Source organism: Dactylosporangium sp. NPDC049525 (assembly GCF_040676755.1).
In the GTDB taxonomy this organism is placed as follows: Bacteria; Actinomycetota; Actinomycetes; order Mycobacteriales; family Micromonosporaceae; genus Dactylosporangium.
Genome location: NZ_JBFAPO010000042.1, coordinates 3,366 through 58,492, shown reverse-complemented (window position 1 = coordinate 58,492; position 55,127 = coordinate 3,366). Strand labels below are relative to the sequence as shown.

Annotated in this window: 59 protein-coding genes, 1 tRNA gene and 2 pseudogenes (1 of these 62 only partly in view); 22 read left to right on the top strand and 40 right to left on the bottom strand. The window is 67.8% G+C overall.

Annotated features, from left to right (window positions below; translation table 11 throughout):
- The 5 genes from AB0K00_RS40320 to AB0K00_RS40300 all read right to left on the bottom strand — a co-directional run.
- On the bottom strand, positions 1–465 hold the beginning of the coding sequence (locus tag AB0K00_RS40320; RefSeq protein WP_363532316.1) for a hypothetical protein. 702 nt of this gene lie to the left of the window's left edge; 465 of the gene's 1,167 nt are visible here — the first part of the coding sequence; its start codon is at positions 463–465; its stop codon lies off the left edge, out of view.
- Between the two features lie 64 nt (positions 466–529).
- On the bottom strand, positions 530–2,575 hold the full coding sequence (gene fxlM, locus AB0K00_RS40315) for a methyltransferase, FxLD system (RefSeq protein WP_363532313.1): 2,046 nt from the start codon (positions 2,573–2,575) through the stop codon (positions 530–532).
- A 25-nt stretch (positions 2,576–2,600) separates the two neighbouring features.
- On the bottom strand, positions 2,601–3,854 hold the full coding sequence (locus AB0K00_RS40310) for a lanthionine synthetase C family protein (protein WP_363532310.1): 1,254 nt from the start codon (positions 3,852–3,854) through the stop codon (positions 2,601–2,603).
- On the bottom strand, positions 3,851–6,931 hold the full coding sequence (locus AB0K00_RS40305; RefSeq protein WP_363532307.1) for a lantibiotic dehydratase: 3,081 nt from the start codon (positions 6,929–6,931) through the stop codon (positions 3,851–3,853). Before AB0K00_RS40305 ends, AB0K00_RS40310 begins: the two co-directional genes overlap by 4 nt.
- Before the next feature lie 97 nt (positions 6,932–7,028).
- A complete protein-coding gene (locus AB0K00_RS40300) occupies positions 7,029–7,202 on the bottom strand; it encodes an FxLD family lanthipeptide (protein ID WP_363532304.1) in 174 nt (57 codons plus the stop codon).
- A gap of 294 nt (positions 7,203–7,496) precedes the next feature.
- Here AB0K00_RS40300 and AB0K00_RS40295 point away from each other — a divergent pair, with 294 nt between their 5' ends.
- From AB0K00_RS40295 to cutA, 4 genes are all read left to right on the top strand, one after another.
- A complete protein-coding gene (locus tag AB0K00_RS40295; RefSeq protein WP_363532301.1) occupies positions 7,497–8,867 on the top strand; it encodes a transcriptional regulator in 1,371 nt (456 codons plus the stop codon).
- Positions 8,864–9,229: a hypothetical protein gene (locus AB0K00_RS40290; protein ID WP_363532298.1), complete on the top strand. Its 366-nt coding sequence runs from the start codon at positions 8,864–8,866 to the stop codon at positions 9,227–9,229. Before AB0K00_RS40295 ends, AB0K00_RS40290 begins: the two co-directional genes overlap by 4 nt.
- Before the next feature lie 357 nt (positions 9,230–9,586).
- Entirely contained in the window at positions 9,587–9,868 is a 282-nt protein-coding gene (locus tag AB0K00_RS40285) for an LD-carboxypeptidase (RefSeq protein ID WP_363532295.1), read from the top strand.
- Positions 9,869–9,959: 91 nt separating this feature from the next.
- Complete coding sequence (gene cutA, locus AB0K00_RS40280; RefSeq protein ID WP_363532292.1) at positions 9,960–10,289, top strand: divalent-cation tolerance protein CutA; 330 nt, start codon at positions 9,960–9,962, stop codon at positions 10,287–10,289.
- A gap of 4 nt (positions 10,290–10,293) precedes the next feature.
- Here the strand turns inward: cutA and AB0K00_RS40275 are convergent, their stop codons facing one another.
- The 5 genes from AB0K00_RS40275 to AB0K00_RS40255 all read right to left on the bottom strand — a co-directional run bounded on the left by AB0K00_RS40275 (position 10,294) and on the right by AB0K00_RS40255 (position 16,580).
- Positions 10,294–11,691, bottom strand: coding sequence for a helix-turn-helix transcriptional regulator (locus AB0K00_RS40275; protein WP_363532289.1), 1,398 nt, complete (start codon positions 11,689–11,691; stop codon positions 10,294–10,296).
- 59 nt (positions 11,692–11,750) lie between these two features.
- Positions 11,751–12,263 (bottom strand): flavoprotein, encoded by a 513-nt coding sequence (locus AB0K00_RS40270; protein WP_363532286.1) that lies wholly within the window; start codon positions 12,261–12,263, stop codon positions 11,751–11,753.
- Positions 12,264–12,283: 20 nt separating this feature from the next.
- Complete coding sequence (locus AB0K00_RS40265) at positions 12,284–13,828, bottom strand: helix-turn-helix transcriptional regulator (RefSeq protein ID WP_363532283.1); 1,545 nt, start codon at positions 13,826–13,828, stop codon at positions 12,284–12,286.
- Positions 13,829–14,223: 395 nt separating this feature from the next.
- On the bottom strand, positions 14,224–15,201 hold the full coding sequence (locus AB0K00_RS40260; RefSeq protein ID WP_363532280.1) for an aminoglycoside phosphotransferase family protein: 978 nt from the start codon (positions 15,199–15,201) through the stop codon (positions 14,224–14,226).
- Positions 15,201–16,580 carry a tetratricopeptide repeat protein gene (locus AB0K00_RS40255; protein WP_363532278.1) on the bottom strand — a complete coding sequence of 460 codons (1,380 nt, stop codon included), beginning with the start codon at positions 16,578–16,580 and terminating at the stop codon, positions 15,201–15,203. Before AB0K00_RS40255 ends, AB0K00_RS40260 begins: the two co-directional genes overlap by 1 nt.
- Positions 16,581–17,441: 861 nt before the next feature.
- Here AB0K00_RS40255 and AB0K00_RS40250 point away from each other — a divergent pair.
- The 7 genes from AB0K00_RS40250 (at position 17,442) to AB0K00_RS40220 (ending at position 23,457) form a co-directional block, all read left to right on the top strand.
- On the top strand, positions 17,442–18,071 hold the full coding sequence (locus AB0K00_RS40250) for a GPP34 family phosphoprotein (RefSeq protein ID WP_363532275.1): 630 nt from the start codon (positions 17,442–17,444) through the stop codon (positions 18,069–18,071).
- A 205-nt stretch (positions 18,072–18,276) separates the two neighbouring features.
- A complete protein-coding gene (locus tag AB0K00_RS40245; RefSeq protein WP_363532272.1) occupies positions 18,277–19,827 on the top strand; it encodes an APC family permease in 1,551 nt (516 codons plus the stop codon).
- On the top strand, positions 19,824–20,459 hold the full coding sequence (locus AB0K00_RS40240) for a GNAT family N-acetyltransferase (RefSeq protein ID WP_363532269.1): 636 nt from the start codon (positions 19,824–19,826) through the stop codon (positions 20,457–20,459). The genes AB0K00_RS40245 and AB0K00_RS40240 overlap by 4 nt, the downstream gene beginning before the upstream one ends.
- A 127-nt stretch (positions 20,460–20,586) precedes the next feature.
- Positions 20,587–20,934 (top strand): hypothetical protein, encoded by a 348-nt coding sequence (locus AB0K00_RS40235; RefSeq protein ID WP_363532266.1) that lies wholly within the window; start codon positions 20,587–20,589, stop codon positions 20,932–20,934.
- Positions 20,894–21,751 carry an SAM-dependent methyltransferase gene (locus AB0K00_RS40230; RefSeq protein WP_363532263.1) on the top strand — a complete coding sequence of 286 codons (858 nt, stop codon included), beginning with the start codon at positions 20,894–20,896 and terminating at the stop codon, positions 21,749–21,751. The genes AB0K00_RS40235 and AB0K00_RS40230 overlap by 41 nt, the downstream gene beginning before the upstream one ends.
- Before the next feature lie 421 nt (positions 21,752–22,172).
- Positions 22,173–23,162 carry a hypothetical protein gene (locus AB0K00_RS40225; protein WP_363532260.1) on the top strand — a complete coding sequence of 330 codons (990 nt, stop codon included), beginning with the start codon at positions 22,173–22,175 and terminating at the stop codon, positions 23,160–23,162.
- Between the two features lie 7 nt (positions 23,163–23,169).
- The gene (locus AB0K00_RS40220) at positions 23,170–23,457 is read left to right on the top strand and encodes a hypothetical protein (protein ID WP_363532257.1); all 288 of its coding nucleotides are present in this window, start codon (positions 23,170–23,172) and stop codon (positions 23,455–23,457) included.
- Between the two features lie 233 nt (positions 23,458–23,690).
- Here AB0K00_RS40220 and AB0K00_RS40215 read toward each other — a convergent pair whose 3' ends face one another.
- Entirely contained in the window at positions 23,691–24,053 is a 363-nt protein-coding gene (locus tag AB0K00_RS40215) for a hypothetical protein (protein WP_363532254.1), read from the bottom strand.
- Positions 24,054–24,228: 175 nt separating this feature from the next.
- Here AB0K00_RS40215 and AB0K00_RS40210 point away from each other — a divergent pair, with 175 nt between their 5' ends.
- From AB0K00_RS40210 to AB0K00_RS40190, 5 genes are all read left to right on the top strand, one after another.
- Positions 24,229–25,119 (top strand): hypothetical protein, encoded by an 891-nt coding sequence (locus AB0K00_RS40210; protein WP_363532251.1) that lies wholly within the window; start codon positions 24,229–24,231, stop codon positions 25,117–25,119.
- A gap of 124 nt (positions 25,120–25,243) precedes the next feature.
- Positions 25,244–26,269: a hypothetical protein gene (locus tag AB0K00_RS40205; protein ID WP_363532248.1), complete on the top strand. Its 1,026-nt coding sequence runs from the start codon at positions 25,244–25,246 to the stop codon at positions 26,267–26,269.
- Between the two features lie 223 nt (positions 26,270–26,492).
- Positions 26,493–27,641 carry a hypothetical protein gene (locus AB0K00_RS40200; protein ID WP_363532246.1) on the top strand — a complete coding sequence of 383 codons (1,149 nt, stop codon included), beginning with the start codon at positions 26,493–26,495 and terminating at the stop codon, positions 27,639–27,641.
- Positions 27,642–27,841: 200 nt separating this feature from the next.
- Positions 27,842–28,753 carry a hypothetical protein gene (locus AB0K00_RS40195; protein ID WP_363532243.1) on the top strand — a complete coding sequence of 304 codons (912 nt, stop codon included), beginning with the start codon at positions 27,842–27,844 and terminating at the stop codon, positions 28,751–28,753.
- Positions 28,754–28,983: 230 nt separating this feature from the next.
- Positions 28,984–29,202: a hypothetical protein gene (locus tag AB0K00_RS40190; protein WP_363532240.1), complete on the top strand. Its 219-nt coding sequence runs from the start codon at positions 28,984–28,986 to the stop codon at positions 29,200–29,202.
- Positions 29,203–29,557: 355 nt separating this feature from the next.
- Here the strand turns inward: AB0K00_RS40190 and AB0K00_RS40185 are convergent.
- The 7 genes and pseudogenes from AB0K00_RS40185 to AB0K00_RS40155 form a co-directional block, all read right to left on the bottom strand.
- Positions 29,558–30,220: pseudogene (locus AB0K00_RS40185) on the bottom strand (transposase family protein); the annotation flags it as partial.
- 463 nt (positions 30,221–30,683) lie between these two features.
- Positions 30,684–31,211, bottom strand: a complete 528-nt coding sequence (locus AB0K00_RS40180; RefSeq protein ID WP_363532237.1) for a Fic family protein — start codon at positions 31,209–31,211, stop codon at positions 30,684–30,686.
- Positions 31,208–31,522 carry an antitoxin VbhA family protein gene (locus AB0K00_RS40175; RefSeq protein ID WP_363532234.1) on the bottom strand — a complete coding sequence of 105 codons (315 nt, stop codon included), beginning with the start codon at positions 31,520–31,522 and terminating at the stop codon, positions 31,208–31,210. Before AB0K00_RS40175 ends, AB0K00_RS40180 begins: the two co-directional genes overlap by 4 nt.
- A gap of 341 nt (positions 31,523–31,863) precedes the next feature.
- Positions 31,864–32,784 carry a hypothetical protein gene (locus AB0K00_RS40170; protein ID WP_363532231.1) on the bottom strand — a complete coding sequence of 307 codons (921 nt, stop codon included), beginning with the start codon at positions 32,782–32,784 and terminating at the stop codon, positions 31,864–31,866.
- Between the two features lie 88 nt (positions 32,785–32,872).
- Entirely contained in the window at positions 32,873–33,127 is a 255-nt protein-coding gene (locus AB0K00_RS40165) for an XRE family transcriptional regulator (protein ID WP_363532228.1), read from the bottom strand.
- Positions 33,128–33,337: 210 nt separating this feature from the next.
- Positions 33,338–33,670 carry a helix-turn-helix transcriptional regulator gene (locus AB0K00_RS40160; RefSeq protein ID WP_363532225.1) on the bottom strand — a complete coding sequence of 111 codons (333 nt, stop codon included), beginning with the start codon at positions 33,668–33,670 and terminating at the stop codon, positions 33,338–33,340.
- 86 nt (positions 33,671–33,756) lie between these two features.
- Positions 33,757–34,044: pseudogene (locus AB0K00_RS40155) on the bottom strand (type II toxin-antitoxin system RelE/ParE family toxin); the annotation flags it as partial.
- Between the two features lie 145 nt (positions 34,045–34,189).
- Here AB0K00_RS40155 and AB0K00_RS40150 point away from each other — a divergent pair.
- Positions 34,190–34,262: transfer RNA gene (locus tag AB0K00_RS40150), tRNA-Arg, on the top strand.
- 160 nt (positions 34,263–34,422) lie between these two features.
- Here the strand turns inward: AB0K00_RS40150 and AB0K00_RS40145 are convergent.
- From AB0K00_RS40145 to AB0K00_RS40075, 15 genes are all read right to left on the bottom strand, one after another.
- Positions 34,423–35,874 (bottom strand): site-specific integrase, encoded by a 1,452-nt coding sequence (locus tag AB0K00_RS40145; RefSeq protein WP_363532223.1) that lies wholly within the window; start codon positions 35,872–35,874, stop codon positions 34,423–34,425.
- Positions 35,871–36,059 (bottom strand): helix-turn-helix domain-containing protein, encoded by a 189-nt coding sequence (locus AB0K00_RS40140; RefSeq protein ID WP_363532220.1) that lies wholly within the window; start codon positions 36,057–36,059, stop codon positions 35,871–35,873. Before AB0K00_RS40140 ends, AB0K00_RS40145 begins: the two co-directional genes overlap by 4 nt.
- Positions 36,060–36,110: 51 nt before the next feature.
- On the bottom strand, positions 36,111–37,646 hold the full coding sequence (locus tag AB0K00_RS40135) for a replication initiator (RefSeq protein ID WP_363532217.1): 1,536 nt from the start codon (positions 37,644–37,646) through the stop codon (positions 36,111–36,113).
- A gap of 154 nt (positions 37,647–37,800) precedes the next feature.
- A complete protein-coding gene (locus tag AB0K00_RS40130; protein ID WP_363532214.1) occupies positions 37,801–38,667 on the bottom strand; it encodes a hypothetical protein in 867 nt (288 codons plus the stop codon).
- A gap of 5 nt (positions 38,668–38,672) precedes the next feature.
- Complete coding sequence (locus tag AB0K00_RS40125) at positions 38,673–38,858, bottom strand: hypothetical protein (protein ID WP_363532211.1); 186 nt, start codon at positions 38,856–38,858, stop codon at positions 38,673–38,675.
- An 11-nt stretch (positions 38,859–38,869) separates the two neighbouring features.
- Positions 38,870–39,298 (bottom strand): DUF3307 domain-containing protein, encoded by a 429-nt coding sequence (locus tag AB0K00_RS40120; protein WP_363532209.1) that lies wholly within the window; start codon positions 39,296–39,298, stop codon positions 38,870–38,872.
- A complete protein-coding gene (locus tag AB0K00_RS40115; protein ID WP_363532207.1) occupies positions 39,295–39,567 on the bottom strand; it encodes a hypothetical protein in 273 nt (90 codons plus the stop codon). The genes AB0K00_RS40120 and AB0K00_RS40115 overlap by 4 nt, the downstream gene beginning before the upstream one ends.
- Positions 39,564–39,836 carry a hypothetical protein gene (locus AB0K00_RS40110; protein ID WP_363532204.1) on the bottom strand — a complete coding sequence of 91 codons (273 nt, stop codon included), beginning with the start codon at positions 39,834–39,836 and terminating at the stop codon, positions 39,564–39,566. Before AB0K00_RS40110 ends, AB0K00_RS40115 begins: the two co-directional genes overlap by 4 nt.
- Positions 39,833–40,093: a hypothetical protein gene (locus AB0K00_RS40105; protein WP_363532201.1), complete on the bottom strand. Its 261-nt coding sequence runs from the start codon at positions 40,091–40,093 to the stop codon at positions 39,833–39,835. The genes AB0K00_RS40110 and AB0K00_RS40105 overlap by 4 nt, the downstream gene beginning before the upstream one ends.
- The gene (locus tag AB0K00_RS40100) at positions 40,090–40,437 is read right to left on the bottom strand and encodes an RRQRL motif-containing zinc-binding protein (protein ID WP_363532412.1); all 348 of its coding nucleotides are present in this window, start codon (positions 40,435–40,437) and stop codon (positions 40,090–40,092) included. Before AB0K00_RS40100 ends, AB0K00_RS40105 begins: the two co-directional genes overlap by 4 nt.
- An 812-nt stretch (positions 40,438–41,249) precedes the next feature.
- Positions 41,250–41,855, bottom strand: coding sequence for a hypothetical protein (locus AB0K00_RS40095; protein ID WP_363532198.1), 606 nt, complete (start codon positions 41,853–41,855; stop codon positions 41,250–41,252).
- Between the two features lie 114 nt (positions 41,856–41,969).
- Entirely contained in the window at positions 41,970–42,245 is a 276-nt protein-coding gene (locus tag AB0K00_RS40090) for a hypothetical protein (protein WP_363532195.1), read from the bottom strand.
- Positions 42,242–43,090: an FtsK/SpoIIIE domain-containing protein gene (locus AB0K00_RS40085; RefSeq protein WP_363532409.1), complete on the bottom strand. Its 849-nt coding sequence runs from the start codon at positions 43,088–43,090 to the stop codon at positions 42,242–42,244. Before AB0K00_RS40085 ends, AB0K00_RS40090 begins: the two co-directional genes overlap by 4 nt.
- Positions 43,091–43,167: 77 nt before the next feature.
- Positions 43,168–44,181, bottom strand: a complete 1,014-nt coding sequence (locus AB0K00_RS40080; protein ID WP_363532192.1) for a hypothetical protein — start codon at positions 44,179–44,181, stop codon at positions 43,168–43,170.
- Between the two features lie 57 nt (positions 44,182–44,238).
- The gene (locus AB0K00_RS40075; RefSeq protein WP_363532189.1) at positions 44,239–44,565 is read right to left on the bottom strand and encodes a hypothetical protein; all 327 of its coding nucleotides are present in this window, start codon (positions 44,563–44,565) and stop codon (positions 44,239–44,241) included.
- A 151-nt stretch (positions 44,566–44,716) separates the two neighbouring features.
- Between AB0K00_RS40075 and AB0K00_RS40070 the strand changes: the two genes are divergently transcribed.
- Together AB0K00_RS40070 and AB0K00_RS40065 are read left to right on the top strand one after the other, a co-directional pair.
- The gene (locus AB0K00_RS40070) at positions 44,717–45,574 is read left to right on the top strand and encodes a GntR family transcriptional regulator (protein WP_363532186.1); all 858 of its coding nucleotides are present in this window, start codon (positions 44,717–44,719) and stop codon (positions 45,572–45,574) included.
- 1 nt (position 45,575) lies between these two features.
- Positions 45,576–46,079, top strand: coding sequence for a nucleoside deaminase (locus AB0K00_RS40065; RefSeq protein WP_363532183.1), 504 nt, complete (start codon positions 45,576–45,578; stop codon positions 46,077–46,079).
- Between the two features lie 53 nt (positions 46,080–46,132).
- Here the strand turns inward: AB0K00_RS40065 and AB0K00_RS40060 are convergent, their stop codons facing one another.
- From AB0K00_RS40060 to AB0K00_RS40040, 5 genes are all read right to left on the bottom strand, one after another.
- Positions 46,133–46,987 carry a toll/interleukin-1 receptor domain-containing protein gene (locus AB0K00_RS40060; protein WP_363532180.1) on the bottom strand — a complete coding sequence of 285 codons (855 nt, stop codon included), beginning with the start codon at positions 46,985–46,987 and terminating at the stop codon, positions 46,133–46,135.
- A gap of 633 nt (positions 46,988–47,620) precedes the next feature.
- Entirely contained in the window at positions 47,621–48,886 is a 1,266-nt protein-coding gene (locus AB0K00_RS40055; RefSeq protein WP_363532178.1) for a PIN domain-containing protein, read from the bottom strand.
- Between the two features lie 211 nt (positions 48,887–49,097).
- Positions 49,098–49,478: a hypothetical protein gene (locus AB0K00_RS40050; RefSeq protein WP_363532175.1), complete on the bottom strand. Its 381-nt coding sequence runs from the start codon at positions 49,476–49,478 to the stop codon at positions 49,098–49,100.
- A 339-nt stretch (positions 49,479–49,817) separates the two neighbouring features.
- Positions 49,818–50,744: a helix-turn-helix transcriptional regulator gene (locus tag AB0K00_RS40045; protein WP_363532172.1), complete on the bottom strand. Its 927-nt coding sequence runs from the start codon at positions 50,742–50,744 to the stop codon at positions 49,818–49,820.
- A gap of 426 nt (positions 50,745–51,170) precedes the next feature.
- The gene (locus AB0K00_RS40040) at positions 51,171–51,587 is read right to left on the bottom strand and encodes a DUF6232 family protein (RefSeq protein ID WP_363532169.1); all 417 of its coding nucleotides are present in this window, start codon (positions 51,585–51,587) and stop codon (positions 51,171–51,173) included.
- Between the two features lie 574 nt (positions 51,588–52,161).
- Between AB0K00_RS40040 and AB0K00_RS40035 the strand changes: the two genes are divergently transcribed.
- The 3 genes from AB0K00_RS40035 to AB0K00_RS40025 all read left to right on the top strand — a co-directional run bounded on the left by AB0K00_RS40035 (position 52,162) and on the right by AB0K00_RS40025 (position 53,719).
- Complete coding sequence (locus AB0K00_RS40035) at positions 52,162–53,013, top strand: helix-turn-helix transcriptional regulator (RefSeq protein ID WP_363532406.1); 852 nt, start codon at positions 52,162–52,164, stop codon at positions 53,011–53,013.
- Positions 53,006–53,224 (top strand): DUF397 domain-containing protein, encoded by a 219-nt coding sequence (locus AB0K00_RS40030; RefSeq protein ID WP_363532166.1) that lies wholly within the window; start codon positions 53,006–53,008, stop codon positions 53,222–53,224. Before AB0K00_RS40035 ends, AB0K00_RS40030 begins: the two co-directional genes overlap by 8 nt.
- Before the next feature lie 351 nt (positions 53,225–53,575).
- A complete protein-coding gene (locus tag AB0K00_RS40025) occupies positions 53,576–53,719 on the top strand; it encodes a hypothetical protein (protein WP_363532163.1) in 144 nt (47 codons plus the stop codon).
- A gap of 431 nt (positions 53,720–54,150) precedes the next feature.
- On the opposite strand, the gene AB0K00_RS40020 is transcribed toward AB0K00_RS40025, so the two are convergent.
- On the bottom strand, positions 54,151–54,864 hold the full coding sequence (locus AB0K00_RS40020) for a VWA domain-containing protein (protein WP_363532160.1): 714 nt from the start codon (positions 54,862–54,864) through the stop codon (positions 54,151–54,153).
- 13 nt (positions 54,865–54,877) lie between these two features.
- The coding region (locus tag AB0K00_RS40015) for a hypothetical protein (protein ID WP_363532157.1) at positions 54,878–55,127 on the bottom strand (250 nt) is incomplete at its 5' end.

Here is a 55,127-nt window from a genome sequence, read left to right as displayed (position 1 = left end):
GACGAGGTGACGGGCGTCGAAGGTGATGCCGTCGATCCTCGCCGTGGACCTGCGCTGGACGGTGTCGAACAACGCGTGGAGGACCTGGTATGCGGCGGTGCCGTCGCCGGCGCGTGTGTGGAGCCGGCCGAGGTTGATCAACGGTTGGAGGGTGAGTTTGGCGTGGGCGACGCCGACCGGTGTGGTGGCCCGGATGGCGGTGTGTTGCCGCTGGCAGAGTTCGCGGGCGAGGGCGGCCAGGCCGCAGTCGCTGGCGATCAGCGCGCTGAAGTTGTGCGCTTCGGCGGCGCGGGCAAGTGTGTCTGCGGTTGGCTGCTGCGCCTGCTGGACGAGGTCTTCGACGTGCGCGATGCGGGAGTGGAGGGGGCGGCAGGAGGGCCGGGTACGTGGCAGCAGCGGGAAGTGCAGGGCGAGCAGTTCGTCGAGGGCGCTGCGCTGGACGAACGGTGCGGTGGTGGCCGTCATCTGCGGTTTCCCCTGTCTGATAGCCGGTGAGGAGGGGTTGGTCGCCGGATGTGCTGGCGGGAGGTCACCAGGTGATGCTGAGCTGCGTGTGGGTCCGGGTCACCGTGGCCGGGCCTCGGTGCGGTGCGGTTGCCGGGTCGATGCGTCGGCCGCTGACGGTTGGCTGGTCCGGCCGACGTTCGCTCCACTGGTGCAGCAGGTCGGTGAGGGTGCTGGTGAGCTTGTCGGCGTCGGGGCCGTGGGCGGTGACGGCGAGTTCGTCGAGGGTGTCGGTGAGCGGGTGCGCGGCGAGGTAGGCGATGGTCCCGCCGTGGTAGATGCCGGCGCCGGCCCAGCGGCGGGCCGGGTCGGCGAGGCCGAGCCGGCGTGCGGCGGTGGTGACGGAGAGCCGCCCGAACGGCAGTTCGGTGTGGGTGAGCAGCCACAGGTCGAGGTGCTGGGCGGGCTCGTTGTCGTGGACCTGGATGCCGGTGTGGTGGTGCTGGGCGGGGTGCTCGAGGGCGCGGGCGAGGGCCGTGGTGTCGGGGTGGTCGGCGGTGTCGTAGCGCAGGATGACGCCGTCGGCGAGTTGGACGTACCGGTCCTCGGCGGTGGTGGCGCCGCGCATCGGGACGAACCCGCAGACCTCCGCCTCGGTGCTGACCAAGTGGCCATCGCCGTCGAGGGCGAAGCCGAGGGAGCGGGTCAGGCCACTGCCGTGCAAGCGGATCGGGGCGACGAGGCGTCCGCCGGCGGCGAGCTGCGCCCACCAGTCTTCGGCGATGTCGGATGCTTCGGCGGTGACGATGATCCGGTCGAACGGGGCCCCGGCAGGGTGGCCGAGGGTGCCGTCGCCGCAGATGACGGTGACGTGTGGGTAGCCGGCCCGGTCGAGGCTGGCGCGGGCGCCGGCGGCGAGGTCGTCGTCGAGCTCGATCGTGACGACGGTCCCGGCCGGGCCGGTGAGTTCGGCGAGGAGGGCGGCGTTGATGCCGGTGGCGGCGCCGATCTCCAGGATGCGGTGCCCGGGCCGGATCTGGAGTTGTTCGAGCATCGCGGCGACGAGGTTCGGCTTGGACGCCGAGGAGATCGAGGCGCCCGTCTCGTCGCGTTTGGTGACGACGGGCTGGGTGCCGTATGCGGTCTCCAGCGGTTCACCGGGCAGGAACAGGTGCCGCGGCACGGTCCGGAACACGGCTTCGACTTCGGGACTGCGGAAGGTGCCCCGATCGCGGATGTGGTCGGCGAGCGCGTCGCGCAGCTGCTGGTCGCTGCGGGTGGTGTCGGTGGTCACCGGGGCGACTGTAGTGGCGGGCACGGGTGGCGTGGCGGTGTCGGTGGCGGGTTCATGCTGGAAGACGACGCGGCTTGCCGCAGTGGCGAGGGTGTGCTGGTCGGTGGCGGCGACGCCGTGGCGGTTGAGCAGGAACAGCACGTGCCGGGTAAGGACGGCGCGTAGGCCGTAGGTGAGGTCGCCGCGGCCGGCGAGCGCCGCCAGTTCGCCGCCGGCGTGCTGGAACGCGGCTGCCCAGCTGGGGGCAGTGTGGAGTGGGCTGGCGTCGGTGTCTGCGGTGGCCAGGAGCAGCCGTCGTACCGCGGTCAGGTGTGCGGGTGCGATGTCGTCAGGGCCTGCTGCGGCGCGGTGTGCGGCGACCCGGGTCCAGACGTCGCCCTGCTCGTACCAGTCCTGCCCGGCGCCGGTCAGGAGCCGGGTGGCGAGGAGGAGGCCGAGCTCGCGCCGGTGGTCGCGGTCGGCGCCGGCGAGGTGCTGCAGCAGGTGCCGGCTGTCGGCGTGGAACAGCCGGTGGGCGGTGTCCATGGCGGCGTCGCCGCCGAGCCCGGGAGTTTCCGGCTCGTAGATGGTCTCGGCCCAGTCGCGAAGCCCGACGACGCTGGTGAGCCGGTCGATGAGCGCCGCGACCCGGTCGGTGTCAGGCGACGGCCGCAGCCGGAGCCGCCAGGTGGGGCCTTTGCGGACGAACCACCAGCCGGTCAGTGTGCTGTCGTCGTCGGCGCCGATGAGCATCGGTCCGAACTGCTCGGCGGCGGCGCGTTCGGCCGCCTGCCAGGTGTCGAAGGTGAGGTTGAGCTGGCGCCAGCCAGCCGGGTCGAGGTCAGGCAGTTCGGGCACGGTGCGGATTCCTTCGAGGTGTGGGTCAGGTGAGCAGCAGGCAGGTCGGCCAGCTGGCGGCACTGTCGGTGGTGAGCGTGTGCAAGGTGAGCGCGACACCCGCGTCGCCGTCGATCAACCCGGCCCGCAGGGATGCCGGGAGCCGGTCGGCGAGCATGGTCAGGTGGCTGATCAGGCGCGGCAGGTGACTGGCGATGCGGTCGGTGGCGGCGTCGTGGGCGGCGTACCAGGCGGTGGCGGTGAGGCCGGCCCAGCCGTGGCACAGGCGGGCGTCCACGATCCTCGCGAGCTGGTCCGGGTCTTCCAGGCACTGGGCGAGCGCCAGTTCCGCCGCCCGCTGGCGGCTGGTATCGCCGACGGCGATCGCGGCGAGTTGCTGGGCGCGGGCGATGCCGGGGATGCCGTAACACCAGGACGGCCGGGCCGGTCCACGCCCTATCGGGGTGCCGTGCCGCAGGTCAGCGGCGCTGAGACGTTCGGGCCACCATGCTCCGGCCGGGCCGGATTGGCGCCAGTCGTCCAGCCAGCGGCAGATCCGGTCGATAGCTTCGGCGTGGCCGGGGACGGTGATGCCGTGACGCATCGCCAGCGCGAGCAGTGCGAGGGGCCCGCTGATGCCGTGGGCGATGCCGAGGTCGGCGTGCCCGCCCGGGTAGCGGGCCGAGGTTTCGCCGGACGGGACCGCGCCGCTCCACCAGCCCGGAACCGCGGACCTGTGCGCCTCCCCGTCCGATGCCGGGGCGGTGAGGTGGACCAGGTAGGTGAGGACGGCGCGGGTGAGGTCGCTGCCGGGGTCGCGGTGCAGCAGGTAGGCGCCGAGCCCGGTCAACCCGCGGACGAGGTCGAACTCGGCCAGGACCGGGTGGACGCCGGCGGCGATGCGGACCTCGGCGGCGTGCAGCCGGGTGCGGGTCAGGCGGGTGACGGCGGCGTCGAGCTGCCGCATGGCCTGCGGGCATTGGTCTGGGGCGGCGGTGCTGATGGCGAACGCGATCGCCGGCGCGCCGAACCACAGCCCGGCGCTGGAGGCGGCGCTGACGTCTTCGCGGGTCGCTTCGGTGAGCCACGCCTGGACCCGGCCGGGGCTGCCGTAGCCGGCCTGGGCGCGGATGCCGTGCAGGATGGCCGTGCCCGCAGCACCGCGGTACAGCGACTGCCCGTGCCACCGACGACCGCCGTCCGTGTCCGGGGCCGCAGGGTTGGAGAGGGCGTCGGTGAGGCTGGCGCATGCCGCCGCTGCGGCGGTCCGGGTCGCGTCGTCCATGACCGAAACGCTCATGACGGGTCCTTGATGCTGGTGGCGCGGGCCGTGGCGGTGAGGGCGACGCCGCGGGCCAGGCGATGGGTCTGGGCCTCCAGGCCCGGGGCGATGCCGTGAACACGGACGTGGTGCAGGTGCAGCAGCGCCGTGAGCACCGACGCAGCGGACAGGTGCGTCGAGCCGTCGAGACGGGCGATGTAGTCGGCGGCGGCCTGACGTCGCGACTGCCAGGCCGCCACGACCTGCGCCCCGCCATGCAGCGCGGCGATCGCCGAGCTGCCCGTCTCGGGATCGGTGAGATGACGGGTGTGCCGCAGGGCGGTCCGGTCCTGCGGTCCGGTCGTGATCGCGAGGTCCGGATGCTTGAGCAGCCATTGCAGCCCGGCAGAACGGTTGCCGGTGACGGCGGCGGCCAGGTCGACGAGACTGGCGGCGGTCAACGCCTGCCGGTGCGCCGGTCGGAGGTCGGCGGCGGCGTTGAGTTGGGCGATCGCAACGGCGGAATCCGCGGCGAACAGCGCCTCGGCCGCAGTCGTCGCCGGGCCGTGGCCGTACCGGCCGGTCTCCGGCCGGTAGGTGGTGAAGGTGACGTCGCCGATCAGACCGCTGCGGTGCAGGTCCGCCGCCCACGCGCCGACGCGATCGGCTGCTGTTCCGTAGTCGTCGACGTGCAGCCGCAGCCGTAGGTGAGGCGTCGGGTCGTGGTACCGGATGAACCACCACGCTGGCGGCGTCGGCCAGGCCGCGAGGAGCCGGGGCAGGTGGTCGGTGAGGATCGCGTCGACCAGGTCCGGCGGGCCGTACAGGTTAGCGGTGAGTACCGGTCCGCCCGGCAGCACGGCTTCAGCTGGGTGATGCGGGCGAAGCGGGCCGCGACCGCGGAGTACCGCAGGTGGCGCTGCCGCCGGGGTGTGCGCAGCGAGGGGCAGCAGGACCTCGTGGGCGTGGCCGCCGAGCCAGCCGTGCTCGGTCGGGGTCGCCGCCTCGGCCAGGACGACCGAGCCGGTGGCGTGCTCGAGGTGCTCGCGCAGCAGCGCCCGGTCCATCGGATCGTCCAGGTGCAGCCGCAGCCGCTGGTCGCCGGTCCCGACCGTCACCCAGGCCGGCAGCCGCAGCCGGCCGCGGAGCACCGCGAGGGCGGCGTCCCAGGCCGCGCTGGTCGCGGCCGGCCCGGGCAGGTGGGCGGGGGTGATCCGCCACCGGGCCGGGGACAGGATGGTCCGGCCGTAGCGCAACCGCGGCCGGAACGGCAGGCAGTCGGCCGCTCCCCAGTACATCAGGGACACGGGTGTGGAGGCGGCTGCGGACAGTTCGGCCAGCAGCCGGGCCAGCGGTGGCATGGCGTGCCGGGCGGCGGCGTCGGCCAGGACCGGCTCGACTACCCGCCGGCGGGACAGCGACAGCAGGTAGAACCGGTCGAGGTCGGCGGTGACGGCAAGGTCATGCACATCGAGGAGGCCGGAGCCGGGGTGGTGCTCGCCCACCGGCAGCAGGTCGGGCAGCAGACGCGGCGCCCGCAGGACGTTCCCGGTGCGAGCATCCGAGGCCGGGAACGACAGCTGCACCGGTATCGCGTCGCGGACCGCGACCGGCAACTGTCCCGCGTGCGCCGCAGCCGCGCGGGGGTCGTCGTGGACGAGGTCGAGGAACCGGCCGCTGGTGGCCAGGCCGGTCCGGCCGATGCCGGTGACCGCAATCGTGAACGCGCTCGCGCCGATGGACGCCATGGACGTGGCCCGCACGTCGAAGCACAGATCCAGGTGCGGCACCGGCCGCGGCTGCACCGGCCCGCCGGTGAGGGCGTCGAGGGTCGCGTCGTCGAGGACGACTTCGGTGACACCGTCGAGCGCCGCCTGCTGCGCCAGCCGCAGCAGACCCTCGTCCCGAGCGGACAGCGTGACGGAGACTGCCGGGTCCGCCGGGCGGGCGTAGTGGTCGGGAAACCCGAGCCCGATGGCAGGATCGATCAGGTCCAGGAGCGGCACGACCGCACCCACGCTGTAGCGGTCGAGGAACCGCTGCCGATAGACGCGCCAGTCGGGGTGACCGTGCGGGTTCGGGGCCAGGCGCAGCAGCGCCCCGGCCGCCGCTGCGGCCTCGTCCGCGACCGTCCGGGGCAGCGTCACCGCGGACCCGAGCCGCACATCGACCATCAACGGCTGCGCAACGTCGGCGACGCGCCGCATCCGTTCTCCAGCCTCGGACCGGGCGGTGCCGTCCATCCAGTCTGGCTGCTCGGCCGCGCGGAGCCGGGCATGTGCCTGGCGCAGCCGGTGCACGAGCGGTGCGACCTCGGCGACCGTCGTCGCATCGACCTTGTCGAGCTCGTTCAGGACGTGCGCCAAGCTGTCGCTGGTGCTCGACGGTGGTCGCAGGCTTGTGACCATGACACCGACAGACACCAGCTGGATCAGCATCGCTGTCGCCGCCGGGGCGTCGTCCGGGAACAACTCGCCGAGCAGGTCGCCGGCAGCGACCGGTGTACGAGCGGCTCGCAGCACGGCCTGGACCGGCTCGCTGTGGACCACCGACATCACCGGTCGCGGCCAGCCAGGGCGCTGCCGCGCCGACGGCGCCGGCACGATGACCCGACCGCCGCGGACGACCGCCAAGGCGTTGGCGACGACCGACAGCCGCACCACCAGCTGCGGGTACGACTCCAGCTCGGTCAGGACCAGGGCCAGCCAGGCGGCGTCGGCCCGCACCCGCAGCCGATGCCGGCTGCTCCACACCACCATGCCCGTATCCGCGAGCGGCAGCCGGGCGACACCCGCGAACAGCCCGAACGGCGTGGCCCGGCCACGCATCCGTACCAGATAGCGGGCCAGCGACACCGCAACGCGCCGCAGCTTTACCGCATCCCGGCCACCCCCGTCGACCACGGCGCGCACCTGGTCGGCCAGGACTGGACTGGCCAAGGTGACCGCCTCGGCGATCTGTGGGTCCTTCCACACCTGGCGCAGCCACGCACACCACGGCTCACGTGCCCCCTCACCCGGCCACGGACACCCGGCACCGGCATCCGGGGCGTGGACGCTGGCGCGGAGCAGCGCCGCGTCCACCGGCCGGTACGGCGATCGGTGGTGCTGGCGCATCCGAGTACCCCCTTGTCGTGCCGTCGACCACCGTCACCGGTGGTGCCTCGTCCGGGACCGCCGCGTGACCCGGACGAGGCACCGGCGTTGCGCCGGTCTAGCAGTCGCCGTTCTTCTGCGTGTCGCAGCCGTCGTCGGTGCTGGCCAGCAGCACCCGGTCCAGCTCACCCGTCTCGACGATGCGCACGTCGAGGTCGAACCGACCCGCGCCGGTCACCTGCTGCTCCGACCCGCCGCCCACCAGCGACGGACCCAGCCCGATGCGCTTCATCCGGAACTCCTCTCGGCTTTGGTGCCGCCATCGACGGCCAGCACTCACGTTTCCGGCCCTCAGCCTGTGCCAGGCAGGCCCGAATCGACATGTCGTCCTGCGCATAGTCGATATGCACCTTGTGCATATCCGATTGGCGTACAGTGACCGATACCGATCTGCACGACAGGGGCGGGGGCGAAGACGATGTCGCGGTACTGCTCATGCGGAGCCGCCCTGGCAACCGACAACAACACCGGCCGATGCGGCGCCTGCGCCATCAGCGCCCGCACCCTCGCCGAACGACCACCCCGCGTGCCCGCCGCGTTCTGGCAGACCGACCGCATCCGCGATGCCCTCGCCGCCCGCGACATGGGCGCCCTCATCGCGGCCTACCGCACCCACCCGTACCACGGCCGCCCGGTCCGCCAGGACCTCGCGGCGGGCTGGTTCGGGCTGAGCCAGAGCCAGCTCAGCCGGATCGAGCGGGGCCTGACCTGCGTCGACGACATCGGCCGGCTGACCGCCTGGGCGGCGATCCTGGCGCTCCCTGACGACCTGCTGTGGATCCGTCCCACCGCAGAGCGTGGCACGCCTTCGCTATCGCCCGTCCGGCACGACAGACACGAACAGGGCTCGGCGAACCGGGCAGGTGTCGGGGAGACTTGGGACATGAACCGCCGCAACCTGCTGCGCCTGGCCACCGCCGCCGCCACCACACTGGCCGCGAGCAGCACGGCAGTGGACCGGCACCGCCTCACCGCCGGCGACCTTCACCCGCTGCCACTCGATCATGGAGCCCTCAACGACTACGCCATGACGGCAGACACCCTGTGGCGGCAGTTCACCGCAGCCGACACCAAACACCAGCTCGCCGCGGTCGTGCACGACCAACTGACCGTGCTGCTTGGGCAGCTGCGCACGTCACCAGGGGACTCCGTACGGCGTGCCCTGTGCCAGACGATCGCCAGCCTGTTCCAGCTCGCCGGCGAGATCAGCCTCGACACCGGCGCCTACCTCGACGCCGCCCACTGCTACACCCTGGCCGCGACCGCAGCCCGCGACGCCAAGGCCGCCGACCTGTGGGCCTGCGCCCTCACCAGGCACGCCTACGTCTGCATGTTCGACGGCCACGACGCTGAAGCCATCCCCATGCTCCAACACGCCTCCGCCATCGCCGGCGACGGTGACTCGGCCTTGTCGACCAGGCACTGGGTCAATGCGGTACTTGCCCAGGCATACGCCGCGACCGGCCAGCTCGACGCCACCCTCGGCGCGCTCGACGCTGCCGAAGCCGTCCACGACCAGCCCGGCCCGGTCCACAACGGCGGCTGGCTGCGCTTCGACGGCAGCCGCCTCGAGGAGGACCGCGCCAGTGCCTACATCCGTCTTGGCGAAGCCGACCGCGCCGAGCCGATCCTCACGGCCATGCTCGCCGGCCGGCTGCCGGCCCGCCGCTACGGCTGTGCCCTGACCAGCCTGGCCACCGTCGGTGCCCTGCGCGGCGACCCGACCCAGCTCGTGCACTACGGCAGCGCCGCTGTGGAAACCGCCCGCACCACCCGCTCAGCCGTCATCCGCAGCCGCCTGCACGACCTGCAGCAGCACCTCAGCCAGTTCCACACCGACCGGCACGTCCGCCGCCTCGACGACGACATCACCGCACTGACCGGAGGAACCCTGTGACCACCACCGTTGAACCCGGACAACGCTTCCGCGAAGCCTGGATCACCGGCGTCCGCAACCACTTCCCCGGCGAACCGAAACCCGGCTACATCACCCCCTGGCAAGACACCCCAGACTGGGAACGCGCCGCCGCAGCAGCCGTCGAACAACAGATCCAGGCATTCGCCGAACTCTCCGACGGCGCCGCCGGCAGACTCAGCCGCGAGCAGAAAGGCCGCTTCGTCGCCCTCTGCTGGATCGCCCAAATCCTGCGCCACTTCCCGGATCCGAAACCGTCCTACATCGCTGACTGGCCCGACCTGCCCGAATGGCAACGCGAAACCGACGCCGACATCTTCGAGGCAATCCTGCGGGACAGCTGACCCCAACTCGGCAGCGAACTCGAACTCCTTGCTTCGGGCCGAAAGTTGCACGGTGTCGGAGCAATAGCCAGCGCCTGTACGGCTCGTGGTCCGCGACGATTCCACCGTTCGGTGTGTACGACCTGGTCGCTCACGTCTGGCGATGGTGCTCGGACACCTACCACGGAGCTATCTGCGGTACCGGGGCATCGGAGCCAACACGTACTTCTGCGTGCGACCGTCCGGCCCCTCGATGCGGCCGAAACCTGCGGCCATTCGCCGGGTTGTGCGTGGTCCGCGACGCAATCGATGAGAGGCAATTGACGATGGCCATCGCTGTCCGGCCTCCCGCCGCCGCGGCCGCCAGTACCGCGGCGGTTGTTGCCACGTCTTCCCGGTCGCCCAGATGAGCTCGATGGACTCGTGGGCTACTTCCGCGGCCGCGGCTATGAGGTGCGGGTGTACCCGAGCGCCCACGCGTCTACCGGCTACGCCGCCGGCCCGGCCGAACAGCGCGCCGCAGACCTGATGGCCGCGTTTTGCCGACCGGATGTGGGCCTCATCGTGCCCGCCACCGGCGGCCAAGGCGCCGCGCAGCTGCTGCCGCTGCTGGACTACGACACGATTGCCGCCCGCCCGACCGTGTTGACCGGCAGGTAAGGCCGAAGCTCGAGCAGGCGCTCGCGTGACTGTGGTAAGCGCGGCCAGTCAGGCGGTTACAGTGATTGCGCTGCAGTCAGTGGAGGCCACGATGTCGAACGTTGAGTACTGCCAGGTTGTTACCGCGACAGACTCCCGAACCCAGGCCGAACGTCTTGCCCGTGGTGCCGTTGAGGCCAGATTGGCAGCCTCTGCCCAGGTCGTTGGGTCGATGGGCAGCACATATTGGTGGCGTGGCGCGATCGTGGCAGCCGAGGAGTGGCAGGTCACCTTCAGGACAACACGTGCGCGGTATTCGGCGCTGGAGGACTTCATCCGAGAGCATCACAACTACGAGGTGCCGGGAATTGTGTGTCTGCCGTTCGTGACCGGGTACCAGCCATACCTGGAATGGATAACCGACGAAACTATGTCGAGCTGATCGCTTATGTGCAGGCGGCCAGCCGATCGTCCAATTCCGCAAGTGCCGGGATGTGGCGCTTGCTGTGGGTGGCTTCCCGAAGACGGCTGAGTCGCTCATCGATGAGACGCGTCTCACGCGTGGCGGCCTCGTCCAGGGCTTCATGGCCGAGTTCGGCGCCGCGATCGTGATCGCCGCGCTGAATGGCGACTGCAGCCACATCAGCCAGGACGATCGCCTTTCGGTGAAGCTCACCGTGCGCCAGCGAGGCCAACACCGACTCGGTCAGGACATCGAGTTCGGGATGGCCGAGCCGTGCGTATGCGGTGACGGCCATGCCGCCCAGCCGGCTTGGCGTCAAGAAGCTCGTCCACGCTCGCTCACGGTGCGGGCGGGCGTAGTCGTAGGCCGTCATCGCTCGATCCAAGGCTCGGAGAGCAGGTGTCTCGTCGCCCAGGGCGGCATCGACCTCGGCCTCCCTCGCGGCCAGCCATGCGCGCGTAGTTGCACTCCGCTCGCCGCGAACATAGTTCTGGGCTTCGACCAACAGCTTCCGGGCATGGGGCAGATCGCCGTTGGCTTCTGCTGCGTAACTGCGATAAGCAAGCACGCATGCGTAGAGCGGTCCGTCGCCAGCTTGGCGAGCGGCGGCCGTCGCACTTCCGTACAAGATGTGCGCTTGATGAATCTGCCTGCTGTCCCAGGCCACCCAGCCCGCCAACGCCAGCGCCTCCCCGGTCGTCATCGCCACGCGTCGGGCGAACGCGTCGGGCGCCCTGCCCAGCAGGCGTTCCAGGCGGCTCACGTGAGCGTCCAGGTGGGTGACGAGGCGGCGGCTGGGCAGGAGTTGCTCACGCCGATACAGCTCCGCGGTAGATCCTTCCAGATGTTCCAGCGTCAGTTCATCCAGCTGGCCCGGCTGATCGAGAACGTACGCCAACCGGCTCCACGGTTCCGCCAGTCCGGCGGCGCCAAACAGTGACAGCACGGGCGCGAGCAAGGCCGTGCGGCGCTTCACGTCGTCAACGGTATCGGCCACCGTCGGACTCGACCAGGAGTCGGCGGATAGCGCTGACGGTGCATCGATGCCGACGGGAGGCTGCTGCTCCAGGCTGTTGTGGAATTTGGCGACCCGTTTGGCTTCCAGTGCGCGGGCGTGCTCTGCCTGCTGGGTGCGAGCGAGGGTCTTGAGTTCGTCGTAGCTGCGGAGCAGGTCTCCGTCGGCGCTGAGCGCCTCATCGCATCGCTGCCAGAAGGCGCGGCTGGTGGTGGAGTGACCGGTCTCGGCGTTGGCGATGGTGCTGCGCGTGTATTGGATCAGCGGAGCGAGCTGGTGCTGGTTCAGGTCGGCCGCTTCTCGGCAGTCGGCGAGCTTGCGTCCGAGTGCCTGTTTCGCCTGACTGATCGCTGCCGGGTCAATCATCGCCGACGGAATCGCCCTTCACCCTGTCTCGCAGCAACGCACGCATGCTCGATCACTTCCTATGAGGATGTCGAGGCGTCCGCAAGCAAGTTCGCGACCGCATGCCAGCGAAAAGGTTCGTCAGGTTGTGAAGGGCGCAGCGCTTCGATGTCAGTAAACCGTACGCCAGCCTCGCGCAGTAGTTGCAGGTGCGTGGCGAAGGCTGGGTGCGACGTCAGGACCGGTTTGGCATAAATGGACGCGACGATCGGCAGTTCGGCGCCGAGCGACTCGTTGAGGACGCCGAGCGCAAGGCTGTCATTGATGCCCGCAGCCCACTTGTTGATCGTGTTGAACGTGGCAGGCGCAATCATGATCGCGTCCGCCCGGGGAAGAAGGCTGGGCTCGTCTGGGTGCCGCTGCCGGTGCAGCACCGGATGGTTGGTCCGCTGCTCGACCTCATCAATTCGCATCCACGTAGTGGCGGTCGGCGTGGCGATGACCTGGACGCCCCAGCCGGCGTCCTGCAGCAGGTCGACGAGGCCGGTGATGTGCTGGCAGGGTGGTGCTGCGCAGACGACGAGGTAGAGCACGCGTTGGTGGTTGCTCACGGTTAGGTCGCAACTCTGGCTCGGGCGGCGAGCGCCCGCAGTCCTGGTGTGGCGGCACGCCGTTCATGACGGAGTAGGTGCACGATCAAAGCCTGAGCTGGCGGGTGAACCCGGAACAGCTGTGGGCTGAGTTGTTCGGCCTGTAGCAGGTGCAGCACTGCGGACGCGTCGCCGCCGGGCCGCTGGGTGAACGCGGTTGCGAGGTCGAGATGGACCTGGCTACGGCGGCTCACCAGTGCTGGGTGCAACCGGGAGGTGTCCAACTGCTCGCCGAGGACGATGGACCGTTCAGGGTCGTAGCGAGCGGTGATGCCGATGTGGTGGATGAGTACGTTGGTCGGGCCGAATCCAGTCCACAGGTCATTGCGGTCGCTGCCCAGCCGATCAGCCAGCACACCGGCCGCGCGAAGATACGACCGCACACTTGGACGGTCGTTATGGCGGGCGGCGACGACAGCGGCGAGAAGCGTCAATGCCCCGGCACCGGAGAGCGCGGCAGCGGTACGAGATCCGCTCCGTGTAGTCGATGCCAGGCCACGCTCGACAACGTCTGCGGCGTCGCGCTCTCGGCCCGGCATTGCCAGCAAGGCGCAGCCGATCGAGAACAGTGCCACTGCGATCAGCGCGGGGGCGTCGGCCTCGGCGGCGCGGGCGTGAGCGCGGTCAGCGGCCACCCACGCGAGCTGGGCGTCGCCGAACTTCAACGCCAGCTTCGAGACCGCCAGGTGCGCAGTCGCCATGGCCGTGTAGATGTGTCGCTGGTCGTCGTCCCGGAACACTGAGGCGGATGTGGCCGCCATCAGCGTTGGCACCAGCTCGGCGGTGCGATCGTATTCGGCACGCTGGTAACAACCGTGCGCCAACGCCGCCGTTCGCCTCAGCCATGCCAGGCTCAGGGCGCCGTCGCTGTCGGCTGGGTGGGCGGTGAGCGCCGCTGTCCGGACCGCATCCGGCAGGCGCGAACATGGTGGAGCCATGTTGCTGAGCCAGCCATCGACTTTCGGAACCTCGACCAGCGCCGGAGGATGCTCTGGTGAACTGCCGAACGTTGGCACGGCAACGAGTTGGTGTCTTGAGTCCACAGGTCCACGGGGCAACGGTGCGTCAGGCGGAACCGATGTCGTGGTGGCGTAACTGGTGGACGCGGGAAGTCCCTCTGCTGGCTCCGCATCTGCGCCTCCCGGTTCGACATTGGTCATGTCGCGTTCTCCGGTCGGCAGGTGGTGTTGTTCGTGCCTTTGATGGAATTTGGCGACCCGTTTGGCTTCCAGTGCGCGGGCGTGCTCTGCCTGCTGGGTGCGAGCGAGGGTCTTGAGTTCGTCGTAGCTGCGGAGCAGGTCTCCGTCGGCGCTGAGCGCCTCATCGCATCGCTGCCAGAAGGCGCGGCTGGTGGTGGAGTGACCGGTCTCGGCGTTGGCGATGGTGCTGCGCGTGTATTGGATCAGCGGAGCGAGCTGGTGCTGGTTCAGGTCGGCCGCTTCTCGGCAGTCGGCGAGCTTGCGTCCGAGTGCCTGTTTCGCCTGACTGATCGCTGCCGGGTCAATCATCGCCGACGGAATCGCCCTTCAGTGGCCGCCTGGTCCAGAGACTTTTCGCTAATGGTCCCTGCACTTCACGATACTCATTGTGCCGAGCGCCGTTTGGTTCTGTCACCATCGCAAGGCCCAATGGCCTGAGGTTCTTCGCCGTGTGCGCCACTTTCTCCATGTGTGTCCAGTGTTGCGCGATGGATCAGCCCTGGGATCGTCGAGTTGTCAACTCGTAACGGATATCGGCACGCAGGGGCGGGTGGCGTTGACGCTCGAGACTGGCTGGCTGGCTGACGATGGGCGTGCTCACTCGACGATCGAGGCCGCCGGGGCCGGTAGTCGCTTGCGCTTCGGCTTGAGGATGTCGTGTTGAGGGTCTTGCGCAACCCACCGGCGGGCGGTGCAGGTGTCAGTCACGTGTAGCGGGTCCAGACGGCGTTGGTATCGCCGGCGAGCAAGGTCCTGATCCGGTGGGCCAGTTCGCGCGCTACGTCCGGGCGTCCGGTAAGGCTGTCGATGGTGCTGGTGACCAGCTGGAGGTCTCGCAGATCGCGGAGTACGGGCCAGCCGGACCAGGCGGTGATGTCGAAGCCGTAGGCGTCGACGAAGGCGCGGTACTCGGTGGTGGATCGGCCGAAGCGGGTCGCCCCGTGCGCGGTGGGGACGAGGTCCCACTCGCGTGGGCCATGGCAGACGCTGTCGAGATCGCACAGCACGGCTGGCAGGTTTGAGCTCGGTCGGCGCGGTGCGGTAGGGAGCAGTACGTTGCCGGTGTGGGCGTCGCCGTGGATGACACCGCTGGACATATGCCAGGTCACCTGTGTGAGCTGCGTTTCGAGGTGATCGCATCGGCGGCGCAGCGCGTCCAGGAGATCCTTGATGTCGAGGTGGAGGTCGGCTTGTGACCATTGCCGCAGTTCCTCGGCTGCGGCCGGGGGCAGCGCCGCGGCAGCGTTGATCCGTCGACGGAACTTCTCCACCGGCGACCATGCTGCCAGCGGCGCTTCGGGCAGGTTCAGGGCGTGGATGGCACGTAACGGGGCGGCGAGGTCGGCCGGTTTGGGTTCGGTGGCGATGGTCGGCACCTGTTGCCAGATTGTGGCGACCCAGTCGTCGCTGTGGACGGGTTGGGAGTTCACTGTGTCGGCGAGCCGGATGGTCGGTGCTGTGGCGTCTTCGAGTGCGGATGCGATGGCGACGACCCTGCTGGCGAGCGCAGTGGTGTGCGGGCCGCGGGCCAGGCGGAGCACGACCGGCGGAACGAGGAAGACGGCGTTCATCGTGTACTTGATCAGGGTGGCGTTGCCTGGGTCGATGCCGATCTGGGCGCAGACGTCGGCGAGGCGGCGGCGTAGTTCGTGCGCCACGTCCGGGCTGAGCGTGGTGGGCATCAGGCCACCTGCAGCGCCGCGATTCGGGTGCCGAGTTCGGCGAGTTCATCGTGGCGCGCGGCGTGTGGCGCGGCGAGTTGCCACACCGCGGCGAGGCGGTCGTTGACTCGGGCTGATCGCATGCCGTCCTCCACGAGGGTCACCGCCTTCGCCGCGTACCGGCTGGCCGTGGCGATGTCACCGGTGAGGGTACTCGCCGCAGCGACGGAGATGACGTCGAAGATGAACGACCGGCGCTCCTCCGGACGGCGCAGGTCGACGGCTTGGAGGGCGTGGTCGGCGGCCGGGGCGGCGTAGCGGCGATGCTGTGGGTGACGGGCGAGGGCGGTGTAGACGACGGCGGAGATGCCGTGCGCGTCGGCGTCGGCGAGAGCGAACCGGGTCCATGCGGGGGCGGTGTCGGGGTCGACTCGGTCGATTTCGATCCGGGCGCGGTTGAGGCTCTCTGTGACCTGGGCGTCGACGCCGAGCAGGGCATAGGCCCAGGCGGTGTTCGCGTGCAGGATCGCGGTGCTGGCTGGGCAGTGCGCTTGTTGGGCGGCGAGCTGTCCGAGGCCGAACAGGTGCAGTGCGTCAGCTGGCTGGTTTTGGTGCAGGCTGACCCGGCCGAGCCGGTAGAGGGTGTTGGCCAGTAGCGGGAGCGTGTCGGCCTGGCGGGCCAGCACCAGGCTCTGGACGAGGTGTCGGCGCGCGTTGTCATGCTGGCCGAGGTCGTGCGCGACCCAGCCGACAAGGTTGTGCAGTTCGGCCAACGCACCGCGGAGTTCGTTGCCGATGGTGTCCTGGATTGGAGCGGACCTCAGCAGCTGCGTGGCCCACGCGACATAGCCGCGTGCGGACTGCAGGCAGGTGCCGCCACCGGCTGTGGCGTCCAGGCGCCGGTGGAATTCGGTCACGGCCCGCACCGTTGCTACGTCGTCGGCGGTGACCACTTCCGGCACGACCATCGCTGGCGCCTGCGGCAGCCAGCGCTGCACATCGTTGGGGATGGACCCGACGGCGATGCTGGCGACCGCGCCGAGCAGTTCGTGCGGGTCAACGAGGTCACGACCGGGCAGCGCTGATCTGGCGGGTTCCATCGACCGGAGTTCGCGGGCTGGCTCGTCGATGGCCAGGCCCATGTAGTGGCGGGGGATGGCGAGTCCTTCGGCGATGCGTTCCAGCACGGCGTAGTCGGTGACGACCCGGCGGCCGGCGGCGATCTCTGACACACGGCTGGCGCCGATCCCGGTCGCGGCTGCAATCGCCGACCAGCTGAAACCGCGTTCCTTGAGAAAGTGGAACACCGCTGCGATGTTGTGGCGGGCGAGATGCACCCGCACCGGCTCGCCACGGTATTGACCGTCGTCCCACCACTGCGGACGAACCGTCCGTCGCATCGACCCCCTCCTTTCGGCGTGCTGGCACCGGCACGGTAACCGCGATGCCGCCGAATCGGCAGCCCGTGTCAGCGGGTCATCTCACCGCGAGACGACGCATCGTGGGCCGCTCATCGGGGTCTCGTCGGTGGCCATCGGCTGGGGCAAGGTCATCGATGTGTTGGTCGTCACGACGCTCCGCTGCAGCTCAACGCCTATGGCATCGCGTCGGCGTAGGGCGATCGCGCGTCGTCGGATCGCACGGCATACCGGCGCGAGGCGCTCGTCCGGCGGACTGGCGACCGGATGTCAGGGTTCTGTCGCTACCGGTTGTCATTGGTGCCCGACATCGGGGGTCAGCGAATTAGCTGTCGTTGCTGACCTTGACCTTGCCCGGCAGCAGCCGGTAGGCGACTGTACGCCGAGGGGGAGTCTGACCACGATGAGTCTTGTCCGCACAAAGAGCGGAACGTCGGCCGTCAAGATCGAGTACCTTCGGCTCATCGCGGGTGCGACGGGTCCGGGGTGGGTGTGTGCAACAGGCCCGCTCGCCTCGGACCAGCACTCCCGGCGGCGGCGTTGTCGGCGGGCGGCCAGTGCTGCCCGATCTCGGCGGTCGACGCATGACCAGGGCTGGATGGCTCGGCAAGCTGAGCAGCGGCAGCCCATGTACGACCGGATTGAGTCCGGCGCAAGTAAACGGAGTCGCTACGTGGCGCGGCGGCGGTCCGCGTCCGCCAGCCGGTCGGACGGCGGCGTGCCGGTTTCCCCCGTATGGCCGGAACGCCGCCGCAGGTCCGAGGCATCCGGTGCGCCGCGAGCCGGGTGCCCGGACCAGCCGGGCGGGACCCCGATCACGGACACGTGGAGGGAGGTCTCGGCATGCTGCTAGCTGACCAGTTCTTCTGCCTTGCTCGCCAGGACTGGGACCGGCGGCCGCTGTTGTCGTCTCGTGCCCTGGGGATTGCTCTGGCAGGCGCGTTGCTCGGCGAGCTGGTGCTGCTCGGGCGGATCGACATCGACGACGGCGTGATCCACATCGTGGATGCCGGCCCGCCGGATGATCCGCTTGCGCATCAGACGTTGGAGCAGTTGCTGCACCAGCCGCAGCACCGCGACGTGCTGACCTGGCTTGCCTATCTCGCCACGACAGCGACGGATGCGGTGGGACAGCGACTGGTCCGGGCCAAGGTGTGGTGCCGCGGTGAACGCCGCCGGCTCTTCCGCACGCAGGTCGTGTATTGGCCGGCTGACCGCAACGTGGTGGCGTGGGAACCGGTCCGGCTGGCTGGCCAGCTCACCTCGAATAGGTGGATGGGTGTGCAGGACGTCGTGCTGGCCGGGCTGGTCGAGGCGGCTGACCTGACCGGTGCGGTGTTGTGGCAGCCGGAACTTCGCAGGTCGGGAGTTGCGCGGCTGGAGACCGAAGTAGCGCGATTGGACCGGCCGCTGAGGCATCTGCTGGCACATGTGAAGGCAGCGTTGGGTGATGCGGTTCTCGCCCCTCGTTGACCGGCGGTGCCTAGGTCCTCGATTCCGCCGGCGCTGATGCCCGTGGGTCGGCGGGTGCTGCCCAACGCGCATCGAGGCCGTCGCCCGTAGTGCCCCGTGGTGCCTCGTGTTGGCACGTGCTGGCACGTGGATCTCGGGGCCGGCGCGGTTCGAGCCTGCTTGTGGTTCTCGATTCCTGTCCTTCTTCGATGCTTGGAGTGTTGTGATGCGATCTGCTGCGTCGCCTCATGGTGATGTTGTTGCCCGGACGCTGGCTCGGAACCGTCTGGGTGTGTGGTCGGTGGTGTTCTTCGTGATGTCGGCGGTCGCGCCGCTGACAGTGCAGGCGGGTCTGGTGACGACCGGGTTCGCGGTGACCGGGGTGACCGCGATCCCGCAGTCGTTCCTGCTGGTCGGGGCGGTCCTCGCCGTCTTCGCGGTCGGGTACGTGGCGATGGCCCGCTACATGGCGAACGCCGGTGCGTTCTACGCCTATGTCGCCCGCGGGTTGGGCCGGCCGATGGGGGTCGGCGCGGCGTGGGTGGCGCTGGCGGCCTACACCGCATTGCAGGTGGCGTTGTACGGGGCGATCGGCGTGTTCACCAAGCCGCTGCTGGAGCAGTGGTTCGGTGTGCGGGTGGCGTGGTGGGTGATCGCCCTGGCCGCCTGGAGCCTGGTCGCGGTCCTGGGGGTGCTGCGCGTCGACGTCAACAGCAAGGTCTTGGCGGTGCTGATGCTGGCGGAGGTCGCGGTCATCCTGGTGTTCGACGCCGTGGACCTGCTGCACCCCGCCGGCGGGACGATCACCTTCGACACCCTCGCCCCGGGTGACCTCTTCGACGCGCGGATCGGAGCGGGGCTGGCCATGGCGATGCTGGGCTTTGTCGGGTTCGAGTCCGCGGTGGTGTTCTCGGAGGAGGCCAGGGACCCCGTCCGTACGGTGCGTCTGGCCACGTTCGTGTCGCTCGGCGCGATGGCCCTGCTCTACGCCGGTTCGTCGTGGGCGATGACTGTCGGGGTCGGTTCGGACCGGATCGTGGCCGCGGCCCGGGAGCAGGGGCCGGAGGTCGTGTTCGCCCTCGCCGCGGAGCATCTCGGCCCGCTGGCGGCCGACATCGGGTGGACCCTGCTGTGTACGTCGGTGATCGCGGCGCTGATCGCGTTCCACAACCTGATCGCCCGGTACGTGTTCGCGTTGGGCCGGGAGCAGGTGCTGCCGGCGTGGCTGGGCCGCACGTCGCGGTCCGGCGCGCCGCGTGGTGGGTCGCTGCTGCAGAGCCTGGCCGGCCTGGCCGTGATCGTCATCTACGCGGTCGCGGGCTGGGACCCGCTGGTGCACCTGTTCTTCATCGTCGGTACCGGCGGCGGATATGGGGTGCTGCTGCTGGTCACGCTCACCTCGGTCGCCGTGATCGTGTTCTTCGTCCGGAACCGGACCCTGGACAGTGTCTGGCAGCGGCGGCTCGCCCCGCTGCTGGCGGCGGCCGCTCTGCTGGCAGTCGTGGTCCTGGCCACGACACAGTTCGACACGCTGCTCGGCGTCGCCCCGGATTCGCCGCTGCGGTGGGTGATCCCCGCTGGGTACGTGGCTGTCGCGGTGCTCGGCGTCGGCTGGGGCCTGGTCCTGAAGGTCGCCCGCCCGGACGTGTACGCCAATATCGGCCTCGGTGCCAAGTCCGCCACCGTCGGCCTTGACGCTGCTGCATCTGGCGCAGCATCCGACACCCACGCCACCGCTGCACTCGGCCGCGCGAGCGTCGAGGAGCCGACCCGATGAACCCGCTGCAGACCCGGCGGCCAAACGCCGCAGCGATCGGCCCCGCGATCGTGTACGCCGACCCCAGCGACGCCCACCACCTGGCGGATCTGATCGCGACCGCGTTCCACGATCTGGAGCCGGCGAAATGGCTCGTGCCGGAACCGTCGCACCGGCATCGCGTGCTGCACGCCAACTTCGAGCTCGTCGTCGAGCACGCGCTCCAGCACGGCGTGGTGCTCACCGACGAGGACCGGACAGCGGCCGCGGTGTGGTTCCCCCGCGAGACCCCGCTACCGGAGATCCCGCACTACGAACGGCGCCTGTCGCGCGCCTGCGGCCGCTACACCGACCGGTTCACGATCATGGACGCCGCATTCGACCGGCACCATCCAGCCCAACCGCACCATCACCTGGCGTTCCTCGCCGTGCACCCGGACCAGCAGGGCCATGGCCTCGGCACCGCTCTGCTGAAAGCCCACCACGACCGCCTCGACAGCGTCGGGCTGCCCGCCTACCTGGAAGCGTCCAGCCAGTCCAACCGCGTGCTGTACCTGCGCAGAGGCTATACCGACCACGGCGAACCCATCGAGCTCGCGGATGGCGGTCCGTGGCTGTGGCCGATGTGGCGCACACCGCGGCTCACCGGCTGACCCAGCCGAACCCCGGCGGCGTGGCCGAACATCCCGCGCGAGCAGCCACCCTCCCGCGGCGGGGAACGCTTCGAGCGGCTTGTCACCGGTATCCGCGCCGCCTACCTGCTCGGCGGCTGCCACCGACATGACGACGCCGTCTCCGTCATGTTCGCCGCCCTCGATCGGTACGCCGGCCCGGACTCCACCGATCCCGACCCGGCCAATCCGGACCCCAGCCAATCCGGAGCCGATCGATCCGCAGGTCCGCGAGCAGCGCTGGAAGGCCGCTCTCACCGCCTACGGCAAGCGACGGGAGGCGCATCGTGCCGCGCACCGCCACAGCCCGTACGACGACGACCATGACGGCAAGACGCTCGCCCGGCAGCACACCGCGCACATCGTCCCGCCCGCCCGTTCCTCCACCCAGCCGACCCACCACAAGGACCGCACCCATGACCACACCGCCGTCGCCCCAGCCGCCAGACCGCGCTGAAACCAGCGCGAGGAGCAGGGCGCTGGACACCAGCGTCGCGCAACCCGCCCGGCGGTACAACTACCTGCTCGGCGGCAAGGACCATTTCGCGGCTGACCGAGCCTCCGCGCATCGGCTGATCGAGGTGTTCCCGGCCGTGCGCACAGCAGCGGTCGAGAACCGGCGGCTTCTGGAACGGGTCGTGCGGTATCTCGCCGAGCACGCCGGCGTGCGGCAGTTCCTGGACATCGGCACCGGCATCCCCACCGCACCGAACGTCCACGAGATCGCGCACGAGGTCACCCCGGACGCCCGCGTCGTCTATGTCGACAACGACCCGGTCGTCATGACCCATGCCCGCGCCCTGCTCACCAGCAACAACGTTGGCGCCACCGCCTATATCGAAGCTGACCTTCGTGACCCCGCCGCGATCCTCGTCAGTCCGGACCTGCGGGACACCCTGGACTTCACCCAGCCGATCGCGGTACTGCTCATCGCCGTCCTGCACTTCCTACCCGATGACGAACGCCCGTACGACGCCGTCGCCGAACTCGCCGCCGCGATGCCGTCCGGCAGCTTCCTCGCCATCTCCCACACCACGTTCGACCCGCTCCCCGACGACGTCCGCCAGCGGTTGACCGCCCTCGCCGACCCCGCAGCCGGCCACGGCCCGTTCCGTCCCCGCACCCACGTCGAAGTGGCCCGCTTCTTCGACGGCGCCGACCTCGTCGACCCCGGCCTCGTGCCGATCGTGGAATGGCACCCCGACAGCACCCCCCGGCCACAAGCCACCCCCGTCGAGGCCATCGGCTACGCAGGCGTCGCCCGGCTGCCCTAGCCGCAACTTCCCCGGCCGGACGGACCGGCGACATGGAAAGGGACCCTCCAGTGATTTCGTCTTCGCCGCGCCGACGCAGGCTCGCCCTCACCGGCACGACCGTCGTCATCGTCGTCTTCCCAGCGGCGGCCAGCGGGACGGCGTGTGCGGCCCGCACGAAGCAAAACACCGCCGCCCCGGCGACGCCGACGGGTGCCTGCATCGCCATGGCTGCCCCCACCGCGGACCTGCACCGCCCGGCCCAGCGCAGCCGCAGCACGCCGGCGCCCCTCGAGCTGCCGCACCCGCCCCTTCCCAGCCTCCACGTGGGCAGGGACCATGCTGCGCTGTGCGCACAGCGCCGCCGCCGATCCAGTCGCACCGACAGTCTGCGCCGCACCGGCCGCACTGAGCAGAGCTTCGCGTGCCCGGGGTTGCTGCCGTGACCCGACACCAGATCCTGCCGGACCGTCGCGGCCACCGCCGAGCAGCGGGCGCTGCGGACGCATCCCAGGGCAGGACCATCGGCCTCGGCGGTCTCCTCCTGACCGGCCGGCGCTACCCGGCGCCCGGCGCCACGCCGTCGATGACGCAGCCGACATGCCCGTGCCGCCGTGTCATCGCACCCGCATGCTGCGCCTGGTGGGGGCAGCCACCCGGCCGCCGCCGCAGCATGCCCGCCGGGGAGACCGTGACGATGTCGGGCGGTGCACGGTCTCCCCGGCGGACCTCAACCCTCGCCATTGCGGCGCTGGCGATCGTCGCGACGCTGCTCGCGGCGACGGCTCTCACCCTCGCCTCCAGCGCCGCCCTACCACCGACTCCAGTTTCGACCTCGATCACCGCCCTTGGTGAGCCCGGTCTGCTCGGTCCGCGAAGGCTGCTGCTGGAGCAACACATTCGGCCCACGGCAGCGGACATGCTGCCCGGCAACGACAGCTGCGTGCGGGTCTTGCGGTACGTCGACATCGGCGGCGGCACGATCGTGTTCGAGTCGCGACGGCGGATCACCCCGACCAGTGCCGGGACCGTGACGGAACGCCGCGCGACCGTCGCCGCGGGCGCCGACGCCGCCACGGTGGACCGCTACCTCCGCGCCGCCGCCGCAATCTGTGCCACCTACGGACCTGGCGAGCTGACCTCACCCGTCGGTGACCCGGTCCCCGCTGACGCCGATGTTCTCGCGGCGCGGATCACCGCCGCATTGCACCACTTCGGCGCCGACGGGCTCCGGTTGCGGGCGGAGACCTGCCGGGCCAACGCTGCCGTGCTCGTGGACCTGCTCATTGCCGCGGACGTTCCGGCGTGGGGGACCCGCACCGCCGAGGAGGCCATCGGCGCGGTGCTGTACAGCCTCCCCGCGGTTGCACTCACCCTCCCCGACCCCGCCGGCATCCAGGCGTGGCGCTGGCCGACACCACGGACGCGGTGAGGTGACGATGACCGGCGACGACACACGACGCAGCGAGGACCTGCGGCGGCTGCGCGGCGCGGTTCTCGCCATGCTGCCCGGTCCGGATCAGCCGCCCGTGTCGACCACGGACCTCGGTGCCGCGTTGCAGCTCACCGCGTATGAACGCAGCGTCCGGCTGTGGCCGGTCCTCGACCAGCTGGCCAAGGACGGTGTGGTGGAACGCGTCACCCGCGACGGGGTCAACGTCCGCTTCTGGCGGCACGCCACCACCGGCGCCCCAACGGCGCAGCAACCACCGGCGGAGCGCACATGAGCCCACCACCGACGCTCCGCGTCCGACCCCTCGCCGACGTCCGCCGCCCGCGACCGCCGCGCACGCCCACCCGTCCGTGCGATGTCTTCTGCTCGCCGGCGCGGTGGGACGAGTGCCTCGGTGTCTGGCTGCATCTGGGCACCGCGACGCCGTGCACACGACGACCAGCATCTTCCGACCTGAGCGAGGGCTGGACCTGAGCTACCGCACTCAGACAGCACCTCCAACCCACCTCAGCCCAGCCACGACACGCCGGGCAACCGCACCGTCCGTCGTCCTGCCCAGACCACGTCCCAATCCGGAGGCGAACCCATGCCGACCACGTCCACCCCCGGCGCTACCGGCGCCACCGTTGTCCGCGTCGCTGTCAGCCGAGCATGTACACCGACCGCGCCGCTGTCCTTGCTGGACGGCGTGCCGATCCGCCGGCCAGCAGCAGCGCCCGGAACGCCGCTGTACAGCATCTGGCTCGGCATGAGGAGGCAATGCACCACCTCGCCGAGGCTGACACGGCCCGGCCAGCCGACCCGACCGCCGACGTCGCCCAGGTCGGTCTGCGGTACGGCCGCCGCTTCACCGACCTCGCCCACCGTCACCGCCGCGTCTGCACCGCGACCACCCCCGGACGTGCGAGCGGCCCACTCGACTGGGACCAGTTCCTGCGGCGATGACCACGCAAGTGACCAGAAGCCCCGTCTCCCACCTCCTGACGTCGTGCAACAACCCGCTTTTCCAACCACGATCCATGATCCACGAGGAGCACCCGACAGCATGTCCGACTTTCTCCGGTTCAGCCGCAGGACGCTGCAGACACCGGTTCACCACTTCATCCACCCCGACACCGGCCGGCGAATCGCGGTGATCGGCACGATGCACATGGGGGAACCCGCCTACTTCGCCGGGCTGCGCACCGTTATCGACGGGTTGGAGGAGGACGGCGCGGTCGTGCAGTGCGAGGCCTCGTCCCTGCTGCTCCCCGACGAGCAGACCGAGCAGACGCTGACCGACGACGAACGCGTCGTCCTTGACATGCGCAACCGCAGGACGGAACTGGAACTGCGGCGGGTCAACGAGCTGGGCTGGGTCCGGCAACTCGACGCGCTGGGCTACCCGGCCCGCTGGCAGAAAGTCGACCTCGGCATTGTGGAGATCATCCGCCTCGTCGGGACGGAGACGATGCTGCGCAACGAGGTGCGCGCGATCAAGATGTTCGACCGGCCCGACAACGATCCGCGCAGCATCGAACGGTTCCGGCTCCTGCTGCATTTTGTGTTCACCGGGTTCCGGGTCTCCGTCTGGAGCAGCGCGCGACGCGCCGCCCGGCCCGGCACACCCGCCTCCGGCATCGACGCCGTGCTGATCGACCAGCGCGATGCGTTCGCCCTGGAAGCCCTGTGGGGCACCGAGCAGAACACCGTGCTGATCTGGGGCTGCGCCCATCTGCCCGGCCTCGAGGCGGGCATCACCGCGGCCGGCTTCGTCCGGGACGGCGCGACCCAGTGGCACACCGCCGCGGTCCTGCCCACCGTGCGCAGCATCCTGTCGCGGCTCAGAGCCCTGCGGCGCACCGCCTGCGCCGCTGGCCCCGCCGACCCAGCGGTGCCGGACACCGCTGCCGTCGAGCACGACGCCACGCCGGTGGAGACCTCACCTTTGCCGTGACCGGTGTGCCGGGATGGCCGGGGGTCCGATCGCCGGCTGACCCGGTCACCGAGCCGGCCGTTGCTCGCCGGGCCTGCCCGCATCCGCTCGTCGCCTGTTGTCACGTCACCCCCACGGAGGTGCCATGGTTGTCGACCCGCCGTCGCGTACATCGCTGCGTGCGGTGCCTGGCCTGCCGGCCGGGAGCCGGGTCTTGGTGCTGCCCGGCGAGGCGCCGTTCGCCGAGCGGTACGCGACCTGGCTGGCGAGCGAGGTCGTCGGCGCCGCATGCGCGCAGGACCGTACCCGGCTGTTCGTCGGTGTCTGCGGTGGCGGTGCGTGCACGATGTGCACAACCTACGCAGGCACCGTCATGGTCGCCGCCTCCCGAGCCCTGATCAGCACCGTCCGGTTCGTCCCCGTCACCACTGCCGCTGGCTCCGTCCCCGCCCTCGCCCGTGAGCCCGGCCCGGGAGCAGCGGTTTCGCCGTCGGCCCGGTACGGGCCTGGTGACCAACTCGTGGTCGGCAGCTACGCCGACGCGGTGCAGGCCAGCAAACGTGCGGCCGTAGAGGTCGGCGCCGGCGACGGGAACCTGCCCGGCCCGTACGGCAACCACGGCCACTACGCCCTCGCCGTGCACATGGTCGGCATCCTCGACGGCCTGCCGGAACCACCGGACATGATCTGGCTGCCGCACGACGACGGGATCGGCGTCGCCGTCGACGCGGCCCTGCGCCTCCTCGGCTGGCCCACAACGCTCGTAGCAGTCACCACCGAGCCAGCGGATCTTGCCGCAACCCCCTCACCGGCCGACGGGATCCCAGCCGCCCGCACTGGCAGCGACGACGGCGCCGACCGCGCCTTCGGTCGGAGGCCGTGGCCGCTGTCACCGCTGCAACCACGCCTCGGCCCCCGTATCGGCGCCAACCACACTGTCGCGGCCGAGGCGGGGCAGATCGAGCACGCCCGGCGACTCCTCAGCGCAGCCGGGATCTTCGCGAAGGTCACGGGTGCGCTCGGCGTCGCCGGTCTCCTGCATGCCCACCACCACACGGACCGCACACCGGGTACCGGCGCCGACAATCATGTCGCCCTCGTGGATCCCTCCGGCCGCCCCGACAAGCCTCGACCCGCAGCCACTGCTGAGGAAGAGGACCGGCCGTCGTGAGGCAGCCGCGACGTATGGAGATCCGTGCCGGCCGCGTCGGCGACGTCACGCGCAGCAGCGGCCGGCACCGCACGCCGGAAACCCCGACGGAACTGGTCGATCAGGCGGCGGTGCTGCTGCAGGCCTACGACTTCGCCGGCGCGTATCAGCTCCTGGTCGAGGTCGGTCCAGGATCGAGCACCGGGTTGCGGTCGACCCCACCGACGCGGTCGACGCGGTCCGGATGCTCGCCGAGGCGATTCTGGCCCTCGGCCAGGTCGATGACGCCGCCGAGGTGATCGCCGATCTCGGTACGTGGTCCGGTCTCGGTCCGTACCAGGCTGCGATGCTCGCTGTCACCCGGGCGCGGCTGCTGACCGCGCAGCACCGCCTGGAGGAGGCAGCGGCCCGCTACCACCACGTTGTCCAGCAACGGCGTCGGCTGCGGGACCCGGCGCGGTGGCCGGCGCTGCTGGCCATGGCCGGCGCAGCCGCTGTCACCGCCGCCCGCGGCCAGCCCGGCACGGCGGAACCCGCCCTCACCCTCGCCTACACCTATCTCGTCGAGGAGTACGGCACCGGCGACGCCGACGTGGTCCGCGTCGGCGTCGAACTCACGCACCTGCGGATGCATCTCGGTGGGTATGACGCGGCGTGGCGTCTCGCAGCGCAGCTGATGCCGGCCGCGGTCACCAGCTTGGGCGAGGACCACCCATTGGTCGCTCAGCTGACGGGCCTCGATCACCTCAACACCGAACGCCGCCACCACGAGCGGGCACCGGCCCCGGCGGCATCACCGTCCCAGCCCGTGCAGCGTCGCCGGCATGGGGGCGGATGCCGGTCGTTGCCGTACTGGACGTTCGTCACGGTTGTCGTCTGTGCGGGTGCCGCCTTCGCGACGGCGGTCATGGTGGTCGCCATCGCCGGGCTCGTGCCCGCCCGCGAACCGGGCAGTCCAGCGCCGCTCTGCCGGGGTGTCCGCTCCGTTGCGGCAGTAGTTGCGGCAGTAGTTGCGGCAGTAATAGCGCTGGTCGCTGTGCTGCCGCTGGACGGGGCTGAAGCGGCCGAGCCGCCGCCGCGTCGGCCCTCGACGATGGCGCAGGCCGTGCCACGGCCGGCGATGTGTCCCAGCCCGGTGGCACCGTCGGAGGCGACCGTCGTCCGGCTTGCGCCGCCGCCCGCGACGAACCCGCTCGCACCGGCCGGCACGCAACTGTGGGCCGGCAGCCCATTTCGGCGCCTGGTCGGCGGCCCAGCCCCGATGCGACCCGGGCAGTACATCTACATCGTCACCCGGTCGCTGCGCTACTCCGACTTCGTGCGGCTGGACCCCCGCTCCGGGAACTTCTACTACCCCCTGGATCAGATCGACACCGTCCGCTGGACCCCGTGAGGGGGCCGACGGTCGGGTACCAGCGATACACCCGCGGGCCCAGCAATCTCCAGGGCGGCCCTCTCTGGTTGACCTTGCCCCCGCTCCGCGGGCGGCACAGGACCGCATCCATCGGATCATTGCGGCCGATCGCCACGACCAGGCCGACAGCGACCTCCAGCACCTCGCTCGACCCCGTGACCGTCGAAGGGATCTATCTCATGACCCAGCTGCTGATCGCCACATTCAACTACCAGGCGGGTGGCTACCACGACGGCGTCTTCACCATGCAGCCGCTGCAACGTGCGTTCGCCGACCTCGACACCCCGCCCGCCCTGATCCTGCTGTGCGAGGCGAAGTACTACCGACGCGACCAGTACCGCGGTCTCCGGCTGGCCGAACAGGCCCTGTCCCGGCAGCTCGGCGTCGCGTACTTCGGCTTGCTCGGCACGCTCAGCCGTGGGCCCATTCCGCCCGCGATCTTCTACAACGCCGACCTGCTCGGCAAGGTGCACTGGCCCGGCGATGAGGACCCTGACGTGTTCGACGACCAGCGCAACTTCGGCCGGTTCCTGGTCAACGCCACCGGCGCGGAGTTCGGCGCCTGGGTCGCGCACTTCGACCCGTACCACGGCTGCACCCGCCTGCGCGAGGCGAAACTACTCGGCCGGCACGGGACCAGCGACCTGCCCGTCATCGGCGGTGGCGACCTCAACTGCACCGCCAGCGGACCACACTTCCCGCAACGCGATTGGCAGCACGCGAACCACGACATCCGCCAGCACAAAGGCATCCAGATCGGCGACACCGGCAGCACCGGACGTGGCTGGCAGGCCAATACCGCCCCGCTCGACTACCTCATCGGCGCATGGGACCCGGCCGGCCGATGCCGGTCCGGCGGCGCCGGCTACCACGCCCTCGCCGAACTCGCCTGGCTCGCCGACCCCACCACGATCCTGCAACCCAGCATCGTGGACAAGCCCGGCGAAGGCGGCCCTGATCTCATCGACTACCTGCTGGTCAACGAGGCCATGCGTCCGTACGTCATCCCCGGCAGCTACCGCGTCCACGTTCCCGCCGAGTCGCCGGCACCGTCCGACCATCACGTCGTCATCGGCGCCATCGACCTCTGAACCCCGCCACGAAACCACCGCTATGACAGGACAGGCACCGTGCAACCCGCAACAAACCCTCGCGGTCACCGGTACCACACGGGGACCGCTCGACCATCCGGCTGCAGGCCCACACGTCCGGCCGTCCACACCCAAGCCAGCCTGTCGGCCGAGCGCAGGAAGCGCTCGCCTGTGACGGCGAGACCGTTGCCAGGGCCAAGGTCAACCAGTGGCTCGCCGCCGACTTCGGCTTGGGTCCGGACGCGATCCACGACCAGGTCGAGGAATGGGACACCACCGGGCTGCCCCCGACGTTCCGTCTGGCCCGGGAGATCCTGCTCCGCCACGATGACCACGCCGTATGCCTCACCGGCGACCTCATCACCGACGGGACGCTCACCTCGGCCGATGTCGGCTCGTGGCCTCTGTTCGATCGCCTCCACAGCCAAGGCCTCCTGGCCGGGCTGTAGCCGCTCGCCCAGCCGCCAAGACAGGACCTCAACCGGTCTGTGGTGCCGCTTCGACGTCATCAGGCACGCGGTGCCCACCGCGGTTCGCTGGCAGCGGTGGCCCATCGCCACAGCAGGCGTTCAGCAACGTCTACGCGGCCATCTCCGGCGCCACCGTCCCGGCGGTCGTATCACGCCTTGCACACCCACCCCACATCCACCACCGTCAGTCCGACCACGGCACGGGCCGCAGCGACCCGATATGGCACGCCCGACCTCAAGGTCTGGAACCTGCGGGCGCTGAGGGCCGTCATCCCGGATCCAGCGAACCGGCTGCGTGATGCCGGCACGCTCGGCCGGCCGGACGCCGCGGTCCGATCGCGTGTTCGCCGCAGGCCCGGATCTTGGCGTGTGTCTTGTTCACCGCCTTCTGCTGGCGTGACAGTTTGGGCTGGTGGCGGTGGCGTTTGAACGGCGTGCGTACCGTCCCGCCGGCGCCTTGGTAGCCCTTGTCGGCGAAGGTCGTCACGGCGGCACGGCTCAGCCCGTCGATGATGCCGTGGGTACGGGCGGTGGTCAGGTCGTGCACTGCGCCTGGCAGCGTCGGCGACGCCCATACGAGGCGGCCGGCGGCATCTGCGATGACCTGGACGTTCACGCCGTGTCGTCGATGTTTCCGGAGTAGTAACGGCCGCTGGTCGGCGACCCGATCGATCGGGATGAGGGAGCCGTCCAGGATCGCGTACGCCAGCTGGCGGATCCGAGCCATGGCCGTGGCCAGGTCATCGGCGGCCGCGGCGAGCAGGGCGGTGGCTTCCTGCACTTACCGCCAAGCGGTCGCGATGCCGACCTCGAACCCGGCGGCAAGGCGAGTGTAGGTGTCGCCGTTGCGTAGGTGGGCCAGGGCGAGCAGGGCCTGCCTGCCTGGGTTGAGGCGCCGCCACCGGGATCGATGCTGGTTGCGGTGCTGGCGGATGCGGTCGGCGAGGTGGCGCAGGGTTCGGCTGGAGAGCGGGATCGTGGCGGGGTAAGACAGCACAGCGAGGCTCCCGGTCGGGGCATCGGATCTTGGTCGACTGCTGTCTTACCTGGAGCCTCGCCTTCATCGATGCCCGGGTCCATCGCACCCACCCTGAGCTGCAAGGTCAGCTTGGAAATGCCTCACTCAAGTTCAGGCGCAAGCTGTCCAGTTGGCCCGTCTGGATGGTGCCAACGAGGCTTTGCGCCGCACCCCCAGGGAGCATGTCCGCAAGTGTGTCCGCCCAATGCGACCAATCGCCGGATTCGAGGACGAAGGCTGGATAGGCACGATCTACCTCGTCCTCAAAGACCGCTGGGACATCGACCGACCGTTCTAGACACCGCGAACGCCGGCGAGGATTCACGCCCTCGATCGACCTGCGCCGCGTCCGACGCCCTGAACGGCCTCCTCTGCGAAGCCACCGACCCGAGCGGATTACCGGCTCACGAGCGAGTCGAGCATCTCCTGCAGCATGCCGTTGTCACCCCCGAAGCGACGCCATCGATGCTTCGGCGTTGCGTTGCGGGTGAAGGCCCGACCGGTCGATCGGCCAGCCGGCCTCTCGACTCAACTGGCGGAAGAAGGCTCGCTGCGCGCGGCCGTTTCCCTCTCGGAACGGGTGGATCGCATTCACCTCGGCGAGGTAGTGCGTCAGCCGAGCGATGAAGTCTTCCCTCAACAGGTTTCGTAGGAAGCGCTCCTTCCCCAACGCGTTGAACACGTCGCCCGCGTACGTCTCGATATCGTGCGGCAGGCAGAAGGGATCGCTCTTGGCGATACCCACGGTTCGAATCTCACCCGCCCACGGGTACAGATCACCGAAGATCTCGGCGTGGAACAGGCGCAGGTGGACGAGATCGTAGCCGCCGGGCAAGATCCGGGTGCCGAGGTCCGCCAGCGCCGCTGCGGTCAGGTCGGCCTCCACAACGCGGAGACGGTCCGGGTCGGTGATGCCGAACCGATTGCGGATCACCCCGGAAGCCGGGTCGCTGTACGGGTCGACGGTCATGAGGTGTGGAGCTGCCGAACCAGTTCTCGCATCTGGGTCGTACTGAGTTCACCGCGAGCCCAGCGCTCCATGATCGCCTCGGCGGCCGAGCTGATCGTGAGTCCTTCGGCTCGCACGGAGGCGGCGGCTTGCGCAACAGACTGATTCCGTTCGGCGGTCAGCTCGTCGAAGACCTCGACGGAAACCATGATCGCCTCAGTCTTCCGGTGCGACCCCACACCGACCGGCGTACGGTCGCCCTTGCGGAAGCGCTCGAGCACCGTTGGCAGCTGCTCGCGGGCTTCTCGAACGGAAAGCGCCTCAATTAACATGGCTAATGTGTACCCGATTGTGTACACATTTATGGCATGGCTCCGCCGTACACAGCGTCAGTCGCTGGGAGTACCGGATACCCGCCATGAGCTGTCCCGCTACGAGCGCAGACTCTGGCTGCCGCGACGCCCACCGCTGGAAGCTCTCGCGAACCGCCTCGACCTGCCGCTCCCGGAGGTCGAACACGCCAGCGCGGAACGGCTGCGGCGCTGACACGACGGCGTGGTGCTGCTCGCCCGAAAGGCCCGACCATGGCCCGACCTGGGGGCGTCCAGCGAAACGCAATAGCACTGCAAATAAAGCGATCCATGGTCCGCAGCAGCCGAGTGCGGCCTCCGCTCTAGCGACGCAGCCTATACCGGCCCCGACCGACATTTTCGAAGTCGTCGAAGGTCGTCGCGTGATGATCGGGTGCATTCGCGCACATGCGCGACACAACGTGAGTCCGGATCGTCGATTCGGCGTACCGGCTGCCGCGCTGGCGCATCTCGGCCAGGACGTCGCTCAGGTCGAACTCCGCACGTCCGGATCGTCGCAGGATGTCAGCAACGGCGAGGAGGATCTCGTCGCGTGCGGTCAGCGCGCCGGTTGTCGACACGACCTGCGGTACGACGGCGGCCACCAGGGTCGGCCGGCCCGGTTCGCGAACAGGAAGTGTGAGGTACCGCAGTTCTACAACCCGGCCACCGTCGGCCGCGACGTTGGCGAAGTGGTGCCAGGCGCAGGTATAGCTGCCGGCAAGGGTCAGTGGCACATCACGCTTGTGGGTGGTCCCGGCGCCCGCTGTGGGCGACCACTCGAGCGCGCCGTTAAGCGTGCGGCCCTCATGGATGCGGAACGCCGCATCGATCGTTGTGTTCCTCATACCCGGCCGCCAGTAGGCTGAATCGTTGGTGAGCGTGAGACCAACACCTTCGTCGGCATACCCGTCGGAGAGGAGCCGTTCAAGGCGGACCAGATCCTTGACGACGTCATGCCGAGCGACGTCGTGGGCGCCCTGGTTGGGCAGGTCGAAACGGTCCACGCCGAGCGCGCCACCGAACGCTGCGACGAGATACCTCACCTCGATTGCGATGCGTCGTTGCGCAAGGTGTACGAGCAGGTCGAGGTGGATGCCCCTGTTCGGGCGCGGTTCCAGGCGCAGTTCAGCGTGCGGGTAGCGCTGCTGGATGGACCAGGCAAGGGCGAACTGGAAGTCCCGTTCCGAGTGGAAGAGCGGCCGCCGCCGCGCGAGGTCAACCATCACCGCAGAAATGTCCACGCCGTCGATGCTGGATGCTTCGGTCAACGACCGTTACCGCCGATCGGGTGATATCCAGACACGAAGTGGTTGCACGGCAGAAGCCGGGTCACCCACCAATCCCGAAGTCGGTGGCGATCCGAGCGTTCGTCGAAGGTGAGTCCCAGTCGCCGCTGAGATCGACCTGTCCTGCAAGCGACCCGAGCGCAGCACGGTCGGTCCGACCCGCCGCAGGAAGGCGTTCCTCAGCGAGCTGGAAGGCGCTGACCCACGCTTCGGTTCGGGCCCGCTCAGCGGCCAGCGCGTCGATGCCTCCATCGTCGAGCTCGGCGCGGATGTCGTCCCAGTCGTGGAACTCAGTCATGTGTCCTTCCTCCTCTTGCATGTGAACTCCATCGAGCTCACCCCAGACGGCCTCACCTACACCTACCGGCAGCTGACCGTCTTCACCGCCCCAGGGGTGGCGGTTTACGGCACAACCAGGCGACAGGTGTTTCCGGCGCGCGTGTTCGGCACCTGGCAAAGTGAGCCGACTGCTCCAGCCTGCCAATGCCACCCTGAGCGGACGTCGTTCTCAGGCCACGTTGAGCTGGATGTTGCCGATGCGGGCGACGATATCGAGCTTGCCGCCGAGCCCGACCACATAGGCTCGAAGCGTCTCCGGGCCAACGGCGTCGCCGTTCTCGATCTGGCTGATGCGCGCCTGCGTCAGCCCGGTCGCTTCAGCGAGTTGGGCCTGCGTCATCCCGAGCTGTTTACGGATCTCAGCCAGTTGAGCACCGCTGACCGAGGCCAGCATCTGCTCTCGCATCTGCCGGCGGCGAGCAACCCGCTCGGCGCTGTCCCAAGTCGGGTCTGCAGCGCGCGCCTTGGCCTTGACGTCCCGCCAGTTCGAAGCCTCGGTCACAACTGACCCTCCTCTTTCAGCGCCGCGAGATGGTCGGCGTACCGAGTGTCCGCAAGTTGGATCGCGTTGCGATACCACGCTTGCTAGCGCCCGGACTTGTCTCCTGCCACCAGGAAGATCGCCTCGCGCGCCGGATCAAACGCGAAGATCATCCTAACCTCGGAGCGGCCGCTGGAGCCCGGTCGTAGCTCCTTCATGTTCTGATACAGGCTGCCCTTGAGCCGATCGACCAGTGGCCTACCGAGCGCCGGCCCTTGCTCGGTCAGAATGTCGATCGCCTCGGCGACGAAGTCGGCGGAAGGACCTGCCCGGTCCGTCGCAGGAACTCGATGAGTGCTCGGCGAAGCGAGCCATCGAGGGTCACCGCGAACCAATCGGGCATAACGGACGGACCCGGCCCATCGCAAACGCCGATTGTGTGATCGGTCCCCGCTCCCACCAGCCCGAACGAATCCAGGTCACGCCGGGGCGGGATATGCCGACGCAGGTCAGCGGGGGCGTCGGTACACTGCTCATCGCGCCCTCGTAGCTCAGGGGATAGAGCAACGGTTTCCTAAACCGTGTGTCGCAGGTTCGAATCCTGCCGGGGGCACCTTCATACTCTGCCAATTCGCGGCCTGAGCAGCAGACATTCGCCAGAACAAGATCCTTGACGTGTGCAACTAGATGCCACCGAATGCCGTCGTTTGTCGCCGTCCCCGGCAAATGCGTGTCATGATCTTGAACCTTCTGCAGCGCCTCTACCAGGCGTTTCATCGCCCCGCCCGCCGTTGGACAGCACGCCGGACAGAACGGGCGCCATGGCGGGTGCCACGGTGGGTGAGGCGGTGCAGCGCCGCGTCGATCCGGCTGTTCATGTCCGCCTCGTCATCGTCGAGGCACTTCGCGTAGACGGCGAGCAGCACCTCTACCGAGTTGCCAGCGCGGCGAGCCACCTCAGGCGCGGACAGACCGGCGTTGAGCCACAGCGACAGTCCGCCGTGCCGCAGGTCGTACGGAGTCCCGGCAAGCGGAGAGGCGACCTGCGCCGGCGTGAGCGCCAACGTGCGGGCAGCCTGCCAGACGCGGGAATAGGTCGATGCGCCGACCGGGTTACCCCGCTCGCTGCGAAAGAGCCGGCCATCATCGGCCACGCCGAACCGCTCGATGTGAGCACGCAGTATCGCCACCAGAACCGGCGGGATCGGCACCGTCCGAATATCGCGCTCCGGCCGATGTTTCAAGCCTCGCCGGTCATGCGCCTCCCCACTGTCGGTCCACCGCTTCCCCGCCGCCGGGCGCGAGTCCGTGAGGGTGACCGAGCCCCACCCTTCATCAGGCAGGTGACAGCCCGACTCGACGAGACCGAGCGCTTCCTCAGGCCGCAGGCCCGCGTAGTACAGGCAGCCGAAGAATGCCACCAGCCGCTCACCACGGGTACCGTGCCGCCCACGCTGACCGACATAGCTACATGCGACGAGCAGCTCGTCCACCTGGCGGGGGTTCGCCACGACACGACGGTCGACCGCCGTCAGCACCTTCTTGCGGTTAACGCTGACCCTCACCCGATCGAGCGGATTAGCGTCGAACAGCTCCAGCTCGACCGCGTACTGCAACAGGTTGTAGAACACCGTCCGCTTGCGCTGAACCGTCGTCGCCGCAGCCGCAGCGCCGTCGAGCTTCACCGCTAGGGCGTCGAGACCGTGCCGGACGATGGCCGCGTCCCGCAGATCCGACAGCGGCCGTGACGCCGTCTCCAACCATCGCAGCGGCTCGACCAGATCGGCCGGCAGCACCCGATCTGCACGGTCAGGCATCAGCGCGTACCGGCGCAGCACGTCCCGCACCACCAGCAGCGGCGGGCGGCCGGGCAGGTCGACCGTGAGCGACGGCAGCAGCGTCGACAACCCATCGCTGAGCGCATCACGGGTCTTGGCGGCCGCCCTCGGCCATTTCATCGCGATGTACCGCTGCGCGAACGCCAGGCACGACTCCGACACCGGCTCGGGCAGGAGCGAAGCAGGCAACCCTGAGTCGACGTCGAAGGGCTCCCCGCCGTTGGCAGACTGCATCAAGCGCGAGCGGAAGCTGTCGGCCAAAGGCCGCTTGCCGAACGTCTTCGTGTGCGGCTTGCCGTCCACGGACCACCGCACCGTGTACGACTTGCGACCGCTGCCCAGCGTGTTGATCCGGATCTGCCAGATCCGTACGGCGTGACTTTTCACGCGGCTGCCTCACGATGACTGGCAAGCCACGCCTCAAAATCCGTGCGCTCGATCCGCAGCTCTCCGTTGGGCAGCTTGATGCAGCGCGGTGCGATGCCCAGCTCCCGCCACCGGTAGAAGGTCCGACGCGAGACGCCGTTGAGTTCATCCAGGATCTGCTCAACGGTCAGCAGCTCCACACGCATGGTCCCCGTCCTCCACTGTCCACTATGACCACGAGCGTTGACACGTACGTGTCATGCCGCGAGGGGTGCGGCTCCGGTGGTGCGGCGTGCGTGCTCGTCCTGCAGGACGTCGTGGAGAGTTTCGGCTCGGGAGCGGGCGAGGGCGGCGGCGGTGTTGGCGAGGAGGGCGTCTCCGGTGGTGATCCAGCCGGTGGCTTCGTAGCCGAGTTGGTAGATGACGAGGTCGGCCTGGTCGTCGTCCCAGGTGTGGGGGTGGCCTTCGGTGCGGCGCCAGATGGTGCGTTGGTGGCGGAGGTGGCCGAGGGTGGCGGAGAAGCCGCGGCTTTTGGTGGCGATGTGGCCGCCGTAGCCGTATTGGTGGGCGTATCGGCGGAGGCGCCACCAGTCGGGGTGTGCGCCGAGGTCCCAGCAGGCGCGGATGAGCCGTCCGACGTGGGTGGCCGGGTCGGCGTGCAGGTCGACGCTGACCTCGTCGATGCGGCGCAGGTCGAGGCCGGTGACTTCGGTGGACTTGGTGACGTATTTGGCGATGTACCCGGCGATCTGCGATTCGGTGAGTTCGCTGCTGGCGGTGTTGACGTGCTGGATGTCGAGTCCTTTGTCGCCCCACGCGATACGCCACCCGTGGCCGTTGTTGGCGGGGTGCGGCGCGGAGGTGTGGGCGGTGGAGGCGAACGCGGCTTTGAGGACGTCGGCGAGCATCCGGCGGGTGATCTGCGGTGGTGGTGGGGTGATTGCGGTGGGGCAGTCGGGGTTGTACCCGTCGAGGCGGATCAGGGCGTGGTAGTGGATGACGCCTCGGACCTGGAACTCGTAGACCTTGAGGTATTTGCGGCGGACGTCGACGCCGAGGCGGCGGGCGAGGCGTTGCAGGAGCCGGTCGGCTTGTTGGATGGTGCGCCGCCATAGTTCGGGTGCTTCGTGGTTCCACACGACCTGGGCGTGGTGGTCGTAGCAGTCCAGGCACAGCGGCTGGCCGAGGCGGGTGTCTGTGGTGGTGTGCCGGTCGGTGCAGCGCATCAGGATGCCGTGCGGGCAGGTGCGGCCGAATGGGCGGCAGCGGGCGGGGCGGCAGGTGCAGCCGTCTTTGCGGCGGCAGTCGGCGGCGTGGACCTTCACTGCGCGGTGGTGGACCGGCCCGAAGGAGGGTGCGGTGGCGGTGAGGAACACGGCGATGTGTTCGTGCAGGACGGGCATTCCCCATCGGTCGCCTTGGAGTCCGGCTTTGATGAGGTGGTACATGTCGCGGCGGTACACCTCGGCGCAGGAGGGGCAGACGTTGGCGCGGCGGTTGCCGCACGGGGTGTAGATGGCGCCGTCGGGCATGTCGGTGGTGTCGTAGGTGGCGACGCGTTGCCCGGTGCGGTCGTTGACGTGGATCTGCCCGGCGAGGCGGATCGGCCGGCGGCACGCGGACGCGCCGCGGACGTGGTGCAGCCATTCGGGGTAGCCGTCGGCGCCGACGCGTTCCAGGGCGGTGGCGCGGGTCCGGGCGGAGTGTCCGTGCACGGTCCCGTCGTTGACGCCGGGGGTCGGTAGTGGTTTGGTTGGTGCCGCCCAGGGCCAGTACTCGTCTGCGGTGCTCATCGGGTCACCGCCGTCGACGGGTGGTGGTGACTGTGTGTCGACGCCGGCCAGCTGGTGTTGGTCGACGCAGCGTGACGGTGGGCGGCTGCGGCGGATGCTCCCGTGCCCGGGACCCTGTGAAGGGTTCCGGGGACGAGAGGAAGCGTCGAGACGCTCACTGGTTGGCTCCGATCCGCGCACCGTTGTGCGGGTGCGTGATGGGCGCCTGGTCGTGGAGCAGGTCCAGCAGCCCTCGGGCTGTGCTGGTGGGCACGTGCATCCGGGCGGCGAGCTGGTTCGGTGTGATCGGTACGTCGTTTGCGTTGCGGTGGGCGGTCGCGATGACCCGTGCTCCGGGCAGCAGGTCCCGCAGTTCGGGGGTCTCGATCGGCCGGGCAGGCAGCGCGGCGACGGTGGCCGGGACCGGCTCCGGGCGTGGCTCGAGGGTCGGCGGTGCCGGCGCGGGCGTGGCTTCGCTGGTGTCGGTGCTGGTGTCGACCGCGATTTCGGGATCGGGGTCAACAGTGGCCGCGGGCTTGCTGGCGACCGGCGAGACCGTCGCGGGGGCAGTGTCCGCAGTGGACGGTGCCGGGGCGATGGCGGCCGGTGCAGGTGCCAGAGGTTCGTTGTGCGGCCGGGATACGGAGAACACCAGCTTGGACAGGGCGAAGAACGCCAGTGCGGGCAGCGCCGAAACGAGCCAGCCGAAGATGGTCGGTACCGCGACCGCTAGCTGCGCGGTGAGCGAGGCGCCGACAGCGGCGACGAGCAGGAACATCGGGTATCCGATCGACACACCGGTCTTGCGGCGGCGTGCGATCACGATCAGCGCAGCAGTCGGGATCAGTTCGGTGATGACCGCGTTGGCCCAGCCGATCCAGTCCTTCGTACCGGTCGGGCTGTTGTGCATGGTCCAGTCGTGGACGTGGGTGAACGAGGCTGCGCCGGCCATGATGCCGACGAGCAGCACGATGCAGATCAGCAGACCGTCGGTGAGACGATCGGTGCCGCGTTTCGCGGCGGGCGAAGAGGTGGCGGCCATGATGGCTACCGGTTCCTGCCGCGCAGCCAGTTGGCGATACAGCCCATCTTGATGCGCTCGTCCTGGTCCAGGACGGTCACGCTGTAGCCCTGGGCTTCCAGGTCGCGTTGCTGCCGCTCGATGTGCGCCGGGTCGACCTTGACCTCGGTGAAGCGTCCGTCGCGGGTAGCGAACATGTAGTACTCGGCCATGGTGGGGCTCCTTACAGTGCGGCGATCAGAAGTGCGGCCAGCCAAAGGCAGCCGTAGTGCAGGGATTGGTCGGCGAGGTACATGCCGTTGAGGCCGTGATCGGCCAGGCGTGAGAACGGGGTGGAGCCGGTGTGCTCCAGCAGCCAGCGAACCGGCCAACGCCGGTCGAGGAACGCATGGGTGACTGTCGAAACCGTCAATCCGGTGATGAGTCCGGCCGGGCTGGCCGGGACGTGCAGGACCACGACGACGGCGAAAACCATCACGGTGAGCACCGCGTGATACATCGCCACATGGCCGAACAGATGCCGCCAGCCGGACCAGCCGGGCTGCGCCTTGTGCGCGGCCTGCTTGTCGGTCTGACCGAGGACATGGTCGGCGAGTTGGTGGCCTGCGTAGAGCGTTGCAGCGATCGCCGCGAATACCGTCGCGTCGTTCATGACGCCACCCCGATCGGTCGTATGTCCTTGCGGGGTGAGGCGTGCCAGTTGCCGGTTGCGGCGAGGGCGTCATCGACGGCGCCGAGGTCGAACAGTTGCCGTCCGAGGCGTACCGCCTCGATGGACAGCTCATCGAGCCGGTTGTTGACCTCTTCGGTGTGGCTGCCGATGCCCCAGTCGAGCAGGATGCTCGCGGCCGACAGCAGCGCGGCCCGTTCGATGCGCAGTCGCGCGGCGGCCGCGTTCAGGATGTCGATCTCGGTGTTCATCGGGGGTCTCCCTTGATCGGGAGGACATCGGAGATGCCGAGGCAGGCCAGGCAATACGTGATGGCGTAGCCGGACGCGGCCAGGCGATTGGCCCGCAGGGTGAGCGCCGTGCGGTCGGTGGGGAACCAGGAGCAGCCACCGCAGGCGGTGCACATGCGGGTGAACTCGCAGGCGACGAGGACCGGTCCGAGGACCGGGTGAATCCCTACGGGTTGGAAGCCGTCGATGCACATCGGGCAGTCGTGGCGGCGTGCGGTGAGGGGGCTCATCGGGCTCCTCCGCCGAGGTTGCGGTCGATCAGGCGCGCGGCGAGCCGCCGCCGGCCGACCTCGATGAAGTAGGTGACCATCGCGTCGACGGCGGGATCGCCGAGGTGGAGACGCAGGCTCTCGATGCAGTTGACGAAGGCTTCGCCGTCGCGGCGGGCCAGGGCGTCGCTCATGTAGTCGAAGGTCAGCAGGACGGCCGTCCGGACGTCGGGGCGAGCGGCGCGGGGGGTCTGGTTGGGGTTGGTGGGCGTGGTCATGAGGCACCTCCGGGTGCGCAGTCGAGGCACTCGCCGAGCGAGCGGGGGATGACGTAGTGCTTGGTGATGCCGCAGGTGGTGCAGGTGCGGCGGACGCGCATGGCCTTGTCGAGGGCTTCGCGTTGGCGTGCGGTTGCGGTGCGCTTGGGCAGCGCGAGGTCGATGCGGTAGAGGTAGGCGCGGCGCTTGCCGCGACGCCACAACATCTGTGCGGCGATGTCCTGCCTGCCGGGGCGCAGCCCGAGGGCGCGGAGTTGGCGGGTGGTGGCGAGCCCGTCGGGGGCGAACTTGAACGGGTACGTCGGTAGGCCGTACTTGGCGCCGGTCGGGTCGTAGAAGACCATCAGGTCATCGCCTTCCGTATCGGCGTCGGTGCCGTCGGCCTGGTCGTCGTCGTTGTCGTCGGTTGGGCCGGGCAGCCCGAACGGCCCGGATGAGCCGGGGATCGGGTTGGTGTCGGTGAAGTCCTGCCGGTCGGTGTCCTCGGGCAGGAACCAGGCGTCGCAGACGGGGCAGAAGATGCCGCCCGCTTCGAACACGGCGACGCTGACCCGCAGCTTGCGGGGGCATTCGCACTCGCACGAGACGCCGTTGTTGTTGTTCGTGCGGGTTTTGCCCTCACCGAGTTCGTTGCGGTGCCGGAAGGCGCCGATGGCGGTGTGCAGGGCGTTGATGCACGGCGCGTACCGCTGCCGGGCGATGTCGGTCAACGTGCACGGCGAAAAGCCGAGCTTGTCGTCCTTGGTCGTGGTCATGCCGAGTTCGGCAGCGAGTTTCGCGAACTGCTTGTTGTGCCAGCGGCCCTGCCGTGACGTGTCCTGGATGTCGCGGACAGCGGCGAGCCCGTGGGCTGCCTCGTGCAGCAGGGTGGTGAACACTGCGGCGGCGTCGCGGGACAGGCCCTCACCGGAGACCATCACCTCGGGCAGCCGGGCGTCGCCGGATTGCCAGCGGGCGTGGTCGAAGTGGCCGTATGTCAGGTTCTGGTTCGCCTTCTTCGGCGAGCCGTCCCCGACGACGAGGACCACGGCGGGCACGTCTGGGTGTTGACGGCGGATCGCCGCCCATGCGGACTCCAGCGCGGCGACCAGGGTCGCGGTGGAGAACGGCGTTGACACGTACGTGTCAGAACTGTTGCGGGTGACCGGTTCGGCGCTCATGCGGCACCGCTCATTCGCCGCCGCATCAAGGCGACGAGGCCATCCCAGGTGGGATTGCGGTCCTGGTCCAGTTCGGTCTGTGCGTAGGTTTCGATGACGTCGTCGTCGCTCAGCCAGGCGGCCAGGTCGGCGTCCGTCCACTGCGACGAAGGCTTCTCCGCGAGGTTGATGGACCACACGACGGCAGCCGCGCCGTCGTAGATGTCAGCGGCGTCCCGCAGTGCGGCGAGGACTTCGGCCGCTGTGCGTGACGGGTCGTCGTGCCAGGCGAACAGCAGGTCGCCGGGCAGCACGAGGTGTTGCGCGCGTCGGTGGGCGCGGAGGCCGAGGTGGTCCTCCAGCCACAGCAGGGCCGATTCCCACGTCTCGTGGGCCGGGCCGGTGGTGTCGGTCAGGTCGGTCGATGTGAACAGGTCGACCCTGCGGCCGTAGATGGCCATGATGAGCGCACCGGCGATGTCAGCCGGCGGGAACGGGTCCGTGGTGTCAGCGAAGAGCTGACGCTGGACCCAGCCGCGAGTTCCGAGGTACGTCGCGGCGCCACGCAGGTAGTCCGACAGCGGGACGCCGTCGTGCGTGGCCGGGTTTTGGGTAGGGTTCATGGACGCCACGTCCTTTCGGGGCGTTGGTGGGAGTCGGCGGGACCGGCACTGCTTCTCAGGGCGATGAGCCGGTTCCGTCGACGGTCTATGAGCCGTACTGGTGGTGCCGTTGAGTTATGCGGCGCTGCGACCGATGTGCCGGAAGTAGCGCAGCAGGTGGTAGAGCTCCGTTAGCGCCGTCTGCAGTTGCCGACGGGCGACGCGGTCAGTGGCCACGAGCGGAACACTCAGCCGGATCTCCGCGTACTGCCGACCGTCCGTGGTCTGGACCCGGGTGATGACGAGGGTGCCGAGACCGGGATGGTCAGCCCGCAGCGGCTCGCTGCGGTGTTCGTACAGGCCGCACGAGTGGTCTTTCGCGCACCAGGCGGTGTGCTGGACACGGTTCATGTCGCAGGCTCCTTTGCGCGTGCTCTGGCCTCGGCGCGGATCTGTACCGCGTAGTCGGCGAGGCGGATGATGTCGGTGTCGGTGAGGTAGGCCGCTTTGACCCGCATCGGGACGCCGCCCTCGGCGATGAGGTAGCCGGCGCCCTGGTTGCCCGGGTCGACGGTGTTGGAGGAGTAGCCCTGCGCGGCCCAGCCGTGGCCGAGGACGATGTCGGAGGACGAGTCGTTGGTGCACCGTCCGGCGAATCGCCAGGCGAACAGGTCCCGCAATGAGGTCGGGATGATGTCCGACGAGGGGCGTTGCGTCGCAGCCGCGACGATGATGCCGACCGCGCGGCCCCGCGACACGATGTCGCGCAGTTTCGCGGAAAACAGCTCCCGTTCGTCCTTACCTCCGACCGTTGCGGAGAAGAACGCGATCTCATCGACCGCTACCAGGATCTGCCCGAACAAGTCATCCCGGCCGATCTTGCGGCGGCGGCACGCCATCAGGTACGCGTACCGGTTGTCCATCACCGTCTGCACCCGCGTCAACGTGCGGTTCGCGTGTTCGATGTCAGGGCCGACGAACACGTCAGCCGCTTCACGCCACAGACCGAGTTCGACCTGTTTGCCGTCCAGCAGGCACAGCCGCACATCCGGCGACAACGCCGCGTGCCCGACGACCGTGTTGAGCAGGCTCGATTTGCCCGCACCCGGTTCGCCGCCGATGAGGATGTTGCGGTAGATCATCGGCAGGTGGACCGGGTGGCCGAACTCGTCGATGCCGAGAAAGACCGGGTCGAAGATTGACAGTGTGCGCCCGCCCGAACCCTCACCGGGCGCAGGCGCCGTAAGAAGGTCCATCAGTGCTCCCGCAACAGGATCAGGACGGGAAGCGCGGGCGGGAACGTCCACACTGGACAAGACGCCCGCGCTGTCCATCAGGCGTATTCGGAGTTGTCAGTCCCAGCGAAAGACGGAGACGGGTCCGGCTGGTTACGCGGCTTGCGTATACCGGACGGTTTCGAAGCCGTTGGAACCTCGGGGACCTCGTCGAGGTCCAGTCCGAACGGCGGGGTGGCAGGGGACGTCTGCGCGCCGCCCTCGAAGTCATCAGGCAGGTTGTCGGGCAGCGGTGACACCACCATGTTGCGCAGCGGGTCACGGCGGGTGATGTCGAACCGCACCAGCGCCGCGTACCGGGGTGACGCGGAAGCGACCTGGACCGTCTTGGCCCAGCACTCGACCGCAAGTACCTGCGTCTGACCCTCATCGGCGAAGGTCTTCAACGACAGGCCACCACGCAGCCACACCCACACCCGCTCACCAGCCGGCGTCGGTTTGGCCCACAGGATCAGCGGGAACGCCTCCCGGCCGCGTGACTTCACGAACGCCGAGAAGCACACCCGCAACCGGTGCCGGACAACCAGGCACAGGGACCAGCCGACCACGCGACGACGCAGCGGGCCTACAGCCGCGGGAACACCCACGACCACCAGCAGGACCAGCAACGAAACGACCGAGCTGCCCGAGCTCATCAGCGCGGACCAGCCCCACAGGAGCGACCCTGCGAGGGTGATCTCCGGCAGCCAGTGCCAGAAGACGCGCAGCACCGGCCACGCCACGATCAGCGCAAACGTCACAGCGCCGCAGGCAGCTCCCACCAGGAGACCGAACAGCAGCGCCCCGACCGGCGGCCAGAACGACGCGCAGATCCACGCGGTCAGCAGACCGACCACACCAGAGACGACCCAGAACGCGATAGCCGCCCGACGGCGGTACGTGCGAGCAGTGGGCGCCTCGATCACCATGACGGACTGACCGTCGCCGAACAAACGAGAGGTGGAACGGCCAGACTTCTGACCGGTAGACTTGGACATGACAGGTCCTCCCTTGAACAAGGGCATTGAGGGACTGTTGGAAGAGAACGGACCCGGGGTCGCAGACGACGCCAATCAACGGCGACCCCGCGGTCCGAACGACGTTGACACCTACGTGTCAACCAGGCGGCATCACGCCGACGGCACCAGCACCCGCAGCGCGTCCGCACGGAACGCGACACCCGAGCGCATCTTGCCGTCCTCCTGGTTCGCCCACGGCAGCGCGACCAGGTCGACCGGGATCACGGTCTGACCGACCGACACCTGCGGACGGTCCGCCGCGACTACCGTCACGTTCAGCACCTCGGCGCCGTTGCTGTCCAGCGCCATGAGCTGCACTGTCCACATCGGCGTGTTGCTGCCACGCTCGAACCGCTGCTGACGCTTGCCGTCCAGCTTCGCGTCCGGGTTCTTCGTCACCGTGAATTGCACGGCTTCCGTGTTGATGAGCAGACGCACGGCGTCCTCCTCGTTCGTGGCCCCTAGGCCATCTCATGAGCAGCGATCGCTACCCAGTTCGTGAGTTTGCATACAAACTCACGAGGGTCACTTTACGGGTCGCCCGTGAGGCGCACAAGAGGTTTGCGTACAAACCTGCGAAGATGGAGCCATGGACCCGCGCCCGACCGCCGTGCAGCCGCCGATCAGCCTGAGGATCGCTGACGACATCCGCATGCAGATCGAACGTCAAGAGCTGACACCGGGTGACTCGCTGCCGACCCTGGCCGAGCTGTGCCAGCGGTGGGACTGCTCCATGAGCGCAGCTCGCGGCGCAATGGACCTACTGAAAGCGCAGGGCCTGGTCTCCGCCGGACGAGGCAAGGCGCCGACGGTCCGCATCCCCCCGCGGAAGGTAGTGCGTTCGTCAGAGCGGCATCAGGTAGAGAAGGACCTGGCCTTGCTCACCGAGGAGGAGCGTGCTGCGCTCGGCGAGGCCGAGACCAACCTCAACATGTCGATTGACGACCAAGCCTTCAGCTCGCACTATGACGTGATCGCCGCAGGCGACTCACTGGCTGGAGTCTTCGGCATCGACGCGTCGGATCAGATACTTCGGCGACGGTACGAGGCCAAGGACCGGAAGACGGGCCTCTACCTGTCGTACAGCGTCGCGTACATACCGGCTGCGCTCATCCAGCAGAACCCGGCACTCTTCGACGAGCGGAACGAGCCGTGGCCGGGAGGCACACAGCATCAGCTTTCGACCGTCGGCATCGAGATTATGTCGATAGTGGACGAGGTAACGGCCCGCATGCCGACGACAGTCGAGGTTCAGGCTTGGGGCTTGGCCGCCGGCGTACCTCTTATCTTCTGCCGTCGTATCTCCCTCGATGCGACGGGACGTGTCGTGGAGGTGTCGGACGCCGACTACCCCGCAGACCGAACCGAACTCCACTTCGTGACGCCGCTGAAGCCATGGCCAGGCAAGCCACGCCAGCGCGTGAAGCTTCCCCGGAAGGATGCCTAGAATGCCGGACCCGCTTACCGAAGCTGACCGCCTGTTCCTCCGTCGAGCAATCGCGATCTCACGTCATGCACTGGAGGACGAGGGTAAAACCCCGTTCGGCGCCATCGTAGTGGTTGGCGAGGAGATTGTCGGCGAGGGAACGAGCAGTGTCGTCGGTCTTCACGATCCGACCGCACATGCCGAGGTCATGGCGCTACGCGACGCGGGCGCAAGACTCCAACGTCACCTGATGCCCGACGGAGTCATGTACAGCAGCAGCGAGCCTTGCCCCATGTGCCTCGTCGCCTGCTACTGGGCCAGAATCCCCCGTCTGGTCTTTGGCGCGACCAGCTACGACGTTGCCACATACGGTTTCGAAGACTTGCAGCTATATCGGGAGCTGACCCTGCCCAACGACGACCGGTTCCTCGTCGAGCAGGTAGACGAGACCCTGCGCCAGGACGCCAGCGACGTTCTGCGGGCCTGGGCTGAAACCTTGCCCATCCCAGTCGAGGCGAAGTACTGACCAGAACAGCTCTTGATCTCGCACGGTCCTGATTTAGCACCTGAATGATCCGATTAATCTTCCTCCACGTCCGGGAATTGGAGCGGATGAAAGCGCCAGACGCCAAATGATTCGTAACCATTGATGTAACTATGTGTGTAGAGATGCAGTTCGTTAGCCAGGGGCCCAACCGTACCCCGAAATTCAACGGTTCCGGAGGAAGACTTATTGACGATCTTGATCTGATCGCCGAGGATAGTGAAAGGCCCTTTGCTACGGAGGGCTTCCGTCGCCGAGCCGAGCCACATACTCACCTGTTCGGGCGTTCCAGTGCTGGAGGCGGCGTGACATATGCCTGAGCTCCGGAACCGCAGATACTGGGTGTAGGATTCGTTCGGGCGCATGTAGAGCCCGTCATATCGCACTTCTGTGTCCTGCCAGGAGACGACATCATGCCCACTTCGAGCGGGGTCGGGATCGACCGCACGACTATGTCTCTCTGCAGCATTTTCCTCGCGAGTGCGCGGTAGTGCGATGGCAAGGGCCGATCGGAGTCGGCTATACCCGTTGTCCTTGTATAGATCGACCCAATGCCACTTCATGAGCCTCTGTGGTGTGGGGCACCGCTCAAGCCTGGCGGGAATAATGAAGATGGAACCCTCAGGCCTTTCGTCCGCCGCATCCAAAGCAAAGCGGATTTCTCGCTGGACGAAGCCAGTCTTCTGGGTCGACTCCTGCGATAGGCAAACGATGACCGCCCTGGATTGCTTGATGGCGGAGGTTATTTCCAACTCCCAGTCTTGACCTGGCAGCAGGTCTTCCTCGTCAAGCCAAGGCTCGAATCCGTCGGCCGAGAGCCGCCTGTACAACTGCCGAACTGATGGCTTATCGAACGACGAGTGGCAGAGGAAGATGCGAGATTCGGACATATCACCACCTTGGTCCAGCTTCAGTCTGAGCCGAGTACAGTCTGCCTCATCACGCGCTCTAGCTGAACCTCGGCTACCAGGGGGCCGGCACGAACCCGGGCCTCGCGGTTCTGGCGGTTTACCCGCGAGAAATGGAGATGCGAGAGGCGCAGGTCGAACGCGTGTGAGAACTTTCTGTACGGGATCAAGGCGCCGCTGACGCGGCGCACCGTGGCGCCACGGGTCGCTCCGCGACCTGCGCTTACGCCTGGCGGCGACACGCAGGCAAGCCCCGGCGCCCGCACCGGAATCAGCGACGCCAGGAGTGACCGACAGACACCACGAAGCCCCAGCCGCCGGCGAAGCCGAAGACCAGGGCGTGAAGGTCAACGGGTTGGAGCAACTGAAGGTCTGAGCGGAACTTGCGGTGCGGCAACACCCTCCCCGCCGCCATTTTCTCTTGCGTGTTTGCCCAGCTCGTCAAGGTCGTTCGTCCAGTAGGGCGCTCCACCTTGACGAGCTGGGCAAACACGAGAACCTGGCACCGGTGAGGGCGCCGCCGCTGTGAGGGGCTCACCTCGGAGTCCGTAGCACTGAGGCTTGACACGTATGTGTCAAGCGGAGCTGCCGATCGAATGGACAGGCTCCCGCACTTCACGCGCCATCCTGCAGGCGAGATATCTCGCCAAATAGTCTTGACAATTCCCGATCGCTATCTGCCAGGCTGGCGCGAGCAGCATAATAGCGGTCTTGAGCGTCGCTAACCTCGCTTTGCACCCGATCGACTTGCTGTGCGCGGCGCTCAAGAGCTGCGGATCTTTCTGCAGTTCCGGTATTGTCGATAATAAGCCTGGTCTGCCGGTAGTCTTCAAGGAGCTCAGCAAATCTGGACTTCAGTACGTCCAGAAGGCGTTCAGCGTTCACAAGGTCTGATTCATGCCGCTCACGATCATTTACGGCAACCACATACTGGTCCTCCAGGCGCTTGAGCAGGACTGTATCCGGCGAGGCAATGCGGCCTGCTTGCCGCAGAGTGTCTGCACTGACCGAAAGCGCCAGATGGTTCTTAGCATGATGAAGGAAGGTTTGAGTTTGCATAAGGATAAGACGAGTGTCAGCAAACCGCCTTGCCTCCGCCGTCAATTCCGGGCGCGCTGCAATCGTCCGATTCCCCTGGCGTAGAAACCAGTCTTCCTTAACGTCCCCGGTTACCAGTACCAGCCAGTCGGAATTCCTGCGTCTTGCCTCCTTGAGGGTTTGGATCCAGACAAGGTAGTCACCTTCAGGATTTAGCTTCTTCGCGTCCTTAAATCCTGGTGGCTCTTGCGAGGCAATCCTGCGCTTTGCCTCCAAGATCGCCTCGGCGTGTTCTCCAGGCTCCAACGGTACGCCAATCTTGCCGTCTAGGATCGATTGAACGCGTTCGAGAATCTTATCGTTGGAGAGGCCGCCGTCTAGTCCGTGCAGGCTTTGGAGCTCCTCCACCGCGTCTGTAATGGATTCCAGGCCTTCCGTAACCAGTTGAAGAAGATGATTCCGCTTATCCTCGTTCAGGCCGGTCCGCCCAGCCATGAATCGAATTTTTTGATCTATTTCCGGCTCGAATTTTCGCCGATGATCGGCAAGTGCGTCGAGTACAGCCCTATAGGCTGCCGCGTAGTCGGCTACCACTTCATACCGATTCTTGTGAAACTCAAGGCCAACTTGATGGGGCACCCAGACTCGATCACCTATCCGCTCAATAGCAGACAGCAGCTCTTCCCGGGCATTTGGAGCGAAACGATACGCGCTCAATAAGACATTTGTGTCGAGAACGATGAAGCCCGTCTTTATGGCGGCAGCGGTATCTTCATCACTCGGTGACAAAAAATGGGAAAACTGCTCACTAAAGGCTGGCGACATTGCGATCGGCATCCTCATGTCGGAATCGGCCGGGGGTCAGAGGCTAGCGGTACAGCATCGCATTGTAGCGTCATCCTTGAATTGGATCACGGCAATTAATGCTTAGGTCGGTAGACTGACACGCCTCGTCGACCCCTGTGTTGACGACATGAATCGACGGCCGCACGGGCGCTGAGCCGCACCCAGGAGACCTGGAAGGTCGAGGGTCGCTGTGCACGCACGCACGGGTTCAGAGTTCGTCGACCCACGACGGGACTGACGCCGCTGCAGCGTCCAGCCTTACCTGGAGCGGGAACTCATGAGTGATTAAGCGGGTCCTCGCCTCGTGAATCTCGTCCAGCTCGAACAGCTCGACGAACCAAGGCAAGCAGGCCGCGAATTCAACACTGTCCTCCAGCCTTCCAAGTTCGTAAAGACGCTGGAAGCCATATGAAGTGTGCCTCGGATCGGCCAAAAGGTGCTTGGTTGCCCCGACCGCTCCCTTGTAGCGATCGACCAAATCCATGAATAGGAAAGGGTTGTAGCCAAGCCGCCTCAACCTTGGGATGCCGTCAAGGACGTAGCGATTGAACCTTTCGCGGAGAAAGGCAACCCTGTCCGGGTCTGCCACGATGACAACCCCTTTCTCTGGCCGCTGCCCGCTGCGAAGTAGCCCGATGGTAGCTGCGTTAGCCGCCAGATCTCCAGACGAGTTGTCGGGTTGGCGGCGTCGCCAGCGTAAAGATCAACAGGTATGCGATGGGTACAGAACGTTGCTCGCGGCAGCATGAAACGATGAGAAACGATACGAGCTGTTGCAGCAGGTCAGCCATGAGAAGGGCGCTGTCCGCCCAGGCGGCGAGGCCAGCGTTAAAGGTACAACCTGTACCAGTGCGGGCCACCGAACGGTACGACAGCAAGTCCAACGACCGAACGCATGGAGTTTGACCGCAGAATGCCTGAGGGCCTGCTACACAGCGGCTCCAGACGCACCTTCAGGCGCAGCACCAAACCCATGCTCCCCGTTGCTAGGTGTTGGCACGGCCGCGCGCGCGGACCGGATCATGTCGAGCGGGATACTGTCGATACGACCGTGGGTCATCAGGTCGCCCAGCAGATCGCGGAACAGGCTCGTGATGCCAGGGTCAGTAATTAAGGCATCTACTCCGGCGGCGGCCTGGACGAGAAGCACGTCACCGCGTTCCTCGCCGCGAAACTGCAGCAGTTCGAAGGTGCCACTAAGTCCGGAGTGATGCTCCAGGTTGAGCGGGGTCACGGCGATGGTGTAGACGGCGTCGTTCTCCGCCAGGTCGAGCAGGTGATCGAGTTGCTGGCGCTGCACCTCGTAACCTCCAACCGGCCGGCGCAGCACCGATTCATCGATGACCGCCACGAGGTGCGGCGGGTTGGCTTTGCGCAAGCGCGCCCGGAATGCCTGCTGCCGGTCCATGCAAAGCCTGACCCGTGCCAGCACTTCCTTGTCGTCCGGGCTGCGACGCATAGACAGCGCCGTGATGGCACGAGCGTATGCCTCGGTCTGGAGCAGGTCGGGGACAAACAGCGGCTGCCAGATGTTGATCGTGGCCGCCTCGGACTCGTAGGCCACGAAGCGCTGGAAGTCACCGACGAGGCGGTGCCTGCTGTACCACTGGCGGGCCCGGGATACACGGGAGAGCTTGGCGAGCGCCGCCATTTCATCCTTGTCATCGACGCCGTAGTACTGCAGCAACGCCCGCACCTCGAGCGGCTGGATGGTAACGTCGCCCTTCTCGATTCGGGTCAGCTTCGAAACCGACCAACCTGCATGAGTCGCGACCGTGCTTGGGCTCAGCTCGCTCGCTTCACGCAACGCTTTCAGTCGCCACCTGAGAAGGTCACGGGCGACAGCCGGCCCCACGTCTGTTAGCGCGTGCCTTAGGGTCGATTTAGGTGGATCTGTCAGTGACAACGCTAGGCCTCATCCCACACGCCCTCTTCAATCTGCCGAATGCAGACAGCAGAAGCGCATCAGCGGAATCCTATAACGTCTCCTCCCCCACGCAGACATGAGAGTGGTCTACGAGAAGCGCCTGGAGCGTCACCCCCACGAGGTGCTCGTGCCAGATCACCTCAATTGCGAGCACGGTCAATGACAGACAGCCGCCCGACAACGCAGCTTCAGGGGATGAGCACGCGATCCCGGCGGGCCGGCGAGTCGCCAAAGTTCATCGGGCAGCCGAGGCGACGCGCATCAGACCGACTGAGGGGCCATGCTGACCGACGTCATCCGCGCACTGCCGTCGACGCCACAGGCGTTGCGTCCGATGAGCGCGTCCCGCCAGGTTCACGACTGCGAGTACGGCGAAAAGTTGGCCTCGACCGCCCGCAGCACTGCCCGACGGACCTTCCCGAACTCCTGCTGGTCCCGCGAGCTGAACAGGGTGATCTCTTGCCCGTGGTGGAAGGCGAGTAGCGCCATCCACCGCGGGTTCCGCCGATGGTCGACCAAGACGGCCGCGGCAATCCCCAAGGCGCTGACGAACCCTGTGCAGAGCAGCGGTATGGACCCGTAGGCAGCGGACATCGGTGCTGCGAGCGCTACTTCGACTGCAGCGGCGACGAGTGCCGCCGTCCGAGCCGGGTGAGTGTAGACCTGGATCCGGTTGATGACATGCAGGTCGCGGATCCGATAGCAACCTTCGTCGTTCTCGATCTGCCGGTTGGTGACAACGATGCCTGGTCCTCTGTAGTACACCACCACCCCGGTCCGGCTAGTCCGGCTAGCTCTCGCACCGTCGGCGCCGGGCGTCCGCATACGTCCCGATTGCCCGGCATGACGGCAAGGCGTGGATTGGTTTCGGTCGGCGTCCCGCTTCCTGCGCTTCTCCATTACCAGCACCTCCGATGACACCCGTAGGCGTCGAGGGTCGATTGGACAGCTTTGCAATCCGATCACGGACCGTAGTCTGTCCTCTTCAGGATGGCAGGCGTCCCCCCGATAGGCAACCCCCGTAGCGGGATTCCCGTATAGAGAACAACCGGACAGGGTTTCTCACAGAGGGAAATGGTGATCTACTCATGCACATGTTCGGACTACCGTATGGCCATCGGTCGCCACGCCACCCGCTCGTAGCGGGACGGGTCAACCAGCCGAACCTCGACGACTGCCGGCAGACCGCCGCACGGGACACGCCGATGCTGCCCCCTTAGCGGGATTCTCGATTTGGGAGGCCTACCGTTACCCTGGCGACCCGCGTAGCGTTGATGGGTTGTGACCGCTTGAACGAGGTAGGTCACGAGGCGAGGGTCAGGGACGACCGAGGACGGTGATCGTGATGGCAGGAAGTCCGACGGTGCGGCGACGACGGCTTGCCCTGGAGCTCCGCCGCTTGAGGGAAGAAGCCGCTCTCACCATTGATGAGGCCGCTGTCGCAGCACATGTCTCAAAGTCGGCCCTATCAAGGTATGAAAGCTCGGAAGTGCCGGTAAAACCGAATACCGTCAGAGGATTGGCTCTCGCCTACGGGGTGTCAGACGTCAAGACTGAGGCACTAATGATTCTGGCACTTGAGGCAGGCCAACGTGCGTGGTGGCAGTCATACGGAAGTGCGCTTTCCCAACAGCTCGCTGTCTACATTGGATTTGAGGCTGAGGCCGCTTCCATTCGAGGGTACGAGCAATTTGTGCTCCCTGGATTGCTGCAGACTAGACAATACGCCGAAGCAATCTTCAAGGGGCGGGGTGAGTCGAACAGACCCGATGCTGAAATTGAGCAAAGAGTTGCTGTACGCATGAAACGCCAGGATCGCTTGAACGAGCTCAAGGTGCAGTTCATCATCGAAGAGAGCGCACTCACGAGGCCAATTGGCGGCGCCGCCGTCATGCGCGATCAGGTTAGTCGCCTCGTTGCCCTGTCTAGAAAGCGGAATATAACCCTCCAGGTCATGCCGCACGATATTGGGATTCACCCAGGTGTTGACGGGTCGTTCAGTATCCTTGGATTCGCAGACCCCAAAGCCGATCCGGACCTTGTGTACACCGAGACACCGGCGGGCGAGCTTTGGCCAGACAAACCTGAAGATATTTCGCGAATGACCCGCACTTTTGCCGAACTCAGCACCGAAGCACTGAACTCCGAAAGTTCCAGGAAAGTATTGCAGAGAATAATAGGGAGTTTTGATGACTGACAAGCATGAGACGCCGCGCGCCCTGCCTTTAAATCAGCAGTGGCGGACCAGCTCTCGGAGTTCTGGTGGAAATTGCGTCGAGGTGCGCCTGAGTAGTCCAAACCAAATTCAGGTTCGCGACAGCAAGAATCGGGAGCTGCCAAGCTTGAGTTTCAGCCGCCTTGCGTGGACCGCCCTAATCGGCGCTGTAAAGTCGAACTCCTTGAATTAGTTCAACATCCACATGCGTGGGCTTATGCCAACGCCGGATCGGGGCCGACATGCGTCCGGCGCCGATCAGCAAGTTCATACCGCTACAGGTCGGGTACAGCACGCGCCGCTGGGATACAACGAGAAGCGATGCGAGCTGTACCAGCAGGTCACGTGTCCTCACAGTGTCGCGTTCCCAGGTACTCCTCAGGGCAGTGCTCCAGGTAGTTTGCGCACCGCACACACGGCGGCGGTCATGCTCAGGTCATTCCGGGTGTTGCCGCCGCCGGCTGTGGTCCGGGTGTCCGGCAACCCAGCGACCGGATATGGTCGACCACTTCCGGCTACTGAACTCAAGGCCAGAATCGATGCCGTGACCAAGCGGGCGACGGGCGAGTCGACCTGGACGCCGGACGCCGGCCGTTTGGTCAGCCGACGGCAAATGTATGTCATGATCTTGATCGGGCAGACGGAAGCGCTCCAGCACTGGCAGGTCGGCAGGCCCGATACCGCCTGACCCCTCGTCCGTTCCTAAACCGTGTGTCGCAGGTTCGAATCCTGCCGGGGGCACGTCACAGAACTGCAAACGCGCAGCGCGACCGGCTGATCACTGATTGTAGAGGCCAGTTTCAACTCTCTGAGCGATCGAGGATGCCCCGGACAAATCGCCCGGGGCATCCTCGCGTTCAGCCCTGATGACCGACATCAGACCCGCCCGGATCGCTGCAGATCCGCACACCAAGATCGCGGTCAGGAGATCGCCGCCGCTGTGGCCACGGTTGTCGTCACGGTGCCGCCGGCCCGCGCGGCGGTCTCCGGCGCGGTGAGCGGGAGAGCGCCGCTGGGGCCGATGGCTCCGTAGCGGCGTCACGCACGGGCTGGAGGGCGTCGCGACGCTCGATGAGGCGGCTGGGATCGCCTGGTCGATCCCGCTGTGGCACTCGGCGCTCAGGCCGGCGGCAGCAGACCCGCCTGGCGGGCCCGGTGCAGCCAGCCCGGATACTCGGCCATCATCAGTTCGAACAGTTTCTCATCCGCGATTGCCGTCGGGCTGCTCACCGAGAAGAAGTCGGCGTTGTCGAGGTACCTGCCGTCGAGGTCGTCCAGCCTGTCCAGGAATGCGACCCGCCCGCCCACCGCCATGAACTGCCAGAAGATCGGCTCGTACGAGCTGGACCGGAGTTGTTCGACGGCGACGTCCTGGTCGTCCGGCTCGCCGTCGGTGACGAACATGACGTACACCGGCGTCGGGGCGGCGATCGGCACGCGCCGGTACGCGTCGCTGCCGAAGTACTTCCGGCGCACGAGTTTCATCGCGGCGCCGTACCGGGTGCTCCACGCCAGCTTTTTCGGGTTCACTGCGCGCGCCACGTACTCTTGCGCGTTGACGAGGGCGAGCGGCCCCTTGTCGGAAGCTCTACTGCCGAACACAAACACGTCCACCCGCTCGTCGTCGTCGAAGCGCATGCCCAGCGCGAGCACCCGTTCGGCGAGCGCCTGCACCTTGTTGCTGCTGTAGTGCGCCTGCATGGAGTTGGAGATGTCCAGACAAAGCGCGACGCGGGCGGTGTGTGTGTCGAGGCCACGCTTGGCGAGGCTGACGGCGGCTTGTTTGGTGAGCGAGAAGAGGTACGGGGACGTGGCGGCAACCCGCCTCTCCATGCCCATGATCCGCTCACGCTTGCGGAGATCGACGGGCGTCGACGCTGGCCCGGCCGGGGGCGGTGGCCAGGCCGGTGCCGCTGGCGCGGGCAGAACCGGCGGCCCAGACGAGACCGGCGGCCCAGACGAGACCGGCGGCCCGAACGGAACCGGCGGCCCGAACGGAACCGGCGGCCCAGACGAGACCGGCGGCCCGAACGGAACCGGCGGCCCGAACGGAACCGGCGGCCCAGACGAGACCGGCGGCCCGAACGGAACCGGCG

What these genes read in the sequence shown, in the direction of transcription:
- AB0K00_RS40275 (WP_363532289.1), bottom strand. Translation starts at nt 11,691, where the DNA reads ATGATTGACCCGGCAGCGATCAGTCAGGCGAAACAGGCACTCGGACGC.
- AB0K00_RS40095 (WP_363532198.1), bottom strand. Translation starts at nt 41,855, where the DNA reads ATGAACCCTACCCAAAACCCGGCCACGCACGACGGCGTCCCGCTGTCG.
- AB0K00_RS40165 (WP_363532228.1), bottom strand. Translation starts at nt 33,127, where the DNA reads ATGACTGAGTTCCACGACTGGGACGACATCCGCGCCGAGCTCGACGAT.
- AB0K00_RS40110 (WP_363532204.1), bottom strand. Translation starts at nt 39,836, where the DNA reads ATGAGCCCCCTCACCGCACGCCGCCACGACTGCCCGATGTGCATCGAC.
- AB0K00_RS40085 (WP_363532409.1), bottom strand. Translation starts at nt 43,090, where the DNA reads ATGGACCTTCTTACGGCGCCTGCGCCCGGTGAGGGTTCGGGCGGGCGC.
- AB0K00_RS40020 (WP_363532160.1), bottom strand. Translation starts at nt 54,864, where the DNA reads ATGGAGAGGCGGGTTGCCGCCACGTCCCCGTACCTCTTCTCGCTCACC.
- AB0K00_RS40090 (WP_363532195.1), bottom strand. Translation starts at nt 42,245, where the DNA reads ATGAACCGTGTCCAGCACACCGCCTGGTGCGCGAAAGACCACTCGTGC.
- AB0K00_RS40060 (WP_363532180.1), bottom strand. Translation starts at nt 46,987, where the DNA reads ATGTCCGAATCTCGCATCTTCCTCTGCCACTCGTCGTTCGATAAGCCA.
- AB0K00_RS40245 (WP_363532272.1), top strand. Translation starts at nt 18,277, where the DNA reads ATGCGATCTGCTGCGTCGCCTCATGGTGATGTTGTTGCCCGGACGCTG.
- AB0K00_RS40030 (WP_363532166.1), top strand. Translation starts at nt 53,006, where the DNA reads ATGACTGACAAGCATGAGACGCCGCGCGCCCTGCCTTTAAATCAGCAG.
- AB0K00_RS40310 (WP_363532310.1), bottom strand. Translation starts at nt 3,854, where the DNA reads ATGAGCGTTTCGGTCATGGACGACGCGACCCGGACCGCCGCAGCGGCG.
- AB0K00_RS40235 (WP_363532266.1), top strand. Translation starts at nt 20,587, where the DNA reads ATGACGACGCCGTCTCCGTCATGTTCGCCGCCCTCGATCGGTACGCCG.
- AB0K00_RS40070 (WP_363532186.1), top strand. Translation starts at nt 44,717, where the DNA reads ATGGACCCGCGCCCGACCGCCGTGCAGCCGCCGATCAGCCTGAGGATC.
- AB0K00_RS40230 (WP_363532263.1), top strand. Translation starts at nt 20,894, where the DNA reads ATGACCACACCGCCGTCGCCCCAGCCGCCAGACCGCGCTGAAACCAGC.
- AB0K00_RS40305 (WP_363532307.1), bottom strand. Translation starts at nt 6,931, where the DNA reads ATGCGCCAGCACCACCGATCGCCGTACCGGCCGGTGGACGCGGCGCTG.
- AB0K00_RS40195 (WP_363532243.1), top strand. Translation starts at nt 27,842, where the DNA reads ATGACCCAGCTGCTGATCGCCACATTCAACTACCAGGCGGGTGGCTAC.
- AB0K00_RS40140 (WP_363532220.1), bottom strand. Translation starts at nt 36,059, where the DNA reads ATGCGTGTGGAGCTGCTGACCGTTGAGCAGATCCTGGATGAACTCAAC.
- AB0K00_RS40135 (WP_363532217.1), bottom strand. Translation starts at nt 37,646, where the DNA reads ATGAGCACCGCAGACGAGTACTGGCCCTGGGCGGCACCAACCAAACCA.
- AB0K00_RS40300 (WP_363532304.1), bottom strand. Translation starts at nt 7,202, where the DNA reads ATGAAGCGCATCGGGCTGGGTCCGTCGCTGGTGGGCGGCGGGTCGGAG.
- AB0K00_RS40250 (WP_363532275.1), top strand. Translation starts at nt 17,442, where the DNA reads ATGCTGCTAGCTGACCAGTTCTTCTGCCTTGCTCGCCAGGACTGGGAC.
- AB0K00_RS40105 (WP_363532201.1), bottom strand. Translation starts at nt 40,093, where the DNA reads ATGACCACGCCCACCAACCCCAACCAGACCCCCCGCGCCGCTCGCCCC.
- AB0K00_RS40240 (WP_363532269.1), top strand. Translation starts at nt 19,824, where the DNA reads ATGAACCCGCTGCAGACCCGGCGGCCAAACGCCGCAGCGATCGGCCCC.
- AB0K00_RS40120 (WP_363532209.1), bottom strand. Translation starts at nt 39,298, where the DNA reads ATGAACGACGCGACGGTATTCGCGGCGATCGCTGCAACGCTCTACGCA.
- AB0K00_RS40180 (WP_363532237.1), bottom strand. Translation starts at nt 31,211, where the DNA reads ATGACCGTCGACCCGTACAGCGACCCGGCTTCCGGGGTGATCCGCAAT.
- AB0K00_RS40035 (WP_363532406.1), top strand. Translation starts at nt 52,162, where the DNA reads ATGGCAGGAAGTCCGACGGTGCGGCGACGACGGCTTGCCCTGGAGCTC.
- AB0K00_RS40100 (WP_363532412.1), bottom strand. Translation starts at nt 40,437, where the DNA reads ATGGTCTTCTACGACCCGACCGGCGCCAAGTACGGCCTACCGACGTAC.
- AB0K00_RS40055 (WP_363532178.1), bottom strand. Translation starts at nt 48,886, where the DNA reads ATGAGGATGCCGATCGCAATGTCGCCAGCCTTTAGTGAGCAGTTTTCC.
- AB0K00_RS40115 (WP_363532207.1), bottom strand. Translation starts at nt 39,567, where the DNA reads ATGAACACCGAGATCGACATCCTGAACGCGGCCGCCGCGCGACTGCGC.
- AB0K00_RS40130 (WP_363532214.1), bottom strand. Translation starts at nt 38,667, where the DNA reads ATGGCCGCCACCTCTTCGCCCGCCGCGAAACGCGGCACCGATCGTCTC.
- AB0K00_RS40125 (WP_363532211.1), bottom strand. Translation starts at nt 38,858, where the DNA reads ATGGCCGAGTACTACATGTTCGCTACCCGCGACGGACGCTTCACCGAG.
- AB0K00_RS40255 (WP_363532278.1), bottom strand. Translation starts at nt 16,580, where the DNA reads ATGCGACGGACGGTTCGTCCGCAGTGGTGGGACGACGGTCAATACCGT.
- AB0K00_RS40175 (WP_363532234.1), bottom strand. Translation starts at nt 31,522, where the DNA reads ATGTTAATTGAGGCGCTTTCCGTTCGAGAAGCCCGCGAGCAGCTGCCA.
- AB0K00_RS40265 (WP_363532283.1), bottom strand. Translation starts at nt 13,828, where the DNA reads ATGATTGACCCGGCAGCGATCAGTCAGGCGAAACAGGCACTCGGACGC.
- AB0K00_RS40260 (WP_363532280.1), bottom strand. Translation starts at nt 15,201, where the DNA reads ATGCCCACCACGCTCAGCCCGGACGTGGCGCACGAACTACGCCGCCGC.
- AB0K00_RS40220 (WP_363532257.1), top strand. Translation starts at nt 23,170, where the DNA reads ATGACCGGCGACGACACACGACGCAGCGAGGACCTGCGGCGGCTGCGC.
- AB0K00_RS40205 (WP_363532248.1), top strand. Translation starts at nt 25,244, where the DNA reads ATGGTTGTCGACCCGCCGTCGCGTACATCGCTGCGTGCGGTGCCTGGC.
- cutA (WP_363532292.1), top strand. Translation starts at nt 9,960, where the DNA reads ATGTCGAACGTTGAGTACTGCCAGGTTGTTACCGCGACAGACTCCCGA.
- AB0K00_RS40200 (WP_363532246.1), top strand. Translation starts at nt 26,493, where the DNA reads ATGCTCGCCGAGGCGATTCTGGCCCTCGGCCAGGTCGATGACGCCGCC.
- AB0K00_RS40065 (WP_363532183.1), top strand. Translation starts at nt 45,576, where the DNA reads ATGCCGGACCCGCTTACCGAAGCTGACCGCCTGTTCCTCCGTCGAGCA.
- AB0K00_RS40210 (WP_363532251.1), top strand. Translation starts at nt 24,229, where the DNA reads ATGTCCGACTTTCTCCGGTTCAGCCGCAGGACGCTGCAGACACCGGTT.